The sequence below is a fragment of the Aeromonas sp. QDB20 genome, from assembly GCF_027707805.1.
Lineage (GTDB): Bacteria > Pseudomonadota > Gammaproteobacteria > Enterobacterales > Aeromonadaceae > Aeromonas > Aeromonas dhakensis.
The window spans coordinates 1-43,778 of sequence record NZ_JAPCJC010000030.1 but is presented as its reverse complement, the minus strand read 5'-3'; the positions used below and the strand labels follow the sequence as shown (position 1 = coordinate 43,778).

Sequence of the window (43,778 nt, the reverse complement as noted above, 5' to 3'; positions counted from 1 at the left end):
TATAGGGAGTGAATTCGTTCTGGCAACCCCTCCCCTGCAATAAAATTGCAAAAAACTGCACTTTTTTAGTTATTCATATCCAAGCACAGCTTTTATACAAACTTATCCACAGAAACCAGCACCGAATTGCTAGAATGGCCGAAAACAAGGAGGCCAAGATGGACTTGCGACTGAGACCTTACAAGGGAAAACGCCCGCAACTGGGCAAACGGGTATATGTAGACCCCTGCGCCACCCTGGTGGGTGATATCCAGCTGGGTGACGATGCCAGCATCTGGCCCATGGTGGCAGCACGGGGGGATGTGAACCATATCCGCATCGGTGCCCGCAGCAATATTCAGGACGGCACAGTGCTGCACCTGACTCGAAAGAGTGCCAGCAACCCGGCCGGCTATCCGTTGCTGATCGGGGAAGATGTCACGGTCGGCCACAAGGCGATGCTGCATGGCTGCACCATTGGCAACCGGGTGCTGGTCGGCATGGGTGCCATCCTGCTGGACGGGGCCGTGGTCGAAGATGATGTGATGATCGGTGCCGGCAGTCTGGTGCCACCAGGCAAGCGACTCGAGGCCGGCTTTCTTTATATGGGCAATCCCATCAAGCAGGCTCGCCCGCTCAAGCCGGCCGAGATCGCCTTCCTCAAAACCTCGGCCGACAACTATGTGCTGCTCAAGGACGAATACCTGCAAGAGGTCTGAATCCAGATAGCCACAAACAGGAAGCCCGGCATGAGGCCGGGCTTCGCGTCTTATATAGCTATATAGGTGTCGATGACGACTGCCAGCGATCAGTGGGCCTGATCCCAGTTGTCACCGGTGCCCGCTTCGACCACCAGCGGCACATGCAATTCGGCGGCGGCTGACATCTTCTCCTTGATGATGGCGATGTATTCCTCCAGCTTCTCTTCGCGGATCTCGAACACCAGTTCATCGTGCACCTGCATCAACATGCGGATCGACTGGTCTTCAATGCCCCGGATCCAGCCATCCACGTTGATCATGGCGCGCTTGATGATGTCGGCGGCCGTACCCTGCATGGGGGCGTTGATGGCGGCCCGTTCCGCCGCCTTGCGCAGACCGGCGTTGCGCGACTTGATGTCCGGCAGATAGAGGCGGCGACCAAACAGGGTTTCGACATAGCCCTGGGCTTCCGCCTGCTGGCGGGTGCGCTCCATGTACTCCAGCACGCCCGGGTAGCGCTCGAAGTAGAGATCCATGTACTTCTGCGCCTCAGCACGGCCGATGCCCAGCTGCTTGGCAAGACCGAAGGCGCTCATGCCATAAATGAGGCCGAAGTTGATCGCCTTGGCGCTGCGACGCATGTCGCTGGTCACCGCATCAAGTTCAACCCCGAAGACCTCGGCGGCGGTCGCCTTGTGGATGTCCTTGCCCTCGGCGAAAGCGGTCAGCAGTCCTTTGTCACCGGAGAGGTGGGCCATGATGCGCAGTTCAATCTGTGAATAGTCCGCCGCAACCAGCTTGTAACCGGCGCACGGGATGAAGGCCTGCCGGATACGACGCCCCTGTTCGTTGCGCACCGGGATATTCTGCAGGTTGGGATCGGTAGACGAGAGCCGCCCGGTCGCCGCCACCGCCTGATGATAGGAGGTGTGCACTCGCCCGGTCTGCGGCTTGATCATCAGCGGCAGCTTGTCGGTGTAGGTGGATTTGAGCTTGGCCAGGCCACGGTGCTCCATCAGCAGACGCGGCAGCTCATAGGTCTCCGCCAGCTCCGCCAGCACCTCTTCCGCGGTGGAAGGGGCTCCTTTCGGAGTCTTCTTGATGATCGGCAGCCCCAGCTTGGTAAAGAGGATCTCCCCCAGTTGCTTGGGCGAGGAGAGGTTGAACTCCTGCCCGGCCAGCTCGTGGGCCTGCTTCTCCAGCTCTGCCAGACGTACTTCAATCTCCTGGCTCTGCTGATGCAGCAGCTTGGGCTCGATGGTGGTACCGAGCCGCTCCATCCGCGCCAGCACTGGCAGCAGCGGCAGTTCGATCTCGCTGAACACCTTGGCGAGACCCGGCTCCGCAGCGAGCTTGCCCCACAGCGCCTGATGCAGACGCAGGGTGATGTCGGCATCTTCCGCCGCGTAAGGGGCCGCCTGCTCCAGTTCGATCTGGTTGAAGGTGAGCTGCTTGACCCCCTTGCCAGCAATGTCCTCGAACGAGATGGTCTCGACGTTCAGATACCTGCGGGCCAGCGAGTCCATGTCGTGGCGGCTGGCAGTGGAGTTGAGCACATAGGACTCGAGCATGGTGTCGTAGGCGATACCCTGCAGCTCGATGCCGTGGTTGAGCAGCACGTTGCGATCGTACTTGAGGTTCTGCCCCACCTTGAGGCGGGCCGGATCTTCCAGCAGCGGTTTGAGCTTGCCGAGTACCACGGCCTCGGTCAGCTGTACCGGCGCCCCCAGATAGTCGTGGCCGAAGGGCACATAGGCCGCCTTGCCAGGCTCGATGGCAAAGGAGACGCCAACGATGCGCGCCTCCATATAGTCGAGACTGGTGGTCTCGGTGTCGAAGGCAAACAACGGCGCCGCTTGCAGGCGTGCCAGCCACTCATCAAATTCGGCCTCGTCCAGGATGCAGCGGTAGTCGGTTTCGATGGCGGCAGCCGGGGCGGCGCCTTCCTCATCACTCTCGGCGCCGCTCTCCTCGCCGCCGGACTCCAGCTCTTTGATCAGGTTGCGCAGCTCATACTCGCGATAGACCGCCAGCAAGGCTTCCCTGTCGATGGGGCCAAGCTCCAGCTCTTCCAGGCTCTGCTCCAGCTCAACGTCGGTCTTGATGGTGGCCAGCACATAAGAGAGACGCACCTGCTCCTCCTGCTCGCGGAACTTGTCGGCAAACGCCTTGGAGCCCCGGAAACCAAGGGCAGCGACCTTGTCGAGGTTGGCGGCGATCTCGTCGATGCTACCGATCCCCTGCAGCAGGGCCAGCGCGGTCTTCTCGCCGACGCCGGTCATGCCGGGGATGTTGTCCACCTTGTCCCCCATCAGAGCCAGGTAGTCGATGATGAGCTCTGGCGGTACGCCGAACTTCTCGATCACCCCTTCCCGATCGGTCTTCACGTCCTTCATGGTGTCGATCAGGGTGACATGGTCGGAGACCAGCTGCGCCATGTCCTTGTCGCCGGTGCTAATCAGCACCGGCAGCTGTTTCTCGGTCGCCTGACGGGCCAGGGTGCCGATCACGTCGTCGGCCTCGACCCCTTCGACCATCAGGAAGGGGAAACCCATTGCCTTGATCATCTGGTGGATGGGGGCGACCTGGCTGCGCAGATCATCCGGCATGCTGGCCCGGTTGGCCTTGTATTCGGGATAGATGTCGTCGCGGAAGGTCTTGCCCTTGGCATCGAACACCACGGCCACGTGGCAGTCGGGGTACTGCTTGCGCAGGCTGCGCATCATGTTGGCCATGACACGGACGGCGCCGCTCGGCAAACCGGTCGAGGTGCGCAGATCGGCCTGCTGAGAGGCAAAGAAGGCGCGGTAAAGATAAGAGGAGCCGTCGACCAGAATAAGGGGATTGCTAGGGGCCATGAAATCGTCCTGCCAGAGATAAACAGCCGCTAGGATGCCACAGGGCCCCCCTCACACCAAGAGGGGGGGGCGACCCGGCCGAGGGATCCTCATCGACTGCCACTCTGTGGATAACTCTGTGCTCAAAAATGGAGTGATTGATGAAGCGCAGTGAAACTGCTGTGGATAAAAAATGAAAATCGCATATATAACAATGAATTGAGATCATTAAAACCGATCGCCAGACCGTTGAAATGATCTCGATCAATGTGGAAAAAGATTTAAGGGAGTAAACGCGGCAGGATCCGAAACGAAACAATCCTAGCACAGCAAGATGACTTGACCAGCGGAGGACGAACGATAACCATACAAAAGTACAACAATCCATCCTGGCTCACATTTTCAACAACGAGGAGTCTGTCATGAAAAAAGTGGCCGTGATCTTGAGTGGCTGTGGCGTCTTTGACGGGGCCGAAATCCACGAGGCCGTCATCAGTTTGCTGGCGCTGGCCAGGCAGGGCGCCGCCGTGCAGTGCTTTGCGCCCAATGTTCCGCAGCTCCATGTGATCAACCACCTGAGCGGGGAAGTGAGCGAGGGAGAGAGCCGCAACGTGCTGGTCGAAGCCGCCCGCATCTGCCGCGGCCAGATCAAGGACGTGGCAGAGCTGGATGCAGCCGACTACGATGCCCTGCTGGTGCCGGGCGGCTTCGGCGCCGCCAAGAACCTGTGCGACTTCGCCATCAAGGGAGCCGAGTGCCAAATCCAGCCGGATGTATTGAAGGCCTGCCAGAGCTTTGCCAGGGCCAACAAGCCGGCAGCCTACATCTGCATCGCACCGGCCATGATCCCGCTCATCTACGGCGCCGGCACCCTGGCCACCATAGGCCATGACGAGGGCACCGCCAACGCCATCGAGGCGATGGGGGGCAGCCATCTCAACTGCCCGGTCAACGAGTTCGTGGTGGATCAGGAGCGCAAGGTGATCTCCACCCCCGCCTACATGCTGGCCAGCAATATAGTGGAAGCGGCGGACGGCATCGAGAAGACCGTCAAGCAGCTGCTGGCGCTCTGATTGCCAGCCTGACTCAAACAAACGGGCCGCTCATGGAGCGGCCCGTTTTCAATTCTCGCGGATAGCGACGGATTAGATGCTTTCGCCCATCTGATCCATCTTGCCCAGCAGGGCACGCAGACGCTCTTGCCAGGCAACGTGCTCGTTGCGCAGCTGATGGTTCTCGTCTTGCAGCTTGCTGTTCTGCTCTTTCAGCTCGTCCAGCTCCATCTTCAGCAGGGAGATGTTGTCGACGGCGGATTGTACTTTGGATTCGAGTTGCTCAAGGACTTCTAGTGACATATGCATACCTGTATGTTCAATTGCGATGCCCCACAGAGGGCGATTCAAGCGCGTGAAGCCAGCATACCCTGATGGCATCGGCACAAACAAGCCGGTGCGCTGTAAAATGCGCCTTCCATGGATGTATTGACTAAATATGCGTCTATTTTTCTCGCATCCTGCGCCGGGGCCACGGCAGGGCCCGCACAAGCCGCCATTGCGCCCGATCTGCTCCCCTATTCACATCAACCGGACGCCTCAGCTGTGCAGGGCGATATAGGCCCCCAGCAGCAGACAGGCAACCCCGTACATCAGCAGGCCGTAGAGCAGGTTGCCGCGCAAAATGGCCCCGGCACTCAGGTTGTAACGGGAGGCCAGCGCCAGGTTGGAACCGGAGAGCGGGCTGGTGCCGGTGGCCAGCCCCCACCCCAGCAAAAAGGTCATGCCGAGCAGGCTGGGATCCGGCGCCAGTGGCCACAGCAGCGGCGCCAGCCCGGAGATGCTGATGAGCGGGTGTACTCCGACAATGGCCACCAGCAGGATCAGCAGCAGGGTGAGCGAGGCCTCCAGCCAGCCGAAGTGATGGAAGAAGGGCAAGCCGTGGCCACCGCCCAGCTCGAGCACCGACAAGGCGCTGTTGATACCGGCAGCCAGTAGACCGGCCCCCAGAAACAGCACAATCTGACCGCCGATGGCGGGAAAGCGCTCCACCACCTGCCGCTTGAGGGCAGGGCCTCGCCCCGTGCTCGGCATAAAGGCAAACGCCAGCAGCGGCGCCACCAGGGCGATCACCGCCAGGATGCCGAGATCCGGCCAGATCTGCTTGATCAGCAGCACCAGCCCGGCCAGGGCGACCGGCAGCCCCAGGGTCTGCAGCCGCAGCGGGTAGCCGGCAAAGTCCGCTACCCCCAGCCGCTCAACCTGCCAGGCGGTCAACCCCATCGCCAGCAGGGTCGCCAGCAGCCCGAACGGCAGGATCTGCGACAGCTGCAGACCGGGGGCATAGGTGAGCGCCACCGCCATGGCGACGAAGAAGGGTGACCAGAAGGCCGCCGCACAGAAGATCCGGCTCAGCACCAGTACCTGACGCCGCTCCAGGGTGCCGCACCGTTCCAGCCGATCGCCGATGATGAAAAGCACCGAGAGGTTGATGACGGCCCCCAGCAGGTTGAGGCTGGCCATGGTGCTCCACAGCCCCTTGCGCCCTTGCCATGAGGTGGTGCCGGTCAGCAGGCCCGAGGTGGCGAGATTGAGGGTGCTCACCGCCGCAAACATGGTGAGCATGTTGATGTTGGGCAGCAGCCAGTCCGCCGGCTGGAGGCTAGCGCCTTGCCAGCAGGAGAAGATCAGCAGGGCCAGTGCCGCCCCGTACAGGGCCAGCGCCTGACGGCGTGCCGCCCCCACCAGCCAGGGCCAGGTGAGCAGGGAGGCTCCCCAGGCGGCGATGGCTGCCGGCCAGGGGGAGAACCCCAGATAGAGGTGCAGCAGGTTGAGCAGCCACATCCCCAAGATCAGATAACCCGACCAGCGCTTGGCCATCGACTCGCCTCGGTCAGGGGATCAGAGACACTGATCCATGTCCAGCGACGGCTTCTCGCACTCCGGACGGCCCACGATCTTGGCGGGCACGCCCGCCACAGTAGTGTGCGGCGGCACCGGGTTGATCACCACGCTGCCGGCGCCGATCTTGGCGCCCATGCCCACTTCGATGTTGCCGAGCACCTTGGCGCCCGCCCCTATCATCACCCCTTCCCGGATCTTGGGATGGCGATCGCCGCTCTCCTTGCCGGTACCGCCCAGGGTGACGCTCTGCAGGATGGAGACATCGTCCTCGATCACCGCCGTCTCGCCCACCACTATGCCGGTAGCGTGGTCAAACATGATGCCCTTGCCAATGCGGGCGGCCGGGTGCACGTCCACCCCGAACACCACGGAGATCTGGTTCTGCAGGTAGAGCGCCAGCGAACGACGCCCCTGGCGCCACAGCCAGTTGGCGACCCGGTAGCCCTGCAGGGCGTGGAATCCCTTCAGGTAAAGCAGCGGGGTGGAGAAGAGATCGACCGCCGGATCGCGCTCCTGCACCGCGCAGATGTCGGCGGCGACCATGGTCAGCAGCTCGGGTTCGCTGCGCAGAGCCAGCTCGATCACCTCGCGCAGGGCGATGGCGGGCATGGTGGCGCTGTCGAGCTTGTTGGCCAGCTGGAAGCTGAGGGCCGAACGCAGGTTCTTGTGATTGAGAATGGTGGAGTGGAAGAAGCTGGCCAGCATGGGCTCTTCGGTCGCCATGCTCGCCGCTTCTTGCTGAATTTTTTGCCAGGTTCTGGCAACCAGATCATCCATGTTGCAGCCTACTGTTGTTCTGAGGGAGTGCCTTGCTGTTCCTTATGCACCACGGAGATGGGGTCCATGTGGATGATGACATCCATGCGCTCGAATGCCTGACGAACCGCCAGTTCGGCTTCATCGGCAATCTGATGGGCCTTGACCAGAGGGAGCTGATCGTCCAGTTCCAGATGCAACTGCACGAAGCGGGTCGGACCGGACTGGCGGGTGCGCAGATCATGCACCCCGTGTACACCTTCGACGGCACAGCAGAGGGCCATTATTCTCGCTTGTTCCTCGGCTGGCAACTGACGATCGAGCAGTGCCTGCACCGATTCATAACCGATGTGCAACGCCCCCCACAGCAGGAACAGCCCGATCAGGATGGCAAACAGGCCGTCGGCCCAGTACCAGCCCTGCCCCGCCAGCACCAGTGCCAGCAGCACGCCGCCGTTGAGCAGCAGATCGGAGCGGTAGTGCAGCATGTCGGCCTTGATGGCCACGCTGTTGGTCTTGCGGATGACGAAACTCTGGAAGCTGACCAGCAGCAGAGTCAGCACGATGGAGCCACCGCTGACCCACAGACCCGCTTCGAGTCGCTCCAGCGGCGCCTGTTTGAGCAGGGAGGAGATGCCGTGCATCACCAGCAGCAGCGCGGAGCCCGAGATGAAGGCTGACTGGATCAGCCCGGCCAGCGACTCCGCCTTGCCATGGCCGAAGCGATGCTCGTCGTCGGCCGGTGACAAGGCGTAGCGAATGGCCAGCAGGTTGATGATGGAGGCGCTCACGTCCATGAAGGAGTCGGTGAGGGAGGCCAGCAGGCTCGAGGAGTCGGTCATCAGCCAGGCGATCAGCTTGCCGGTGATCAGCAGGGTAGCGGTGGTGACGGCGGCCATGCTGGCCAGCGTCACCCAGCGGGAATATTGTTGATGGCTCAAAACCGGCTTTCCTCTTGCGGTTAAAAATCTATTATACCCTGACCCCTGCGCCAGTCTGGCGCGAAAAATCAGCGGAATGACTTCAGATGCACAAAATACTCCTGGTCGACGACGATCTCGAGCTGACCCAGTTGCTCACCGAAATTCTGACCCTGGAAGGCTTCCAGGTGACCGTCGCCGAGGATGGCGAAGAGGGGTTGCAGCGGCTGGCCGAACAGCACTTCAACCTGGTCCTGCTGGACGTGATGATGCCCAAGCTCAACGGCTTCGCCATGCTGACCCGGCTGCGCAAGACCCACGACACCCCGGTGCTGATGCTGACCGCCCGCGGCGACAGCCAGGATCGGGTCAACGGGCTGGAGGCCGGGGCCGATGACTATCTGGCCAAGCCGTTCGATGACAGGGAGCTGCTGGCCCGGGTGCGCGCCATCCTGCGCCGCACCCAGGGCAGCCAGCCCCAGCGCGGCGGCAGTTCGGACGAGGTGCGCTTCATGGATCTGGTGCTGCAGCCCGGTCTGCAGCAGGCCAGCTGCCACGGCGATCTGCTGGAGCTGACCGCCACCGAATTCGGCCTGCTGGAGTGCCTGTTGCGCAATCCAGGCCAGATCGTCAGCAAGAGCCAGCTCTCCGAGCTGGTGCTGGGCAAGAAGCTGGAACCCTTCGACCGCGCCATCGACATGCACCTGAGCAACCTGCGCAAGAAGCTGCCTGAGCGCACCGACGGCCAGCCCCGCTTCAAGACGGTGCGCGGCCGTGGCTACCTGTGGCTGGAACAGGCATGAGAACGGCCCGCACCTTCAACGGTCTCTCCACCCAGATCTTCCTCTGGTTCTGGTTCATGCTGTTGCTGGTGGTGGCCGCCGTGGTGATCCTGCCGACCCTGGATCCCCGCAACATCATCCCGCTGCCGGCCCACGAGATCGCCCGTCTCAACAACAATCTGAAGGCGCTGCAGAAGGGGGCGGATCCCACTCAGGATTTCGATCTGGCCCAGGCCATCGACGCAGCTGGCCTGCTGCCGGTAGACAACATCTACCTGCGCGATGCCAAGGGGCAGATGCAGTCCAGCACCCGCCTGAGCAAGTTCGTGGTCCGTTTCATGCTCGATTCGGACAACCCGGCCAAGCCCATGCTGGGCAGCGAGCACAAGCGGGCCATCGCCGGCCCCTTCCAGATGGAGCATCGCGGCCAGATCTACCACGTCTACTTCGGCCTCAACGTCGAGAACTCCTATCTGTTCCTGTTCATCCAGATCCTGGATCATCCAATCCAGATCCTCGGCATCGCCATGCTGGTCAGCACCCCGCTCTGCCTGCTGCTGGCCTGGCGACTGACCCGCCCCATCCTGCAGCTGCAGCAGTCGGTCTCCCAACTGGCGGAGGGCAATCTGGAGGCGCAGATCCCCAACCTGGGGCGGCGGGACGAGATAGGCCAGCTGGCGGATCACGTCAGCCACATGGTCGATACCCTCAAGAACATGATCCAGAAGCAGAAACAGCTGCTCTCCGACATCTCCCACGAGCTGCGCAGCCCGCTCACCCGCATCCAGCTGGCGCAGGCACTGATCCGCCGCAAGCAGGGGGATAGCAACGAGCTGGCCCGGATCGAATCGGAGATAGGCCGGCTCGACAAGCTGATCGGCGACCTGCTCGATCTGTCGCGGGTGCAACAACATGTGGAGGCGCCGGTGGTGATGCCGCTGGCCGATCTGCTGGAACCCATCCTGGACGACGCCATGTTCGAGGCAAACCAGAGCGGCAAGCAGCTCCGGCTGCCGCCGCTGCCCACCGACTCCCTGCGGATGTGGCCCGATCTGCTGGCCCGGGCGCTGGAAAACCCGCTGCGCAACGCGCTCAAATATGCCCGCGAGTTCATCAAGGTGGACTGGTACCGGGAGGGTCGGGAGTGGGTGATGACCATCCGCGACGACGGCCCAGGCGTACCGGTGGAGCAGCAGCCGCAGCTGTTCCTGCCCTTCTTCCGGGTGGATGACGCCCGCAACGCCAAGACCGGCGGCACCGGATTGGGGCTGGCCATCGCCGCGGAGGCCATCCTGCGCCACGGCGGCACCATCCGCGCCAGCAGCAACCACCCGGCCGGGCTGACCATCACCATCCGCCTGCCCATCGGCTGAGCAGGCCCTTTTCATCCGCCCGGGCGCTGGGTATGCTGGCGCCCTTTTCGCCCCATTAGGACGCCGTCATGCTCGACATCGTGCTCTACCAACCGGAAATTCCGCCCAACACCGGCAACATCATCCGCCTCTGCGCCAACACCGGCTATCGGCTGCACCTGATAGAGCCGCTGGGGTTCGAGTGGGATGACAAGCGGGTGAAACGGGCGGGGCTCGACTATCACGAGTTCGCCGAGGTGAAGCGCTGGCCGAACTTCGAGGCCTTCCTGGCGGCGGTAGCGCCGACGCGGGTATTTGCCTGTACCACCAAGGGGCGCACCGCCCATTCGGCAGTGCAGTTTGCCGCCGGGGACGCCCTGTTGTTCGGGCCCGAGAGCCGCGGCCTGCCCATCGAGATCATCGAGAGCCTGCCGTTCGAGCAGCGGCTGCGCATTCCCATGCTGCCCCAGAGTCGCAGCATGAATCTCTCCAACGCGGTGGCGGTATTCGTCTACGAAAGCTGGCGCCAGCTGGGCTACCCGGGCTCGCTGCAGGTCTGAACCGGATCAGCCTGGCTAGATAGCGGGCTCAGGAGGAGGCCTGCTGCGCCTCCCCCGCCCCATGGGGTGAGTGGAGCAGCCGACCATCGCGCTCCAGCTGCCAGCAGAGCCAGCCCAGCGTCAGTCCCCGCCCCGCCATCAGGGCCGCCATCGCGGCCCACAAGGCCGCCACGCCCCAGCCCTGACAGAGCCACCAGACCGGGAAGAAACCGCCGAGGGCCGCCACCAGCATGCTGTTGCGCATCTCCCGGGCCCGGGTCGCCCCGATGAAGACCCCGTCCAGCAGGAAACACCAGACCGCCAGCAACGGCATGGCGATAAGCCAGGGCAGCTGCGCGTTGGCCGCGGCGATCACCGCCGGCAGATCGGTGATGTGTGCGATCAGCTGGCTGCCCTCCACAGCAAACAGCAGGCTGAAGCCCAGCGCAATCAGCAGCGCCCAGCCGAGGTTGAGGCCGATGGCCTCCCGCAGTCCCTGCCGATCCCGCCGCCCGATGGCGCGGCCCACCATGGCCTCCACCGCATAGGCGAAGCCGTCCAGCCCGTAGGAGATGAGCATCAGGAAGTTGAGCAGCACCGCATTGGCGGCCACCGCCACGTCTCCCAGCCTGGCCCCCTGCAGGGTCATGAAGGCGAAACAGAGCTGCAGGCAGAGGGAGCGGATGAAGATGTCCCGGTTCAGGGCCAGCAGTCGCAGCAACGCGGGCCACTGGCACCAGCGCTGCCAGGCTCCCTGCCATGCCGTCGGCGCCAGCCGGCTCAGGTGACGGCTCACCAGCCAGAGTCCCAATCCGAGCGCGCTGTAGTCCGCCAACAGCGAAGCGCCAGCCACCCCCTTCACCTGCCAGCCCAGCCCCAGCACGAACCAGGCATCGAGCCCCATGTTGACCAGGTTGGTGAAGATCAGCAGCAGCATGGGGCTGCGCGCATCCTGCATGCCCAGCAACCAGCCCATGATCACCAGGTTGCAGAGCGCCGCCGGGGCGCTCCAGATCCGTACCGAGACGTACTCGGCGGCATAGTGCTGCACCTCGGTGGAGCCGCCGCTGAGGGCGATGAGGGTGGGGAGCAACGGCAGCAACAGCAGCAACAACGCCAGCCCCAGTGCGATGGCGAGCCCCAGCGCCCTGGCCAGGGTATCGAGCTGGCCGGCCGGGCTGCTCGCGCCATGGGCCTGGGCGGTCAGGCCGGTGGTGGACATCCGCAGGAAGCCGAGCAGCCAGAACAGCAGGTTGATGAGGGTGGCGCCGACCGACACGCCGCCGAGGAACCAGGCCTGGCCGAGATGACCGATCACCCAGGTATCCACCAGCCCCAGCAGCGGAGTGGTGACATTGGAGAAGACCATGGGCAGGGCGAGGGCAAACACGGCGCGATGGCGGCGCCCGTCTCGCCACCAGACGGGGGTCAGCATGCCGGAGGATGTCCGTTGCTCATCACTATTCGCCATCCAGCCGCACTATCCTGGCAAAGTCCGACACCATGCTCGCCATCACCACCCTGGGCACCCCGTCCTCGCTCAGACGGGGGCGAAACACGGCTTCCAGTTTGCCGGCCGGATTGATCAGCACGATGGAGGCGGAGTGGTCAATCAGGTAATCCTTCTCCCCCTGATCGGCGATGGAGTAGATGAGCCCCAGATTGCGCACGAAGGGAAACAGCTTGTCGTGAGGGCCGGTCGCCGCCTTGAACTCCGGGTTGAAGAAGGCGGTATAGGTCTTGAGGCGGGCCACGTCGTCCCGCTGCGGATCCGCCGAGATGAACACCACCTGGCTGCTCGGAGCTATTTTTTTCAGCTCGGGATAGACGGAACGCAGATCCGCCAGGGTGGTCGGGCAGATGTCGGGGCAGAAGGTGTAGCCGACGAACAGGAAGGTCCAGTGGCCGGTCAGGCTGGCCGGCACGAAGGGCTGGCCATCCTGATCGGTGAAGGCAAACGGATTGATGTCCCGCCCCGCCGGGTAGTAGTCGGCGTGCTCGGGCAGGGAGGGCTGGCTCCAGTAAAAACCGCCCATCATGCCCCCGACCAGCAGCAGAAACAGCAAGGGGTAACGTGGTTTCACCATAAAAAACAAACCCTTTACGTCGACACGCCCGCCAGCCGGGCCAGAATGAAAGGGTTATTGTAACCCAGTGAGCACCGGGCCGGTCACTCCCTTGTCACGGTTGCCCGTTCGCTGGCCAACTTTGGTCAGAAGATGACGCCAGGGTCTGCAAAGCGACGCCGGATCGCCCAAAACGACAGCCCCACCGGGAGGTGGGGCTGTTAACGGGGTCAGGGTTGTTGTCGGCGCCGCTCGTGCAGGCGGCGGCTCGAGGCGCGCAGCGGGATGACAGGGGCGGTCCAGAGATCATCAGCCAACCCCTGCTCGTGATGGCTGTGAAACAGGCGCACCAGGCGGACAATCTTGTCCTTCGGGCACCCCAGCCAGATGGTCCAGCAGGCGCCCTTGTGGTGCACCCAGAGCGCGTAGAAACGGGTCATCCGGTTACCCTTGATGAAACGGGTGATGGAAGAAACGGGCGATGCCAGACCCGGATCCCATGGCGAGCTTGAAGCCATACCTGTCCTCCTTGATCAACAGGTCACGTCGACCGGCACCGTCCACCACCGCAAGGGGCGACCCGATGACTGCCGCGTGTCGACTGCGCGAGTGTGCCGCTGTTGTGCCGACTGCCGGCGCCCTGCTGGCCACTCTCCCTTCTATCCCGCTGACGCCTCTGCCCCCGGACGAGGCACACATGCTGCCTGCACCGGGCGCGAAGCGCTTGTTATTCCCTGCTGCCCTCGGGGTTCCTGCCACCAGCGACGCGAAGCTGCGCGTCTTGCCGAGCATCGGGGGGCGGCTCACGCCAGTGAGCCAGCCTTACCAAATGATATATCTGAAATGAATCGCCTGCGGCGAGCGCCCGCAGACAAAAGTGCCGGGTATCAGGATCTGATTGAAATCACGGGGAAAGGAGCGCAGAAACAACAGGGCCTCCCATGGGAGGCCCTGTTGGCACGGATTACATCCAGTCGGCGTTGCGAATGACGCCGACCGCCAGCCCCTCGATGGTAAGGTGCTGGCTGGCGAGATCCACCTCGATGGGGGAGAGCTCTTCATTCTCCGGCAGCAGCCACACCTGGCTGCCCTTGCGCTGGAAGCGTTTGACGGTGACATCTTCGTCGAGCCGCGCCACCACCACCTGACCGTTGCGTACATCCTGGGTCTTGTGCACCGCCAGCAGGTCGCCATCCAGAATGCCGATGTTCTTCATGCTCATGCCCTGCACCCGCAGCAGGAAGTCTGCCCGCGGGTGGAACAGGGCGGGATCCACCTGGTAGTGGCTCTCGATGTGTTCCTGGGCCAGGATGGGCTCGCCGGCAGCCACCTTGCCGATCAGCGGCAGACCGCTCTCTTCCAGCTGCTCTTCCTCTTCAAGCAGCAGGCGGATGCCGCGGGACGTGCCCGGCATGATCTCGATGACCCCCTTTTTGGCCAGGGCCTTCAGATGTTCCTCGGCCGCGTTGGCCGACTTGAAACCAAGCTTCTGGGCAATCTCGGCGCGAGTCGGCGGCATGCCGGTCTCGTTCATGTTCGCCTTGATCAACTCCAGCACTTCGGCCTGGCGGGGAGTAAGGGGTTTCATAGCATGGGCACCTGTCTTTTTATACAGCACACTGGCAGTATATACAGTGCAGTGGCCAAGGCAAGCCGCAGCTGACATTTGTCGCGCCCCTCTGTTCATTTCATTTGCCATGGTTTTGATCCCGCGCAGCCGACTCATCGTACCTCTCGGCGACAAGCAGTCGGTGATTTGCTATGCTCACGCCGCATTTTTTTGGAGAGCAGACGCACATGTCCCTTGGACAGAAGATTTCCAGAGCCATCTTGCAATGGCCGGTCAGCGGCTTGGTCAATCACAAGAGCCTGCCGGAAAACCCCATCACGGAACTCAAGCTGGATCCGGCCAGACCCATCGTCTATGCCCTGAAGACCAGCTCGATCACCGACCTGATGACCCTGCAGCAGTGCTGCGAGGATCTCGGTCTGCCCGGCCCCTTCACGCCGCTGGAGCTGAACGGCCAGCTGCTGCCGCGCTATGTCTGTCTTGATCGTCCGCCTCCCCTGTTCGGCAAGCGCAGCAAGCCGCTCCCCTTCCTGCAGGAGTTCCACCAGTTGCTGGATTTGCACAAGCAGGATCCGGCGCTGGACATCCAGGTGGTGCCCGTCACCCTGTTCTGGGGCCGTGCCCCGGGTCGGGAAGGCGAGGAGGCCTCCGGCTGGAACATCATCAGCAGCCTGGCACCGAACCGCCTGAAGAAGGCGCTGATCGTGATCCTGAAAGGACGCGAGAACCTGGTGCGCTTCTCTCCGCCGCTCTCCCTGCGCTACATGGCGGACAAGCACGGCACCGACGAGGCCATCGCCCACAAGCTGGCGCGGGTGGCTCGCACCCACTTCAGCCGCCAGCAGCTGGCCGCCACCGGGCCCAAGCTGCCCAACCGCAACCTGCTGTTCAAGCAACTGCTCGACTCTGGCGTGATCCAGCAGGCCATCGAGGAGGAGGCCCAGCGCGAGGGGATCAGCCTCGATAAAGCCCAGAAACGGGCTCACGGCTACATGGACGAGATCGCCTCCAACTTCTCCTACCGGTTGATCCGCCTCGGCGAGAGCTTCCTCGGCTGGCTGTGGAACAAGCTCTATCGCGGCCTGTCGGTCAACGGCGCCGAGAAGGTGCGCCAGCTAGCCCAGGAGGGTCACGAGATCGTCTACGTGCCCTGCCATCGAAGCCACATGGACTACCTGCTGCTCTCCTACGTCATCTATCACCAGGGCATGGTGCCGCCCCACATCGCGGCCGGCATCAACCTCAACTTCTGGCCGGCGGGCCCGATCTTCCGCCACGGCGGCGCCTTCTTCATCCGCCGCACCTTCAAGGGCAACCCGCTCTACAGCACGGTATTCCGGGAATACCTGAACCTGCTGTTTGCCAAGGGCTACTCGGTGGAGTTCTTCACCGAGGGCGGTCGTTCGCGTACCGGTCGCCTGCTGCCACCCAAGACCGGCATGCTGGCTATGACCCTGCAGGCCATGATGCGCGGGCTCGATCGGCCGCTCACCTTCGTCCCCGTCTACCTGGGTTATGAGCACGTGATGGAGGTGAACACCTACCACAACGAGCTCAAGGGCAGCCGCAAGGAGAAGGAGAGCTTCCTGCAGGTGCTCGGCATCCTGCGCAAGCTGCGCAACTACGGCCGCGGCTTCGTCAACTTCGGCGAGCCGCTGACCCTCAACAGCTACCTCAACGAACACGTGCCGACCTGGAAGGAGCACATCGGCGAGGAGGAGCGCCCCGAGTGGATGGCGGGCACCGTCAACCAGCTGGCCGAGCTGCTGATGACCCGTATCAACGGCGCCGCCGCCGTCAACGGCCTGACCCTGAGCGCGCTGGCGCTGCTGGCCGCCGAACGCCATGCCCTCACCCGCGACGAACTGCAGGCCCAGCTCAACACCTATCTGGACCTGCTCAAGCAGGTGCCCTACAGCCCGCACAGCACCATGCCGGCCGAGGATGCCAAGACCCTGCTGGATCAGGCGATGGAGCTCAACAAGTTCGAGGTGAGCGAGGACAAGCTGGGGCAGATCATCAGCCTGGACCGCTATCAGGCGATCCTGCTGACCTACTACCGCAACAACATACTGCACCTGTTCGCCATGCCCTCGCTGGTGGCGGCCCTGATCGAGCGTTGCGAGGGGATCTCCCGCAGCGAGATCGTCGCCCGCTGCATCGACATCTACCCGCTGCTCAAGACCGAGCTGTTCCTGCGCTACGAAGAGGATGAGCTGCCAGAGCTGATCGATGCCCTGCTGGCCGAACTGCAGCGCCAGCAGCTGATCGAGGCCCGCGACGGCGGCTTCTGGGTCAATCCGGTCAACCAGACCCGCCTGTTGCTCCTGGCCGAGAGCATCCAGGAGACCCTGCAGCGCTACGCCATCGTGCTGACCCGGGTGCTGGCCCAGCCCCGTATCGAGGCGGAGCAGCTGGAAGCGGACGGCCTGATGATGGCGGAGCGCCTCGGCACCCTGCACGGCATCAACGCCCCCGAGTTCTTCGACCAGAAGCTGTTCAGCACCCTGATCCACACCCTGCGCAGCGAAGGCTATCTGGATCCGGGCTGCAAGCCGGATCTAGGCCGCTTCCAGGCGCTGGCCGACAACATAGTGCCACTGCTCAGCACCAAGATCCGCCGTACCATTCAGGCGGGCAACCGGACCTGAGCAGGTACACACCAATGAAAAAGGCCGCATGTCGCGGCCTTTTTCATTGGGGAAAACGAGTTCACAGGTAGCTGATCACCACCCCGGCGAAGATCAGCGCCCCCACGTAGTTGTTGTTGAGGAACGCCTGGAAGCATCCTTCCCGCGCCCGCTCCCGGATCAGCCGCTGCTGATAGACGAACAGCGCCGCCGCCGCCAGCAGCGACCAGTAGTAGCTGGATCCCAGCTCGCTCAGCTGGCCCACCAGCAGCAGGATCAGCAGGGTCAGCAGCTGAAGCGCGCCGATGATCCGCTTGTCGTGGCGGCCGAACAGGATGGCACTCGACTTGAGACCGAGCTTGAGGTCGTCGTCCCGGTCCACCATGGCGTACTCGGTGTCGTAGGCGATGGTCCACAGCAGGTTGGCGAGAAACACCAGCCAGGCCACGGCCGGCAGGGCGTTGGCCTGGGCCGCGTAGGCCATGGGAATGGACCAGGAGAAGGCCATGCCGAGCACCAGCTGGGGGATCTGGATGTAGCGCTTCATAAAGGGGTAGCAGACCGCCAGCAGCAGGGCCGCAAACGACAGGCCTATGGTGAGCGGGTTCATGGTCAGCACCAGGGCGAACGAGATGAGCGCCAGCACGGCGAACAGCGCCAGTACCTCCCGTGGCTTGACCTTGCCCATGGGCAGCGGTCGGCCGGCGGTACGCTTCACGTGACCGTCGAAGTTGCGATCCGCATAGTCATTGATGACGCAACCGGCGGAGCGCATCAGAAACACCCCCACCACGAACACCAGCAGGGTCCAGAGATCCGGCAGGCCATCGGCCGCCAGCCAGAGCGCCCACAGGGTCGGCCACAGCAGCAGCAGGGTACCGATGGGCTTGTCGATGCGAGCCAACTGCACGTAGGCCAGTCCCCGCTCCTTGGTTAACAGATTCACTCCAGCTCCTTGTTGCATGACAGAGAGGGCAAGAAGAGTTCATGGACCAGCAGTGGCCATTGCCCCAGAAACAGACGGGAACGGCGTCCCCACACGATGCCGGCCGGGCACCAGGGATTGCTCGCAATCTCGAAACAGGCCAGTTGCAGGTGATCGCGCCGGGCAGGCTCGTCACCGAAGATACGCTCACCCAGAGGCTGCTCGCCCAGCTCGCGCAAGCCGCTGTCAGGCAAGGCGGCCTCGGCGAACAGGGTCCAGCCCAGCAGGGCCGGCCCCCGATCACCGTGCAGGATCACCTCGCGGCACAGACCTGCCGGGTGATCGGCGGCCACCAGCTGCTGCTCGTCGGCATCGAGGGGGACGCTGCGGTTGCCGAGCAGTTGCACCGAAAAGTGGTGATTGTGGCGGCGCAGGCGCCGGGTCATGGAGTCCGCCTCCAGCAACCAGGGCAGCAAGGCCTCGGGCGGCTCGCACTGCGCGGGAGTCCGCCAGGGCTCCAGCCGGACAAGGGGAACAGTCAACTCGGACTTCACAGCTTCACCATCCGGAGATTTCCGTTATCAGGTTAAAATCCGGTTTATTATCCGTAAATCAATCGAGAATTGTAAGAACATCCGTGCTTGACGGCCCCGATGGCAACATCAAAAATGGGGTATCTCTTGCTGATGAGCCATCCATATGAAGCTATTCAAATTTCTGCTGGTGTTGTTGCTGAGCTGCGGTGCACTCCAGGCCTATGCCTCCGAAGGGGGGGAAGCACCCGCAGAAGGAGAAGCGGCGGCGGCCAAGCCGGGATTCCTCTACCACCTGCTGGATCCCGACATCATCACCAACTACCTGAGCGACGGTAAAACCCTCGGCTACGTCCGGGTGACGGTGGAGCTGATGGCCGAGAACGAGGCCGACCTCAAGCTGCTGGAGCAGCATGACCCCCTGATCCGCGACGCCATCATCCGCCTGATGGGCAGCAAGACCGCCGATCAGATCAAGTCCCTGGTCAGCCGTGAAGACCTGCGCAAGGAGTGCGAGACCCGGGCCAACGAGCTGCTGGTGAAAGAGAGCGGCAAGAAGGCGATACGCGAGCTCATCTTCACCAAATTCCTCTATCAGTAAGGTCCCCTCATCACGAGCGGGCCATGCGATCATCTGGGCCCGCTCGCTGTTTTAGAAATGAAAATTGATTACACTAGGGCCCACTGAGTTGTCGAGGTAGTCGGAATGGGCAACAAGACCCTGTGTGAATGGCGTCGCAGCGAGATCCCGGCCGATCTCAAGACCCTGCGCAAAATCGTGCGCAAACCCAAGTTCGTCTGCGGCAAGTGTGCCCGCAGCGCCAACGACAAGAGCTATCTGTGTCAGCCGCTGCGGTTGAAAGAGAAAGAAGCCTGACCGGCTATTGATCGGTCCAGCCCTGGCGCCCCTGCTCGAACAGCCGGCGTGCCTGGACGTCGTTGGGGCAGACCCCGCGGTACTCCTCGCCGGAACGGCCCGCCAGATAGAGATGTTCCGGTCGGCAGTACCAGGCCAGCCCTTTCTGGTGTCCCTGTTTCCACAGCTCGGCATTCACCTTCTCGCCGCACTGGGCCTGATGGAACTCGACCCGCTCGGCGGTGAGGCCCAGCTTGCCATCCGCCTCCCCCACCTCGCTCCATACCTTCTCGCACGGATCATCCGAGTGGGAGGCACAGCCCCCAAGCAGGGCGGCAAACACTATCACCGAGAGTCGCATAATCATCCTTGAGTGTCGTTTGGGCAGTTCATTCTAGCCAGCCCGCCGCCGGCCTCCAAGTGCCCGTCCCCATTCCTGTGAGCCGCCCAAAAAAACAGGCGGGCCCGAGGCCCGCCTGTGTATTCAATACGCGGATTACTGGTCGTCGAGAGGGTCATCGTCCTGCCAGCTCTCGTCTTCCCATTCATCCAGCTCGTCCTCCCAGGATTCCGGTTCCCACTCGTCGTCGAGGTCGTAATCCGGCTTGTGTCCACCCATGCTCATTCTCCTTGGATAGTGCACCCGCACTCAAAGTCTATCCAGAAAAATGGGGCTCGCCAGTCAGCGGGAGTTCAAAGTTTGACCAGGGTGCGGCCAGCAATCTTGCCCTGGGTGATGGCCTCGGCGGCCTCCACCACCTGCTCCAGTCCAATCTCGGTCACCGCCTGCGCGAAGAAGCTGGCGGGCAGATCCCGGGCCAGTCGCAGCCAGGCCAGCTGGCGACGTGCCAGCGGGCACATCACCGAGTCGACCCCTTGCAACCGCACGTTGCGCAGGATGAAAGGCATCACGCTGGTGGGCAGATCGAAACCGCCCGCCAGACCGCAGGCCGCCACGGCGCCGCCGTAGTTCATCTGGGCCAGCAGCTTGGCCAGCACCTGACTGCCGACACTGTCGATCGCCCCGGCCCACAGCTGCTTCTCGAGCGGCTTGGCAGGCTCCAGCAGCTCGCTGCGCGGCACGATGCGGCTGGCACCGAGCGCGGTCAGCATCTCGCCCTGCTCCTCGGGACGACCGGTCAGCGCCGCCACCTGATACCCCAGCGCGGCCAGCAGTGCGACCGCAGTGGAGCCCACCCCGCCGGCGGCGCCGGTCACCAGGATCTCGCCGCTCTGCGGGGTCACTCCCGCCTCTTCCAGCGCCAGCACGCAGAGCATGGCGGTCAGGCCGGCGGTGCCGATGCACATGGCCTGGCGCTCATCCAGCCCGGCCGGCAGCGGCACCAGCCAGTCGGCCTTGACCCGCGCCTGTTCGGCCATGCCGCCCCAGTGCCCTTCCCCCACACCCCAGCCGGTCAACACTACTTTGTCGCCCGGCTGATAACGCTCATCGGCAGACTCGAGCACGGTACCGGCGAAGTCGATGCCGGGCACCAGCGGCCACTGGCGCACTATCTTGCCCTTGCCGGTGATGGCCAGCCCGTCCTTGTAGTTGATGGAGCTGTAACTCACCGCCACCCGCACTTCGCCTTCCGGCAGCTGGCTCTCGCCCAGCCGGGTGAGGGTCGGTACCGTCTTGCCTTCTTGGTTTTCCAGTAACAGAGCCTTGAACATGGTTGCCTCTTTGATGAGTGTGAAAAGGGTCAGCTGCTTTGCCGCTTCTGCAGCTGGAAGTCGAGGGTCAGCGCCGAGCCCATGACGGGTTCACCGGCCAGCTGACGCAAGATGAGATCGGCTGCCTCCTGCCCCATCCGCTGATAGGGGATGCGGACCGAGGTGAGGGCCGGGTAGCAGGCGCGCGCCACGTCCAGATCGTCGAAACCGGCGATGGCGAGCTTGCCCGGCACATTCAGGTGGCGACGCTGGCATTCGAACAGTACCCCGGCCGCCAGCTCGTCGTTGACGCAGACCAGCGCATCCAGCTCGGGCCAGCGCAGCAGGAACTCCCCCAGCATGGCCGCCCCGGTGCTGAAGCTGGGTCGCTCCGAGGTGTTGATGATGGCGTCGGGGGAGAGGTAGTTGTCCAGTAGTGCCTTCTGCCAGCCCTGCATGCGCTGCTGCAGCATCCACTGCTCCTGGCGGGCGCAGAGAAAGCCGATGTTGCGGTAGCCGCGCTCGATGAGGTGGCGGGTCAGCTGATAGCCGGCATCGAAGTTGGAGACCCCGACGTTCATGTCGATGGGGCTGCGGGCCATGGCCCCCACCTCCACCACCGGCAGGCGAGCCGCCTTCAGCCGCTGGCGGATGGTCTCGCCGGGATCGCTGCCAAACAGCACCACGGCCGCCGGATTGTGCTGCAGAAAGCTGGTCAGCAGGCTCTCTTCCTGCTGTTTCAGGTGCTGGGCATCCCCCAGCATGATCTGGTAACCCTCCCGGCGCAGGCTCTGCTGCAGCCCGGCGATCACCTCGCCGCAGCCGCAGTCGGTCAGGCTGGGCACGATCACCACTATGGTCTGGGAGGTGGCGGATGCCAGCGCCCCCGCCGCCCGGTTGGGGATATAGCCGAGTTCATCCACCGCCGCCTCGATGCGCTCGCGCATCTTGTCGGATACCAGCTCTGGGGTACGCAGGGCGCGCGACACCGTCATGGCCCCCACGCCGGCCAGCTGGGCCACATCGTTGAGGGTCACCCGACCCGTGCTACGGCGTTTCTTCGCTTCTGACATCCTTTCCCTTCCTCGGCATACGGGTGCTCACTTTAAGGCAAAAGCGGGGCACTGACTATTTGCTCAAACCGGATTTTACCCCCTTTGAGGCCGACAAGGGGCAGGATGAATCCCTTCTGTGAGAGAAATGATAGCGCTATCACAGATCGATGTTAGCGCTATCTGGTAGCGCTAACTTTCGCGATCAGGCTCACAGTTATCAGCCGGCAAGATCGCTAGATTGGCGCCATCTTATCCAGCCCGGACACTGCCATGCTGACCCAATTGCTGACCGAGGAGGTCATTTCCATCGAAGCGGGCGCCCGCGACTGGCGTCACGCCATCGAGCTGGCCACCGCCCCCCTGCTGGCCAACGGCACCATCGAGCCCTCCTATGTGGCGGCGCTCTATCGCTCCCACGAGGAGCTCGGCCCCTACTACGTGCTGGGCCCGGGCCTGGCCATGCCTCACGCCCGCCCGGAAGACGGCGTCAACCGGCTGGGACTGGCGCTGACCGTGCTGAAGGAGGGGGTCAACTTCGGCTCCGAGGGCAACGACCCGGTCCGGCTGCTGGTAACCCTGGCCGCCAGCGACAGCAACTCCCACGTGGAGACCATCGCCCAGCTGGCCGAGCTGTTCATGAATGAAGAAGACGTGGCGGCCATCATGGCGGCCACCAGCAAAGACGACATCCTGCGCATCCTGGCGCGTTATTGAGTGGCGCCCTGCGCCCGACAGAGGAAGAGAACATGAAGATTCTGGTTGTATGCGGACACGGCCTGGGCACCAGCCTGATGATGGAGATGAGCATCAAGAGCATTCTCAAGGAGCTGGCCGTGACGGCCGAGGTGGATCACCGGGATCTCGCCTCCGCCGGCAGCGAGAGCGCCGAGATCTTTGTCGCCACCCGCGACATCGCCGAACAGCTGGTCAGCATGGGGGTCGACGGCCGGCTGGTATCCCTGGACAACATGGTCGACAAGACCGCCATGAAAGAAAAACTCGCCATCGCCCTGCGTGAGCTGGGCGCACTCTAACCCCTTTGCGACTGTCTGGGCGGCCGGTGAGCCGCCGCTTCCATCTGCTTGGAGCTGACCATGGAATTTTTCAATTTTCTGATGTTTGACGTGCTGTCGGAGCCGGCCGTGCTGGTTGGCCTGATCGCCCTCATCGGCCTGATCGCCCAGAAGAAACCGGTGACCGAGTGCATCAAGGGCACGGTCAAGACCATCATGGGCTTCGTCATCCTGGGGGCCGGCGCCACCCTGGTGGTGAACTCGCTGGGCGACTTCGCCACCATCTTCCAGCATGCCTTCGGCATCAAGGGGGTGGTACCCAACAACGAGGCCATCGTCTCCATCGCCCAGCAGTCGTTCGGCAAGGAGATGGCGATGATCATGTTCTTCGCCATGCTGGTGAACATCCTGATCGCCCGGCTCACCCCGTGGAAATTCATCTTCCTGACCGGTCACCACACCCTGTTCATGTCCATGATGGTGGCGGCCATCCTCTCCGCCGGCGGCATGAGCGGTATCCCGCTCATCGCGGTGGGCAGCTTGGTGGTCGGCGTGACCATGGTGCTGTTCCCGGCCCTCGCCCACCCCTACATGAAGCAGATCACCGGCTCCGATGACGTGGCACTCGGCCACTTCTCCACCTGCTCCTACGTGCTGGCCGGCTGGATCGGCGCCAAGTTCGGCAACAAGGCCCACAGCAGCGAAGAGGTGCAGGTGCCCAAGAGCCTGCTGTTCCTGCGCGATACCCCGGTGGCCATCTCCTTCACCATGGGCATCATCTTCCTTATCACCTCTCTGTTTGCCGGTGCGGATTACGTCTCGGAAGTCGCCAAGGGCAAGCACTGGTTCATGTTCTCCCTGATGCAGTCCATCACCTTCGCCGCCGGGGTCTACGTGATCCTGCAGGGGGTACGGATGGTCATCGCCGAAATCGTGCCGGCCTTCAAGGGGATCTCCGACAAGCTGGTGCCCAACGCCAAGCCGGCGCTGGACTGCCCCATCGTCTTCCCCTACGCCCCCAATGCGGTACTGATCGGCTTCCTGTCGAGCTTTGCCGCCGGGCTGGTGGGCATGGTGCTGCTCTATCTGCTGGGGCTCACCGTCATCATTCCGGGCGTGGTGCCGCACTTCTTCGTCGGCGCGGCGGCCGGGGTGTTCGGCAATGCCACCGGCGGCCGTCGCGGTGCCATCCTCGGGGCCTTCGCCAATGGCCTGCTGATCACCTTCCTGCCGGTGTTCCTGCTGCCGGTGCTGGGGGATCTCGGCTTTGCCAACACCACCTTCAGCGATGCCGACTTCGGTGTGGTGGGGATCCTGCTTGGCCTTATCATGCGCTGAGCCGGTCTCTGAAATGCAAAACGGAGCGCGAAGCGCTCCGTTTTTTTATGCCCACCACTCCCAACTCAGTCGTTCTCCAGGCTGGCGAGGCAGTGAGACAGGGTGCGCGCCAGCGCTCCCTGGTTGCGCAGCACCACGGCGCGGGCCTGCTCGCCCATCTCCCGGCGCCGGCTCTCGTCGGCCAGCAGACTGCTCACCTGCTCCCCCAGCTCGGCGGCATCGGCCACCACGGCGGCGCCACCCTGGGCCACCAGCTGGCGGGTGATGTCGCTGAAGTTGAAGTAGGCGGGGCCGCTCAGGCAGGGTTTGCCGAGCGCAGCAGGCTCCAGCAGGTTGTGGCCGCCCACCTTGACCAGGCTGCCGCCGACGAAGGCCACATCGGCCGCCGCCAGCATCAGCGGCAGCTCGCCCATGGTATCCCCCAGGTAAACCTTGTCGCGCTCGCCCACCACACTGCCCGCCGTGCGCCGCACGCAGCCGTAGGGGGTGCACAGCGCCGCCACCCGCTCGAACCGCTCGGGGTGGCGCGGCACCAGGATCAGCAGGGCCGACGGCTGCGCCGCAAGCACCCGATCGAAGGCGGCCAGCACCTGCTCATCTTCCCCCTGATGGGTGCTGGCGGCGATCCAGACCGGCCGATCCGTCCCCAGCAGCTGGCGCAGGGCGCGGCCCTTGGCCTGCACCTGCTCATCAAGCTGGATGTCGAACTTGATGGAGCCGGTCACCGCCAGCCGCTCGCGCCCCAACCCCAGCCGATGGAAGCGATCCGCATCGTCCTGGTGCTGGCAGAGCAGGTGGGTCAGCGGCCGGCTGAGGGCATCGAAGGCGCCCTGAAAACGGGCGTAACGCCGGCAGGATCGCTCCGAGAGGCGGGCATTGATGATGGTCACCGGCAGGTGGCGCGCCTCGCAGGCGGCCAGCCAGTTCGGCCACAGTTCGGTTTCCATCACCCAGAGCGCGCGCGGTTTGACGGCCTTGAGGAACGCAGCCACCGCCCAGGGGTAGTCGAGCGGCGCGTAGCGGTGCTCCACCAGATCCCCCAGCCTGGCGGCCTGCTCGGCGCCGGTACGGGTGGTGGTGGTGAGCAAGACCGGCAGATCGGGCCGCTCGGCCTTGAGGGCGCGGATGAGGGGGCTGATGGCCAGCGTCTCCCCCACGCTCACCGCATGGATCCAGAGCGGCGCCTCCTGCCCGGTGGCGGGCGTTAGCCCCAGGTGCTCGGCCCAGCGCTTGCCAAAACCCGGTTTGCCCCTCTTCGGCTTGTAGAGCGCCAGCAACGCCAGCGGCAACCCCAGGTGGATCAGCAGGTTGTAGAGCAGCCGATAGCCCATGCTAGTGCTGCTCCCCGCGCTTGCCCGGCTCGGCGACAAAACGGGGCGGTTCGCCGGGCGCCAGCGGCGGGGCCGGCGTCTCGCTGCACTCCAGCCGGCGGCCGGCCTCGATGACCTGCTCCGGCATCAGCTCGATCAGGCACTTGAGGTGACCGAACTTGCAGGTGCGCTTGAAGCAGGGGCGGCACTCGATGTCGGTGTGGACGATCTCGACCCGGTCCGCCAGCGGCGGGGTGTAGAGCGGCGAGGTGGAGCCATAGACCCCGATCAGCGGCCGGTTGAGGGCGGCGGCGACGTGCATCAGGCCGGAGTCGTTGGCGATCACCCGTCCGGCCAGCGCCATCAGGTCGATCGCCTCGTACAGGCTGGTCTTGCCCGCCAGCACGTGGCAGTTGGGGCGCGACAGCGGATTGATCCGATCGCGGATGGTGTTGGCCACCGCCGCGTCCTTGCCGGAGCCGAAGATCCACACCTGCCAGCCCTCGTCGAGGTGCTTTTGTGCCACCACGGCGTAGTGGCCCTCCGGCCAGCGCTTGGCCGGGCCGAACTCGGCCCCCGGGCAGAGCACCAGCACCGGGCGGGCGCGATCCAGCCCGAGCCGCGCCAGCGCCTTCTCCTGGTTGACGAGATCGACGTTGAGGGCCGGCTGGGGGATGGTCGGGATGTCGGCCCGGCTCTTCATCTGCGCCTTGGGATAGGCCAGTGCCAGGTAGGCCTCCACCATCAGCGGAAAGGCGGACTTGTTGCTGCGCATGTCGTTGAGCAGGCCAAAGCGGTGCTCGCCTTTCCAGCCGGTGCGCACCGGGATGCGGGCAAACCAGGGGATCAGCGCCGACTTCATGGAGTTGGGCTGGATGATGGCCTGATCGTACTTTTCGGCCGCCAGCTGCTTGCCGAGCCGACGGCGGGCTCCCAGCTTGAAGTCGCCGTGGCCAAGCGGCATCGGGATGGCCTTGTCCACCTCCGGCATCCGCTCCAGCAGGGCACCACACCAGGCGGGCGCCATCACGTGCAGCTCGCTGTCTGGGTGGTTGGCCTTGATCGCCTTGTAGAGGCTCTGGGACATCACCATGTCGCCGACCCAGGAGGGGCCGATCACCAATATTTTCATCTCGCACTTCTCCAGGGCCACGCCCTGCGGTTAATCGTTGCTGGCCGAGATTATGCCCGAAGAATGGCCCGAGAAATAACAGAAGATCCCGCTGCCATGCATCCTGGCGCCAAAAAACAACCCATTTGAAACCGACACGTATCCCGCCGCCGGAACCATGCTCCGCCTGCCGTTTTAGGCTAGAATGGGCGCCAATTTGAGCATGGCCCGCCAGTCGGGCGCCAACAAGAGCCTTTAATCCGTGAACAAACCGACTCTGGCGGCTGTCCTTATCGTCAAGAATGAAGCCGAAAACCTGCGCCCCTGCCTCGCCTCCCTCGACGGACTGGTCGACGAGATCGTCATCATGGACTCCGGCAGCCAGGACGAGACCCCGGCCATCGCCGCCGAATTCGGCGCCCGCTTCTTCGTCAACCCGGTGTGGCCGGGCTTCGGCCGCCAGCGCCGGCTCGCCCAGTCCCACGTGCAATCCGACTGGGTGCTGTGGCTGGATGCGGACGAGCGGCTCACCCCCGAGCTGAAAGCCGCCATCGCCGCCGTCATGGCCAACCCGGCCAGCGACACCATCTACTCGATCCCGCGCCTCTCCTGGGTGTTCGGCCGCTTCATCCGCCACAGCGGCTGGTACCCGGACCGGGTGCTGCGCCTCTATCCCAAGGCGCTCACCAGCTACAACGAGGTGCTGGTGCACGAGAAGGTGGAGGTGCGCGCCAACATGAAGATCGTCAACCTGCACGGCGACCTGCTCCACTTCACCTATCGGGATCTGGAGCACTACCTGGTCAAATCCGCCGGCTATGCCCGCGCCTGGGCCGATCAGCGCACCGCCCGCGGCAAGAAGGGCTCCCTCGGCCAGGGGCTGGTGCACGCGCTGGGTTGCTTCCTCAAGATGTACCTGCTCAAGGCCGGCTTCCTCGACGGCAAGCAGGGGCTCCTGCTGGCCATCCTGTCGGCCCACTCCACCTTTGTGAAGTACGCCGACCTCTGGATCCGCCAGCAGCCGCAGGCACCGGATCAGGCGAACAAGTAAGCCGCCGCAGACGGGGCTGCCAGCGAGCCCCCCATACGAGACAGGGCCCTTGAAGGGCCCTGTCTGCATTTGCGCTATCCGCGATCACTGCTCGCTGCGCCAGAACGGCGGCGCCCAGCGGGCGATCGCCGCCGCCATGGTCTTGGGATCGAGCTGACTCATGTCTTCCGGGTGATCGCTGTCTTCCGGCGGGCTGAACGCCAGGTGGCGCCCCTCGCTGTTGAGCGGACGCCAGCGCAGCGGCGTTGCCGAGCGGTGCGCCGGGAAGAAGCCGATGGTGGGCACATCCAGCGCCGCGGCGATGTGCAGCGGCCCTGTGCTGCCTGCCACGAACAGGGCGGCGTTGGCCATCACCTGGCAGAACTTGGGCAGCCCCTCCTCGGAGCGGTAGATCCAGCCGTTGCCACCGTGGGCCAGCAGCTCGGCCGCCAGCTGTTCAGCGATCTTCTCCTCCCCCGGCCCCGCAGTCAGGATGCACTGCAGCTCGGGACAGGCCTGGTTGAGCTTGATGATGAGGCGGGCGTACTGCTCGATGGAGAGGTTGTTGGCCGAGCCGCCGCTGCCGGCATGCACCATCAGCCAGGGGCGGCCGGCATCGAGCCGCAGGCGGGCGGCAACCTGCTCGCGCACCTGTTGCAGGCTCTTCGCATCGAATCTGAGGTAGGGGCCCTGCGGCTCCACCGCGCTCACCTGCTGGTCGGCAAGGAAACGGCGCACCAGATCCAGGTTGTATTCGTACTCCGGCTTCTGGGAGCGGGAGCGGCGCTGGATCAGGCGCTGGTTGTAGAGCACCTGGGCCAGCTTGGTGGCCGGCGCCAGCCGGTAGGGAATGTGCGCCTTCCACACCAGCATGGCGTTGCGGGAGTTGGAGAAGAGGCAGATGGAGGCATCGAAGGCGGCCGCCTTGATGCGTGCCTGCAAGGCACGTTGCTGTTCCTTGTCGGCCCGTGAGCCCGGATCCAGGATGATCTCGTCAATCCAGGGGCAGAGGCGGGCCAGCGGCGCCGTGTAGGCGGGAACCAGGGCAGTCACATGACACTCCATGGAGCGCTTGAGCATGGCAAAACTCGGCCAGGCCAGCATGAAGTCACCAATCTTGTCATTGCGGACTACCAGAATACGTTTCATAAAAAATCCCTTTGCTCCCTGTCACCAACGCAAGGAGGCTTGATGCGCGATGCGGTATTCTTGCCTGATGTATCGCTATTCTCAAGCGAAGACGCCCGTCGGTGCTGATTTGACGCGGCAAAGCCACCATCGGGGCGCCAAAACTCGCCCCAAGGCGGTCGCGCCAATCCCCCAACAGACCCTATAATGCGACCAAATTTCCCGGTTGCAGGAATCAGCAGCATGACCAACAAGGTAATCTATCCCGGCACCTTCGATCCCGTCACCAACGGCCACACCGATCTCATCGGCCGGGCCGCCAGACTGTTTGACCAGGTGGTGGTCGGGGTGGCCAACAGCCCGAGCAAGCGGCCGCTGTTCGATCTGGACGAGCGGGTTCAGCTGGCCCGCCAGGTGACCGCCCACCTGCCCAACGTCAAGGTGGTCGGCTTCTCCGGCCTGCTGGTGGACTTTGCCAAGGAGCAGCAGGCCAACGTGCTGATCCGCGGTCTGCGCGCCGTCTCCGACTTCGAATACGAGTTTCAGCTGGCCAACATGAATCGCCGCCTGATGCCGGAGCTGGAGAGCGTGTTCCTCACCCCGGCCGAGGAGAACTCCTTCATCTCCTCCACCCTGGTGAAGGAGGTGGCCCTGCACGGCGGCGACATCCGCCAGTTCGTCGACCCCATAGTGGCAGCCGCCATCAAGGCCAAACAGACCAAGTAACAACGAAACAGGCTACCCGAGGGTAGCCTGTTTGCTGCTGGGGGCCTGTGCGGCTCAGCCCGCCAGACGCGGGCCCAGCAGCTGCTGGCCTGCCAGGGTCAGCTGATCGAGCCACTCGTAGCGGCGCCGGTACATGGCCCGCTTCTTGGAGGCGATCTCCTCCAGCGGTTTGCGCTGGGCGGGCTGCAACCGCACGAAGTTGGCGTCCAGATCGGTGGCGCCAAACTCCTGCCACAGCTCGTCATAGTCCGCCTGCAGGCAGGCTTTCTTCTTCTTGCTGTAACGCCGGGCCTGATAGATGTGGGCCTTCATCCGCACCGCCGAGATATGCTCGGCCTGCATCGCCTCGGCCAGCTGCATCACCAGCATCACCACCAGCGACTTGGGCCGCACACCGTGGCCCTCCTTGGTCAGCGCACGCACCTTGTCCTGTGCCTGCTCGATGCAGGGCTCCGGGCCCTGTACCGAACCGATCACCACCGCCAGCTGGTTGGGGGTGCCGGCCAGCGAGAAGGCGCAGCTGTAGAGCCGCTTGCCCTGCGGGTCGACGATGGAGAGGGCCAGCTCAGCCTCGCGGCGGAAGGTGCCGTCGTGGCGCAGCACGATGCGGCAGCCGCTCTCGGGATAACGGCCAAGCTCGATGCCATCCCCCAGATAGAGCGGGTCGATCAGATCCGGGTAGCGAGCCAGCATCAGCCGATAGTGGTTTTCCAGCATCTCGGCCCGCTCGGTCGCGGTGGAGCCGGCGAAGCGATAGGGTCGCATCGGCTTGTCGAGCAGCTCGGGATAGTGGGCAGGCAGGGCCTTGAGCGGTTCGGCCTGGAACAGCTCGAACACCCGGCTCAGCTGTTGCCGATAGAGCAGGCTGCGCAGCACAAACTTGGCGCGATTGAAGGTCTTGCGGGCGCTGTCATCGGGATAGAGGAAGCGCGCCATTTTTTGGGCACAATAGTGCCCCTGCCGGGACAAATGGTCCCAGTCTATTGATTTAGCTGTCATTTTATTGTCTCAAACCGCCTGAACGGCCGAGATAGTAGTGACGGGCGAGCAAATATTCAACAGACTGGAAATACTCTCTTACAACTTGGCCGTTTCAGGCCGAAAAAACCGCGATTCAGCGCTGACAGTGGGAGCAGAACACGGTCGTGCGCTGCCCCAGCCGGATTTCGCTGAGCAGGGTGTGGCAGTGAAAACAGGGCTGGCCACCCCGCCCGTACACCTGCAGCTGCTGCACGAAATAACCCGGTTTGCCGTCCGCACTGGTGAAATCCTTGAGGGTGGTGCCCCCCTGCCGAATCGCCTCGGCCAGCACCCGCTTTATCTCCCCTACCAGGGTGCCCAGCCGCTCGGCGCTGATATTGCCCGCCGCCCGCTTGGGATGAATGCCGGCGGCATAGAGCGCCTCGTTGGCGTAGATGTTGCCCACCCCGACCACCACCTGGTTGTCCATCAGGAAGGTCTTGATGGCGGTGCTGCGCCCCTTGGCGCGCTCACGCAGGTAATCGGCGTTGAACGCGTCGGTGAGCGGCTCAGGCCCCAGCTTGGCCAGCAGCGCATGCGCCTCAGCCGGCTCGCGGGTCCACAGCAGGGCACCGAAGCGGCGCGGATCGTTGAGCCGCAGCAGCTTGCCGTTCTCGAGCTCGATATCCACGTGATCGTGCTTCTCGGCCGGGGTGCCGATGTCCAACACCCGCAGGCTGCCCGACATGCCCAGATGGAGGATGGCGGTACCGAAGTCGGTCTCCAGCAGCAGGTACTTGGCGCGGCGGCTGACCCGGTGGATGGTGAGGTCCACCAGCTCCTGGATCTCTCCCGGCACCGGCCAGCGCAGACGGCCGTCCCGCACCACCACCCGGGTGACCTTGATGCCGGTAAGCCAGGGCGAGATGCCCTGGCGGCTGACTTCGACTTCCGGTAATTCAGGCATGGGATCCTCGTGCTGACGCTGAAAAATGGGTTAGGGAGCGGGGCGCAGCAGGCTGCGGTACTGCTCCTGGCTCAGGCTGAGCCAGGTCGAGGGGGGCAGCAGGGCGGCAAACTTGCCGTCATCCTGATAGAGGCCCACCTCGATGGGGTCGCTCTGGCCGGCGACCCAGATCTTGAGGGTAACCGGATTGCCGCGCACGGCTTCACCGGGTGGCAGCAGCCAGCCCTGCCAGGCCTCGATGTGCGCCGCCAGCTGGGTACTGTCGAGCCCCAGATCCGGCCCGCTGCGCCAGCCCTGCCCGATGCGCTCTATCTGCCAGCTCGGCCCCTGCCAGGTGAGCACAACGGCGCTCTCCGGCAACAGCGGACGCGCCCGCTTGGCGCTGTTTTCCTGCTGGGCAATCTCCAGCCGGTGCAACAGGGTGATCACGATCAGCACCACCACAATGATCACGTTGTTCCAGCCTCTGCGGCTCAATTTGAACATGACAAGCCTCCCTTCGAACCGGCAGTGTACTGAATTCCAGCCATAAAAAAACCCGGCACAGGGCCGGGTTTTTGGGAATGCAGCATCAAGCAATTACTTGATTTTGCCTTCCTTGTAGATCACATGCTGACGAACAACGGGATCAAACTTTTTGATTTCCATTTTTTCGGGCATGGTGCGCTTGTTTTTGGTAGTGGTATAGAAGTGACCAGTACCGGCGCTGGAGTTCAGGCGAATCTTCTCGCGAATACCTTTAGCCATGATCTAATTCCTTATACCTTAACACCGCTGGCGCGCAGTTCAGCCAGAACCACTTCAACGCCACGCTTGTCGATGATACGCATGCCTTTTGCGGATACGCGCAGGCTTACGAAGCGTTTTTCACTCTCAACCCAGAAACGGTGAGTGTGCAGGTTCGGCAGGAAACGACGCTTGGTAGCGTTGTTAGCGTGCGAACGGTTGTTACCAACTGCCGGGCGCTTGCCGGTTACTTGGCATACTCTAGACATGTCAGTCTCTCCAAATCTTACTTCATTGCTCGAGCAAATATCTGCCCCGCTGGCCTTCGATTGCGGGGCAAACAGAAGGCGGCATTTTATACAGCATCCGTGATCAAAGATCAACTAATACGGAGCCAGAGCACAGTCATAACCAACCGCGCTCGGCGAAAGAAACCGTGATGCCATCACCGATCACCAAGTGATCCAGCACTCTGATATCGATCAGGGCCAGGGCGGCCGTGATCCGATCCGTGATCTGGCGGTCGGCCCTACTGGGCTCGGCGACGCCGGACGGGTGATTATGCGCCAGAATCACGGCGGCTGCATTATGTTTGAGTGCGATCTGCACGATTTCTCTGGGCCAGACGCTCGCCGAGTCGAGGGTGCCGTAAAAAAGTTCAACGAATTGAATCACTCTGTGCTGATTGTCGAGCAGCAGCAGGGCAAACACCTCCCGCGACCGATCCCGCAGCTGGGCCTGCAGATAGTCTCGGGTCAGCTGGGGCGAGGTAAGTGCATCCCCCCGTTGCAGCTGCTGCGCCAGATGACGTTTACCCATCTCCAGCACCGCCTGCAGCTGGGCATATTTGGCTGGGCCCAGGCCATGCGCCTCGCAGAAGGCACGTCGGTCCGCCCCCAGCAGATTGCGCAGCGATCCGAACTGATTCAACAGGTTGCGGGAGAGATCGACCGCACTCAGGCCACTGACCCCGGTGCGCAGGAAGATCGCCAGCAGCTCGGCATCGGACAAGCCGCCCGGGCCGTGACGCAGCAGCTTCTCACGGGGTCGTTCATCCTCTGGCCACTCCTTGATGCTCATTTGTCTCTCCTTCGCGCTATTGAGAGAAAACATAGCAAAGAAATCACGGGAGCCCGGCCACAAGACCCCCATGTCAGCCTCTGTCGTCGACTGCTGCCTGTGGTATCTTAGCCGACCAGTCAGAGTGAGCCGGAAGAGAAACAGCAGATGAGATTGGCCGATAAACGCATCCTGTTGGGTGTCAGTGGCGGGATCGCCGCCTACAAGAGTGCCGAGCTGGTACGCCGCCTGAAAGATCAGGGCGCCGAGGTACGGGTGGTGATGACCCGCTCCGCCAAGGAGTTCATCACCCCGCTGACCCTGCAGGCCGTCTCCGGCCACCCGGTGGCCGACAGTCTGCTGGATCCCGCTGCCGAGGCGGGCATGGGCCACATCGAGCTGGCCAAGTGGGCCGATCTGGTGCTGATCGCCCCCGCCAGCGCCAATCTGATGGCCCGCATGGCCGCCGGCATGGCCGACGAGCTGCTCACCACCCTCTGCCTGGCCACCCCGGCACCGGTGGCGCTGGCGCCGGCCATGAATCAGCAAATGTATCTCAACGCCGCCACTCAGGCCAACCTCAAGACCCTCGCCAGTCGCGGCATCCTGCTGTGGGGGCCGGATTCCGGTAGCCAGGCGTGCGGTGACGTGGGCCCGGGCCGGATGCTGGATCCCCTCGAGCTGGTTGAACGCTGCTGCCAGCAGCTCGCCGCCGAGCCGCTGCTGGCCGGCGTCAGGCTGCTGCTGACTGCCGGGCCGACCCGTGAAGCACTCGATCCGGTGCGCTACATCAGCAACCACAGCTCAGGCAAGATGGGCTATGCCATCGCCCGCGCCGCCCGTGAAGCGGGTGCCGAGGTGACGCTGGTGAGCGGCCCGGTGGCACTGGCCACCCCGGCCGGCGTCACCCGCGTCGACGTCGAGAGCGCCGAGCAGATGCACCAGGCGGTCATGAGCCGGGTCGGCGAGAGCGACCTCTTCATCGGCTGCGCCGCCGTCGCCGATTACCGCCCCGCCCAGGTGGCCGAGCAGAAGATCAAGAAGACCGGCGACAACGACCAGATGCAGCTGACCCTGGTCAAAAACCCCGACATCATCGCCGCCGTGGGGGCCTTGTCAGACAAACCCTTCACCGTCGGATTTGCCGCAGAAACCGTGGATGTGGAACAATACGCCCTCGACAAACTGCAGCGTAAGCGGCTGGACATGATCGCCGCCAACGACGTATCCCGTGCGGGCCAGGGCTTCAATGCCGATGACAACGCCCTCACCGTGTTCTGGCAAGGGGGTCAAGCCCCTCTGCCCCTGGCCGATAAGCTGACGCTGGCTCGTCACCTGATTGCCCTGATTGCACGCCATTACCGGCGCTGAGCCAGTCAATCGACCACCTCCACTCCAATAAAAACGATTTATGACAACACAAATTGAACTGAAGATTCTGGATGCCCGCATCGGCACCGACTATCCGCTGCCTGCCTACGCCACACCGGGCTCCGCCGGCATGGATCTGCGCGCCCTGCTGGATGCCCCGCTGACGCTGGCCCCGGGTGATACCACCCTGGTACCGACCGGGCTGGCCATCCACATCCAGGATCCGGGCCTGTGCGCCACCATCCTGCCCCGCTCCGGCCTCGGCCATAAACACGGCATCGTGTTGGGCAACCTGGTCGTTATACGTCATTAATGAAGCTGTCTCATTCGTTGCATAGTAGAGAATATTGTCCTTTCAATGGTTCACATGAATTTATAAGCCGCATGGATAGAATGTCTCAATAGTCTCATCATCTGGAGCTGAGCGATGGCTGAACTGTTTTACTTTGATAAGGGCGTCTTTGATCAGCTGCCACCAGTAGAAAGAACCAAGTTCAGGGCTCTTCTTAAGACAAATATGATTCCAAATGGTCGGCCCTTTTTTTTGGATGACAATGGCCTGCCAGAACAGATACTCGACGGTTTTTGTAAATACCTACTCTGTCCTCAACGTGCTAGTATTCAGACTTGGAAGACATACGCCAATCAGGTCTCCATCTTCATTCGGTTTATGACTGCCCAAGGAAAATCTTGGCAACAGGCAACAAAATGTGACTTAGACCTCTACTACACCATCCGAACCAGTGGTGAATACCAGAATCAACCCGCCCTAAAAGATCGCTCATGGAATGTGGCTAAAAGCGCCATTGTGCATTTGTATGAATACGCCCTTGATAAAGGGCTCATCGATAGCACTCCATTCAAGTACCGACGTTCAAAGACTATGTTCGGCGGCAAAAATGTAGAAACTGCTGATTTATCTGCTAAATACACTCCAGAACCAGTAAATTTTATCAGCATCACTAACTACCAACGCATCTGGCGCCCTCTTATAGCTAACGGCGAGAACTCTCAACGGAATCTGGCTTTAATTGATACCCTGATAGTCTCAGGGTTACGTATTTCAGAGGCGCTAAACCTCGACGTTCATCAGCTCCCAGATCCAGATGACCAATGCTATGCCGGACTGAGGAGTGTGACGCTTAAAGTAGTTGGGAAGGGCAAAAAAAGCCGCGATGTTCGAATTCCAAAAAGGATCGTTCGAGCAATCAGATTCTATTGTGATGAGGAAAGAGCAGAGATCCTCACTCGGGCAAAATCTGACCACACGCGCAAAAAGTCCCCGAAACAATCCAGCAAGATCTTTTTAGCACGAACAGGGCGCCCTCTCTCTAGCCGCACCGTGGAGAGTTTCTTTGCTGCTATATCCAGCAGAGCTGGTATACGACTAACCCCCCATGGCTGCCGCCACAGCTTCGCTATCTATCAGCTGGATGCCATGATTAAACGCATGGCCCAAAATCTCAGGGAGCTCCGAGAGAATGGGTCCGATGCATATCGACAGATCTTGAACGACCCACTCAGAGAGTTACAGAAACTGTTAGGGCACTCCCACATATCGACTACCTACATTTACCTCGACTTCCTAGAGGACTCTGAGGCTCTGGTTGATGAATCTTTGGGGGATTGGACTAAATGGGAAAACGAAAATTCCTAACCCGAAGGTTATCCCCCACAAAGTGCTCCCCCTAATACTTGCAGGCAGATCTAAGGGGCCTCCTACAGCAGCTCACTCGACCGCGGTAATTAGAACAAGTTTGACTGTGTTGTATCCAAAATCGTGGCGGTCTGGAGGTGCTAACATAGAATTTGCGAGTGAATGACACCCATTAATAGTGCAGAACAAATGAAACTTAATTAAGCCAGATCAAGCATATAATTCCAGAAAATCACCAAAGCAAAGCGTTATATATGTCTCGCTTTATGAATATAGACTTCAACAACTGATTGAATTAGATAGAAAAAATCAAATCTCCTTAGACTTCGATAATTATTAAAGTGTAAAATAATCAATAACTTACACCAATTGAAAGCAAAAGCTTTCTTGGCTAGTCTACATTCCAGTTTAGGCTGACATGGTACAAGTAGACGTTATGTCCAGGGTAGAGTTCGAAAAAATCCCCCAAACAAATAACAATATCCGCAGCCTAGGCAGCCTAGTTTTCGATAAACGTAACGAATTGGGCGACCGGGCACATCTAGATCTCACCAATATTTCTTCACATCAAGTATTGGCACGGGATTTTATTGCTGCACTCTATCAACACACCTCTCCCAGCCGGATAGCAAGTGACCTCACAATCTGGACCTATGTCCAAACCATTAAGGAGTTTTTGAAATACGTAGATCAAAAAAAACTACCTGAGCAATTCCGAATGATGGAAATCACGTATGAATTTCTATTGGAATACCGAGCACACATCCAATTGACCTCTAGTGGTTTTAAATCCAACCATCCACGTCGGCATTTCGGTAACCTAATCAGGCTACTCGTGGCGGCACAGGCTATTGACCTCGCACGTTCAGATTTTTCACCCCCTCGAAATTTCGCTTATAAATCCGATAGTGACCGGATACAGCCATATACAGCTGGTGAGGCACTCGATCTGGAACACGCCTGCCGCAGCGATATACGAGCGCTGCTGGCTCGGCTCGATACTGGGAGACAGCTACTCACTACTGGTACTGATCCGCGAGGGCATAATAATAGACGCGACCCGCAGACTGGTCGAATGTTGCGTCTCGCCCCCAGTGAGCGGCCATGGCTGCAACTGCCCAATATTTTGTGGTACATCGTCAATGTCATGAATGGGGAGTACCTAAAAAGATCAGCGCTACTTGCTGGCGGCCACAGCACATTTAATAATGTTATGATGGGATGTTATGATGTTCCATATAGAAAAAAAGACACATACTCTCTGCTATACCCCCTCACAACCGATCTAATACCATTTATAAATCTGCTAGCAAAAAAAACCGGCCGCAATGAATCATCAATTCTGAATCTGACTCGAGACTGTTTACAGGAATACGATGGGCGCTTTGTCCTCTGGTATGAGAAAAATCGTGGTGCTGCACGTAGATATAAGAAGATAATTGATAATGAAGGGCAATTCTCTCCTGTTGCGCTGATACAGGTGCTCTTACAAGTCACAGAACCACTAGTCAAATATGCCCCCTTGGCGGATCAAAAATATCTATTCCTAGGACTAACTGTAGAGGGACAGGGACGAGAGCCAGTTAAAAAACTGGATCCTAGCTATATCAAGACTCAGATGAACTGCGTTGGTGGTTGGTGTGACCAACATGAACTCGCAGATGAACATGATCAGCCGCTACGTGTATCGATGAGACGCTGGCGTGTAACATATCTCACCAACCGCTATAAAAGGTATGGACAACTGAGCAGAGTCACTCGGGATGCAGCACATACGCTAGGTACTACGACTGTCGATTATGTTGCGAATGATTCCACCAAGCATATCCATGAGCAGGCTATCAGAAATGCACTTTATGAGGTGAAGCATCTAGCTCGCCCTCAGGTCGTGCCAGATGACAATCCTGAAAAGATCGCTGTAGTTCTAGACACTGATATAACTACCGCAGGAAAAATCTCCACTGGTGAACAGGATGTATTATTTGCATCCTGCTTGGATTTTTACAATCGGCCTGGTGGTCAGCCGAATACGCCATGTGATAAACCATGGGGGTGCTTCATATGCTCCAATGCCATAATTACACGCCATGTGCTGCCTCGCGTAATAGCACTTCGCGACCTGATTATACAGGCCCGTACCGAATTATCCGCAGATGACTGGAATGGGAAATTTTCGTTCCTCTGGCATGTAATAACCCATGATGTCCTGCCACGATTTTCATCCGATGCTATTGAGGAAGCTGAGCGTCTAGCTCAGGAGCAGATTTTTTACATCCCACTGGATATCAGGACGTAATATTGCAATGAAACTGAACCCTACGGCCTCTCTGCTTGAAGCAGGACTAACAACCAGTAAGTTTGTCTCTCCTGACACAGCTGTTTCTACCCAATCAGTATTTAGCAATTCACTATGGAAGATGTCCTCGCTCGTCAGTACCCCTGGTATATCAGAGTCCAATAAGACCTGGGATTTTCGAGACGTTCCTGGCTATCCATATGGATTCTCGTTAGCAATGGCTGAGTATGCATATGCCAGACTATACAACGCAGTCGCAACTCATGACCGAGAAAGTGAATGGTTAACTCTACATAATGAGCTATACATTCTAAAAAGCTTCTCTAAATACTGTGCAAGTCAGGGCCGACAAGGCTTTTACGAGGTTGATAACAACCTGCTCGAACGATACCTGGATTATACCATGTATGTTGAGTGTAAGACGGACGCTAGAATATATAATATATTTCGCATCATATATCGTCTATGGGAGTACAGCAGCCGGATTACTATGCCGCTCACCAACATTCCGTTCGATAGACCATTCAATAAAATGTTCACCCAGAAAAAAGATCGGGTCGATACTGAGAATCGGACACCGCCGATTCCTGAGCCTATCTACACCGCCATCATGAGTGCAGCATTAGATTACGTGTTGGAATACAGCCATGTTATCCTGGACACTTGGGAGCAGTTGCACATTTTATGGCATAGTGAGATTGCACACTTGCATTTGAGCGAGAGCATGAAAACCAAGCGGTTCGCTATAATCGCAAAAAAATTAATGAAAGATGTTAATTCTGGCTGGCTGAAAAAGCCAATACAGACATACGGTGATCTATATGTTGAACTTCAGCAATTGCGCACAGCATGCACTCTCACTATCCTAGCCTACTCGGGTATTCGCACCACAGAGTTGCTATCCTTGACCGCAGGATGCTACATAAAAGATTTTAGTGTAGATGGTCAATCTATCTACTATATCAATACTATTTTACATAAACATACAGGTAATGGCAGAAAAGATACATGGGTTGTCATCGAGGAGGTCGTCACTGCCATTAAAACTATCGAAACTCTAACAATAAAAATTAGGGAAGCCGCAAATGATCAACGCCTAATGCTGACAGATGGTTCAAACAGCAGCTTTAGTGTAAATAAAAAATTTACAGGAAAGACCTTCTCCGAGTATACGATGGAAGCTATTGTTTACCAAATTAACAATTTCAGAGACCACTGTAATAAAAACCTAGACCGCCCACCGATACCCGATTGGTGCAATGAATTTGGCGTATCGGAGCCATGGGCGTTCAACGCTAGGCAATTTCGTAGAACATTAGCTAGATTCATAGCTAGGCAACCATTCGGGGTCATTGCTGGCATGCTGCAATACAAGCACGTTGAGGTGGCTATATTCCAGGGATATGCTGGTGAAGAACCTGAGTGGAATAAGCTGCTGAAACAGGAAAAAGTTCTTGCGAATGTCGATATTTTGGGTGAACTAGCAATGGATCTATCACAGGGAATGGTGGCTGGTGAATTTGGCACCCATCTGAAATCGCAGTTCAATGCAGAATTTCGTGGACGGGCCGAGGATTATCCACCATCACAGATAGCAAAATGGTTGGCAAACACAAATAAAGCTTTATTTGTAGGTAAATTCAATTTTTGTTTCTTCGACCCGACCAAGGCGATTTGCACATCAAGAAACCCATCTATAGAGAAACCCATAATAAATTTCTGTCAACCAGGTAATTGTAGTAATGCCTGCATTTCAAAACGCCATAAATCCCTATGGGAAGCTCAGTTAACTCAAGCCCATGAGTTTTACAGGCACCCGAAGACCTCTGTATTTCAGAAACACCAACTCCAAGTTGAAATTCTGAGTTTAGAGAGTGTCGTTCAAGAATTAAAAGAGGCGGAATGATGGCAGATAAAAATCATCAGGCTATCATTGATGCACTGGATGTATTAGCCAGAGGGGTATCCACCAAAACAAATGGCAAAATAACGAGTGTTAATTTAGCTCGAGAAGCTGGGGTTAGCAGAGCAACCATTTATCGATATCTTGATGAATTTCAAGACCTAAATGATGCGTTTGAGGCATTGAGAAAAAATGGGCTCCAACGAACTGACAATGCTCCTATAACGTTACTTGAGGCATATCAGCAACGAGAATCAGAGGTGAAAAAGCTTCGTGCGGAGCTTAATGAATGCAAGCAAGAAATAAAAAAAATTAATAATCTTAGAGCTAACCAAATCCAGCTATTATGGATGGATAATGAACGATTGCAGGCAGAAAATAATCGACTACAGAAAATTATAAGTGATAACGTGACCAAGCTAATGCCTTAACTATCCATTCATACTAGGGAAGGTGCGAATAAGTCATATGGCACGAGAGCATTTACTGGTAACCCATTGATATTAAATGACTAAAATTTTCATTTTTTGTTCGTGGGATACTTGTTCGCACTTTCCCTAGCGTAATGTCACGTGACACCGACCTCAAACTGGTGTCTTTTTTACGCTACTTTCGTGCGCCCTTCCTTTGGTATCAATTTCAGACCTTTTTCAACGTGCTGTAAGGACCCATCGACCGTCAGCCCGCTCCTACACCTCCCCTAAGGAAGGTGCTAACAAGTCACTTGGCACAAAAACACACCATTCTAAATTATTGATATTAAATGGCTAAACTTTTTAGTTTTGGCACATAGGATACTTATTCGCACCTTCCTTAGCTCTATTGATGGCAGGTTTACATTTGTTTGATATTGATTCGATCCGCCCTTTTTTCAAATAAGCTGGCTAATGATTTGCTCATTACTTAATCAGCGGTCTGCAATGCTTACCAAGCTCAAGTTCATCCTGACGTAGTTCATGCCCTTTAATTGCTTCACATTTATCAGTTATGGATTCTACCTTTCTTAACGCTGCATCCAACATCACATCTAAAGTGCTTAAGGTTTTTGCACGTCTGAATTTAATAAGCCAATCTATCTTAGTCATTTTCTACCTTAGTGACGTTTGATTAATCTTCTATAAACTATTTTGATTCGTTTTATTGCTTATGTATACTTTATATGATTGATACAAAACAAGAACGAAAATAAATACAAAGAATACGATGCTAGTGCTTGTCACCCCAAATCCAAACCCACCATTTTTTTCAGATTGTGACAACAAATCGCCTATAGAAGCACCCAGCGGGCGAGTTAAAACATAAATAATCCAAAAGGTTAAAACGACGTTCGTTTTTAAAATCAAGTAGGCTGTATATATGATAAATATGAGTCCCCCAAACAAAAAGACTGAATTCATGTATCCTATATCCATACCCTCTGAGACCCAATCACCCGCAGCGGTTCCCAGCGCAAAAGTCACCAATATAGCACTCCAGTAAAACAACTCCCGCTTAGGTGTATCGATAGACTGTATTGATAAAGTCTTTTCCTGGAAGTGCCAGAGCCAAAATGTAGCAAGAAGAATAATTGTAAAAACAATTGTTGAAACTTCCAATGGAACGCCAACTTGATCTGTTAGGTTATCAGTGACCAAAGTGCCAAAGATACTAACAAGCACTACTGCTAACCAATACTTCCATGGGACATATTTATTAGAGTGAAGTTGCATCACCAAGGTAATGACTAAAATTCCCCCCATGATAATAGATGTAACTGTTAGCCCAAGCCTCATGTTAAAAATCAAATAATCAGCTGCCGTTTCCCCAACGGTAGTGGACATCATTTTAATAATCCAGAAAGCCATTGTTACTTCTGGAACCTTATTAAATAAGCCCTTTTCCCATACATTGATATTATTCATATGATTACCTATTTATCGTGCCTACTATAAATCACCACTATCTATTTTTACTAACTATAATTGGAGCAGGCATGTGTAACATATGACACTGCTCCAACACTATACTTTCATGCACTTAGTTATCAGTATCTAAATCCAATGCTACAGTGCTGTTTTGTTTGCTTCTTGTACTTGATATGAATACCAGCACAGCAATTGCTAATAGTAATGCAGCTGAGGCGGAATAGCGGCTAAGTTCCAACCCACCTTTGCTCAATGGCTTATCCAGGAAGTCTCCAACAACAGCGCCAAGGGGGCGTGTGATAATAAAGGCAGCCCAAAACAAGAATGTACGAGAGATCTTAGTCCATAAGTAGGCTGCGACTATGGCCAGCAACATGCCACCGAATACAACGGAACTCCCTGCATACCCGAATCCGGCATCATCGGCAGTCCAGTCACCCAATGCCGTGCCAAGAGTTTGTGAAAACATGATGGTGATCCAGTAGAACATTTCTGTTCTGGGTGACGAAATTACACTGGATGATATCTCTCCTTGCGCTCGATACCACACCCCAAAGGAACCAAGTAACAAAAGGAAGAGTATGGTCGAACCACCTGCATAACCAATTCCCAAAGAACGGTCTGCAAAGTCAGCCAGCGTTGTACCCACCGTGGTGGTTGCGATGATCGTGACCCAATACAGCGTAGGGTTATAAGACTTGGCGGATATCTGAGCACTGACAGCAGCAAAAAAAATGACTGCAAAAATTGCTGTACTCACTAGGTAGCCTAGATCCATCGACATCGATAACGCATCACCGCCTGTCTCACCAAGCGTTGTTGCTAAAATTTTAATCATCCAAAAGGCCAGTGTGATTTCTGGCACCTTGCTTACGATGTTATCGGTGTTGCTATGCATAGTTCACCCTATCATTTGGTTAGACGAATCGCCGTCCATGAAAGAGTGTCAGGGATTTATTAAGAAACACTTAAGCTGGATAGCGCCATGCGAAAAAATTTAACATTGATGCGTAGCGAATTGTGGAGTGTCAAATGGACTCACAAACTGGGTGGTTCTACTGGGCTTTCTTGTCTGCAATTTTTGCTGCTCTGACTGCAATTTTTGCGAAGGTAGGGGTGGAGGGGGTTGATTCTGACCTTGCAACTTTGATCGGTAATCCCCCCATTTTTTGGAGCACTCAAAAGTAGAGGTCATGCGGCCTGTGCCAAGCGCTGTTTCGGCGTGTAG

At 59.5% G+C, this 43,778-nt stretch carries 45 protein-coding genes and 1 pseudogene; 19 read left to right on the top strand and 27 right to left on the bottom strand.

Annotated features, from left to right (window positions below):
- Window positions 1–158 precede the first annotated feature (158 nt).
- Window positions 159–698 (top strand): gamma carbonic anhydrase family protein, encoded by a 540-nt coding sequence (locus tag PG897_RS21270; RefSeq protein ID WP_010635500.1) that lies wholly within the window; start codon window positions 159–161, stop codon window positions 696–698.
- 89 nt (window positions 699–787) lie between these two features.
- Here PG897_RS21270 and polA read toward each other — a convergent pair whose 3' ends face one another.
- Window positions 788–3,538, bottom strand: a complete 2,751-nt coding sequence (polA, locus tag PG897_RS21265; RefSeq protein WP_043171453.1) for a DNA polymerase I — start codon at window positions 3,536–3,538, stop codon at window positions 788–790.
- A 401-nt stretch (window positions 3,539–3,939) separates the two neighbouring features.
- Between polA and elbB the strand changes: the two genes are divergently transcribed.
- A complete protein-coding gene (elbB, locus tag PG897_RS21260) occupies window positions 3,940–4,590 on the top strand; it encodes an isoprenoid biosynthesis glyoxalase ElbB (protein WP_019840100.1) in 651 nt (216 codons plus the stop codon).
- Between the two features lie 72 nt (window positions 4,591–4,662).
- Here elbB and PG897_RS21255 read toward each other — a convergent pair whose 3' ends face one another.
- The 4 genes from PG897_RS21255 to fieF form a co-directional block, all read right to left on the bottom strand.
- The gene (locus PG897_RS21255; protein WP_005307594.1) at window positions 4,663–4,872 is read right to left on the bottom strand and encodes a cell division protein ZapB; all 210 of its coding nucleotides are present in this window, start codon (window positions 4,870–4,872) and stop codon (window positions 4,663–4,665) included.
- Window positions 4,873–5,109: 237 nt separating this feature from the next.
- A complete protein-coding gene (locus PG897_RS21250; protein WP_201882722.1) occupies window positions 5,110–6,390 on the bottom strand; it encodes a hypothetical protein in 1,281 nt (426 codons plus the stop codon).
- 21 nt (window positions 6,391–6,411) lie between these two features.
- Complete coding sequence (cysE, locus tag PG897_RS21245) at window positions 6,412–7,191, bottom strand: serine O-acetyltransferase (RefSeq protein WP_005307587.1); 780 nt, start codon at window positions 7,189–7,191, stop codon at window positions 6,412–6,414.
- An 8-nt stretch (window positions 7,192–7,199) separates the two neighbouring features.
- The gene (gene fieF, locus PG897_RS21240) at window positions 7,200–8,111 is read right to left on the bottom strand and encodes a cation efflux pump FieF (RefSeq protein WP_010635505.1); all 912 of its coding nucleotides are present in this window, start codon (window positions 8,109–8,111) and stop codon (window positions 7,200–7,202) included.
- Between the two features lie 86 nt (window positions 8,112–8,197).
- Between fieF and PG897_RS21235 the strand changes: the two genes are divergently transcribed.
- From PG897_RS21235 to trmL, 3 genes are all read left to right on the top strand, one after another.
- Complete coding sequence (locus PG897_RS21235) at window positions 8,198–8,893, top strand: response regulator (protein WP_010635506.1); 696 nt, start codon at window positions 8,198–8,200, stop codon at window positions 8,891–8,893.
- The gene (locus PG897_RS21230) at window positions 8,890–10,245 is read left to right on the top strand and encodes an ATP-binding protein (protein ID WP_005307577.1); all 1,356 of its coding nucleotides are present in this window, start codon (window positions 8,890–8,892) and stop codon (window positions 10,243–10,245) included. Before PG897_RS21235 ends, PG897_RS21230 begins: the two co-directional genes overlap by 4 nt.
- Window positions 10,246–10,313: 68 nt before the next feature.
- Complete coding sequence (gene trmL, locus PG897_RS21225; RefSeq protein WP_026141165.1) at window positions 10,314–10,784, top strand: tRNA (uridine(34)/cytosine(34)/5-carboxymethylaminomethyluridine(34)-2'-O)-methyltransferase TrmL; 471 nt, start codon at window positions 10,314–10,316, stop codon at window positions 10,782–10,784.
- A gap of 28 nt (window positions 10,785–10,812) precedes the next feature.
- Here trmL and dinF read toward each other — a convergent pair whose 3' ends face one another.
- The 4 genes from dinF to lexA form a co-directional block, all read right to left on the bottom strand.
- On the bottom strand, window positions 10,813–12,234 hold the full coding sequence (gene dinF / locus PG897_RS21220; RefSeq protein WP_201882720.1) for an MATE family efflux transporter DinF: 1,422 nt from the start codon (window positions 12,232–12,234) through the stop codon (window positions 10,813–10,815).
- On the bottom strand, window positions 12,224–12,850 hold the full coding sequence (locus PG897_RS21215; RefSeq protein WP_005307570.1) for an SCO family protein: 627 nt from the start codon (window positions 12,848–12,850) through the stop codon (window positions 12,224–12,226). Before PG897_RS21215 ends, dinF begins: the two co-directional genes overlap by 11 nt.
- A gap of 209 nt (window positions 12,851–13,059) precedes the next feature.
- Window positions 13,060–13,347 carry a hypothetical protein gene (locus PG897_RS21210; RefSeq protein ID WP_005307567.1) on the bottom strand — a complete coding sequence of 96 codons (288 nt, stop codon included), beginning with the start codon at window positions 13,345–13,347 and terminating at the stop codon, window positions 13,060–13,062.
- Between the two features lie 446 nt (window positions 13,348–13,793).
- The gene (gene lexA, locus PG897_RS21205) at window positions 13,794–14,417 is read right to left on the bottom strand and encodes a transcriptional repressor LexA (RefSeq protein WP_201882719.1); all 624 of its coding nucleotides are present in this window, start codon (window positions 14,415–14,417) and stop codon (window positions 13,794–13,796) included.
- Window positions 14,418–14,626: 209 nt separating this feature from the next.
- Between lexA and plsB the strand changes: the two genes are divergently transcribed.
- A complete protein-coding gene (gene plsB, locus PG897_RS21200; RefSeq protein WP_017766517.1) occupies window positions 14,627–17,050 on the top strand; it encodes a glycerol-3-phosphate 1-O-acyltransferase PlsB in 2,424 nt (807 codons plus the stop codon).
- A gap of 61 nt (window positions 17,051–17,111) precedes the next feature.
- Here plsB and ubiA read toward each other — a convergent pair whose 3' ends face one another.
- Window positions 17,112–17,975 (bottom strand): 4-hydroxybenzoate octaprenyltransferase, encoded by an 864-nt coding sequence (gene ubiA / locus PG897_RS21195; protein ID WP_017780823.1) that lies wholly within the window; start codon window positions 17,973–17,975, stop codon window positions 17,112–17,114.
- Window positions 17,972–18,508, bottom strand: coding sequence for a chorismate--pyruvate lyase family protein (locus PG897_RS21190; protein WP_005307556.1), 537 nt, complete (start codon window positions 18,506–18,508; stop codon window positions 17,972–17,974). The genes ubiA and PG897_RS21190 overlap by 4 nt, the downstream gene beginning before the upstream one ends.
- Before the next feature lie 145 nt (window positions 18,509–18,653).
- Between PG897_RS21190 and PG897_RS21185 the strand changes: the two genes are divergently transcribed.
- Window positions 18,654–19,088, top strand: a complete 435-nt coding sequence (locus tag PG897_RS21185) for a flagellar basal body-associated FliL family protein (protein WP_005307553.1) — start codon at window positions 18,654–18,656, stop codon at window positions 19,086–19,088.
- A gap of 105 nt (window positions 19,089–19,193) precedes the next feature.
- On the top strand, window positions 19,194–19,364 hold the full coding sequence (locus PG897_RS21180) for a hypothetical protein (protein ID WP_005307551.1): 171 nt from the start codon (window positions 19,194–19,196) through the stop codon (window positions 19,362–19,364).
- Window positions 19,365–19,368: 4 nt separating this feature from the next.
- Here the strand turns inward: PG897_RS21180 and PG897_RS21175 are convergent, their stop codons facing one another.
- From PG897_RS21175 to PG897_RS21160, 4 genes are all read right to left on the bottom strand, one after another.
- The gene (locus PG897_RS21175) at window positions 19,369–19,704 is read right to left on the bottom strand and encodes a DUF2799 domain-containing protein (RefSeq protein ID WP_005307548.1); all 336 of its coding nucleotides are present in this window, start codon (window positions 19,702–19,704) and stop codon (window positions 19,369–19,371) included.
- Between the two features lie 135 nt (window positions 19,705–19,839).
- Window positions 19,840–19,962 (bottom strand): hypothetical protein, encoded by a 123-nt coding sequence (locus tag PG897_RS21170; protein ID WP_005307545.1) that lies wholly within the window; start codon window positions 19,960–19,962, stop codon window positions 19,840–19,842.
- Window positions 19,963–20,036: 74 nt separating this feature from the next.
- Complete coding sequence (gene acuI / locus PG897_RS21165) at window positions 20,037–21,017, bottom strand: acrylyl-CoA reductase (NADPH) (protein ID WP_099359909.1); 981 nt, start codon at window positions 21,015–21,017, stop codon at window positions 20,037–20,039.
- A 29-nt stretch (window positions 21,018–21,046) separates the two neighbouring features.
- A complete protein-coding gene (locus tag PG897_RS21160) occupies window positions 21,047–22,069 on the bottom strand; it encodes a LacI family DNA-binding transcriptional regulator (RefSeq protein ID WP_017766511.1) in 1,023 nt (340 codons plus the stop codon).
- A 252-nt stretch (window positions 22,070–22,321) separates the two neighbouring features.
- Between PG897_RS21160 and PG897_RS21155 the strand changes: the two genes are divergently transcribed.
- The 3 genes from PG897_RS21155 to PG897_RS21145 are packed head-to-tail and all read left to right on the top strand — an operon-like array spanning window position 22,322 to window position 24,402.
- A complete protein-coding gene (locus PG897_RS21155) occupies window positions 22,322–22,765 on the top strand; it encodes a PTS sugar transporter subunit IIA (RefSeq protein WP_005307534.1) in 444 nt (147 codons plus the stop codon).
- A 32-nt stretch (window positions 22,766–22,797) separates the two neighbouring features.
- Entirely contained in the window at window positions 22,798–23,085 is a 288-nt protein-coding gene (locus tag PG897_RS21150; RefSeq protein WP_201882710.1) for a PTS sugar transporter subunit IIB, read from the top strand.
- Between the two features lie 60 nt (window positions 23,086–23,145).
- Entirely contained in the window at window positions 23,146–24,402 is a 1,257-nt protein-coding gene (locus PG897_RS21145; protein WP_201882709.1) for a PTS ascorbate transporter subunit IIC, read from the top strand.
- Between the two features lie 65 nt (window positions 24,403–24,467).
- On the opposite strand, the gene waaA is transcribed toward PG897_RS21145, so the two are convergent.
- Both waaA and waaF read right to left on the bottom strand, forming a co-directional pair.
- A complete protein-coding gene (gene waaA, locus PG897_RS21140) occupies window positions 24,468–25,733 on the bottom strand; it encodes a lipid IV(A) 3-deoxy-D-manno-octulosonic acid transferase (RefSeq protein ID WP_201882708.1) in 1,266 nt (421 codons plus the stop codon).
- A 1-nt stretch (window position 25,734) separates the two neighbouring features.
- The gene (gene waaF, locus PG897_RS21135) at window positions 25,735–26,844 is read right to left on the bottom strand and encodes a lipopolysaccharide heptosyltransferase II (protein ID WP_017766506.1); all 1,110 of its coding nucleotides are present in this window, start codon (window positions 26,842–26,844) and stop codon (window positions 25,735–25,737) included.
- 241 nt (window positions 26,845–27,085) lie between these two features.
- Here waaF and PG897_RS21130 point away from each other — a divergent pair, with 241 nt between their 5' ends.
- Window positions 27,086–27,874 carry a glycosyltransferase family 2 protein gene (locus PG897_RS21130; protein WP_117405897.1) on the top strand — a complete coding sequence of 263 codons (789 nt, stop codon included), beginning with the start codon at window positions 27,086–27,088 and terminating at the stop codon, window positions 27,872–27,874.
- An 84-nt stretch (window positions 27,875–27,958) separates the two neighbouring features.
- Here the strand turns inward: PG897_RS21130 and PG897_RS21125 are convergent, their stop codons facing one another.
- A complete protein-coding gene (locus PG897_RS21125) occupies window positions 27,959–29,002 on the bottom strand; it encodes a glycosyltransferase family 9 protein (protein ID WP_201882707.1) in 1,044 nt (347 codons plus the stop codon).
- 222 nt (window positions 29,003–29,224) lie between these two features.
- On the opposite strand from PG897_RS21125, the gene coaD reads away from it, so the two are divergent.
- Window positions 29,225–29,707 carry a pantetheine-phosphate adenylyltransferase gene (gene coaD, locus PG897_RS21120; RefSeq protein WP_017783649.1) on the top strand — a complete coding sequence of 161 codons (483 nt, stop codon included), beginning with the start codon at window positions 29,225–29,227 and terminating at the stop codon, window positions 29,705–29,707.
- 54 nt (window positions 29,708–29,761) lie between these two features.
- On the opposite strand, the gene PG897_RS21115 is transcribed toward coaD, so the two are convergent.
- The 6 genes from PG897_RS21115 to radC all read right to left on the bottom strand — a co-directional run bounded on the left by PG897_RS21115 (window position 29,762) and on the right by radC (window position 33,440).
- On the bottom strand, window positions 29,762–30,643 hold the full coding sequence (locus PG897_RS21115; protein ID WP_043171445.1) for a VirK/YbjX family protein: 882 nt from the start codon (window positions 30,641–30,643) through the stop codon (window positions 29,762–29,764).
- 178 nt (window positions 30,644–30,821) lie between these two features.
- Window positions 30,822–31,634 carry a bifunctional DNA-formamidopyrimidine glycosylase/DNA-(apurinic or apyrimidinic site) lyase gene (mutM, locus tag PG897_RS21110; protein WP_010635525.1) on the bottom strand — a complete coding sequence of 271 codons (813 nt, stop codon included), beginning with the start codon at window positions 31,632–31,634 and terminating at the stop codon, window positions 30,822–30,824.
- Between the two features lie 30 nt (window positions 31,635–31,664).
- Window positions 31,665–32,120, bottom strand: a complete 456-nt coding sequence (locus tag PG897_RS21105; protein ID WP_005307503.1) for a hypothetical protein — start codon at window positions 32,118–32,120, stop codon at window positions 31,665–31,667.
- 93 nt (window positions 32,121–32,213) lie between these two features.
- A complete protein-coding gene (rpmG, locus tag PG897_RS21100) occupies window positions 32,214–32,381 on the bottom strand; it encodes a 50S ribosomal protein L33 (protein ID WP_005307500.1) in 168 nt (55 codons plus the stop codon).
- An 11-nt stretch (window positions 32,382–32,392) separates the two neighbouring features.
- Window positions 32,393–32,629 (bottom strand): 50S ribosomal protein L28, encoded by a 237-nt coding sequence (gene rpmB, locus PG897_RS21095; protein ID WP_005307492.1) that lies wholly within the window; start codon window positions 32,627–32,629, stop codon window positions 32,393–32,395.
- 136 nt (window positions 32,630–32,765) lie between these two features.
- Window positions 32,766–33,440: a RadC family protein gene (gene radC / locus PG897_RS21090; RefSeq protein ID WP_043171444.1), complete on the bottom strand. Its 675-nt coding sequence runs from the start codon at window positions 33,438–33,440 to the stop codon at window positions 32,766–32,768.
- 147 nt (window positions 33,441–33,587) lie between these two features.
- On the opposite strand from radC, the gene coaBC reads away from it, so the two are divergent.
- The 6 genes and pseudogenes from coaBC (at window position 33,588) to PG897_RS21060 (ending at window position 41,077) form a co-directional block, all read left to right on the top strand.
- Window positions 33,588–34,790, top strand: a complete 1,203-nt coding sequence (coaBC, locus tag PG897_RS21085; protein WP_010635526.1) for a bifunctional phosphopantothenoylcysteine decarboxylase/phosphopantothenate--cysteine ligase CoaBC — start codon at window positions 33,588–33,590, stop codon at window positions 34,788–34,790.
- Window positions 34,791–34,830: 40 nt separating this feature from the next.
- Window positions 34,831–35,088: pseudogene (gene dut, locus PG897_RS21080) on the top strand (dUTP diphosphatase); the annotation flags it as partial.
- A gap of 129 nt (window positions 35,089–35,217) precedes the next feature.
- A complete protein-coding gene (locus tag PG897_RS21075) occupies window positions 35,218–36,447 on the top strand; it encodes a tyrosine-type recombinase/integrase (protein WP_163148336.1) in 1,230 nt (409 codons plus the stop codon).
- Between the two features lie 436 nt (window positions 36,448–36,883).
- Entirely contained in the window at window positions 36,884–38,743 is a 1,860-nt protein-coding gene (locus PG897_RS21070; RefSeq protein ID WP_270829362.1) for a phage integrase SAM-like domain-containing protein, read from the top strand.
- Window positions 38,744–38,750: 7 nt separating this feature from the next.
- Window positions 38,751–40,649 carry a hypothetical protein gene (locus PG897_RS21065; protein ID WP_270829361.1) on the top strand — a complete coding sequence of 633 codons (1,899 nt, stop codon included), beginning with the start codon at window positions 38,751–38,753 and terminating at the stop codon, window positions 40,647–40,649.
- Window positions 40,646–41,077: an HTH domain-containing protein gene (locus PG897_RS21060; RefSeq protein WP_064335083.1), complete on the top strand. Its 432-nt coding sequence runs from the start codon at window positions 40,646–40,648 to the stop codon at window positions 41,075–41,077. Before PG897_RS21065 ends, PG897_RS21060 begins: the two co-directional genes overlap by 4 nt.
- Before the next feature lie 468 nt (window positions 41,078–41,545).
- Here the strand turns inward: PG897_RS21060 and PG897_RS21055 are convergent, their stop codons facing one another.
- From PG897_RS21055 to PG897_RS21045, 3 genes are all read right to left on the bottom strand, one after another.
- A complete protein-coding gene (locus PG897_RS21055) occupies window positions 41,546–41,731 on the bottom strand; it encodes a hypothetical protein (protein WP_080631783.1) in 186 nt (61 codons plus the stop codon).
- A 30-nt stretch (window positions 41,732–41,761) separates the two neighbouring features.
- A complete protein-coding gene (locus tag PG897_RS21050) occupies window positions 41,762–42,547 on the bottom strand; it encodes a COG4705 family protein (protein WP_270829360.1) in 786 nt (261 codons plus the stop codon).
- 115 nt (window positions 42,548–42,662) lie between these two features.
- On the bottom strand, window positions 42,663–43,448 hold the full coding sequence (locus PG897_RS21045; protein ID WP_042865977.1) for a COG4705 family protein: 786 nt from the start codon (window positions 43,446–43,448) through the stop codon (window positions 42,663–42,665).
- Window positions 43,449–43,778: the final 330 nt, after the last annotated feature.

What these genes read in the sequence shown, in the direction of transcription:
- PG897_RS21270 (WP_010635500.1), top strand. Translation starts at nt 159, where the DNA reads ATGGACTTGCGACTGAGACCTTACAAGGGAAAACGCCCGCAACTGGGC.
- polA (WP_043171453.1), bottom strand. Translation starts at nt 3,538, where the DNA reads ATGGCCCCTAGCAATCCCCTTATTCTGGTCGACGGCTCCTCTTATCTT.
- elbB (WP_019840100.1), top strand. Translation starts at nt 3,940, where the DNA reads ATGAAAAAAGTGGCCGTGATCTTGAGTGGCTGTGGCGTCTTTGACGGG.
- PG897_RS21255 (WP_005307594.1), bottom strand. Translation starts at nt 4,872, where the DNA reads ATGTCACTAGAAGTCCTTGAGCAACTCGAATCCAAAGTACAATCCGCC.
- PG897_RS21250 (WP_201882722.1), bottom strand. Translation starts at nt 6,390, where the DNA reads ATGGCCAAGCGCTGGTCGGGTTATCTGATCTTGGGGATGTGGCTGCTC.
- cysE (WP_005307587.1), bottom strand. Translation starts at nt 7,191, where the DNA reads ATGGATGATCTGGTTGCCAGAACCTGGCAAAAAATTCAGCAAGAAGCG.
- PG897_RS21235 (WP_010635506.1), top strand. Translation starts at nt 8,198, where the DNA reads ATGCACAAAATACTCCTGGTCGACGACGATCTCGAGCTGACCCAGTTG.
- PG897_RS21230 (WP_005307577.1), top strand. Translation starts at nt 8,890, where the DNA reads ATGAGAACGGCCCGCACCTTCAACGGTCTCTCCACCCAGATCTTCCTC.
- trmL (WP_026141165.1), top strand. Translation starts at nt 10,314, where the DNA reads ATGCTCGACATCGTGCTCTACCAACCGGAAATTCCGCCCAACACCGGC.
- dinF (WP_201882720.1), bottom strand. Translation starts at nt 12,234, where the DNA reads ATGGCGAATAGTGATGAGCAACGGACATCCTCCGGCATGCTGACCCCC.
- PG897_RS21215 (WP_005307570.1), bottom strand. Translation starts at nt 12,850, where the DNA reads ATGGTGAAACCACGTTACCCCTTGCTGTTTCTGCTGCTGGTCGGGGGC.
- PG897_RS21210 (WP_005307567.1), bottom strand. Translation starts at nt 13,347, where the DNA reads ATGGCTTCAAGCTCGCCATGGGATCCGGGTCTGGCATCGCCCGTTTCT.
- lexA (WP_201882719.1), bottom strand. Translation starts at nt 14,417, where the DNA reads ATGAAACCCCTTACTCCCCGCCAGGCCGAAGTGCTGGAGTTGATCAAG.
- plsB (WP_017766517.1), top strand. Translation starts at nt 14,627, where the DNA reads ATGTCCCTTGGACAGAAGATTTCCAGAGCCATCTTGCAATGGCCGGTC.
- PG897_RS21185 (WP_005307553.1), top strand. Translation starts at nt 18,654, where the DNA reads ATGAAGCTATTCAAATTTCTGCTGGTGTTGTTGCTGAGCTGCGGTGCA.
- PG897_RS21180 (WP_005307551.1), top strand. Translation starts at nt 19,194, where the DNA reads ATGGGCAACAAGACCCTGTGTGAATGGCGTCGCAGCGAGATCCCGGCC.
- PG897_RS21175 (WP_005307548.1), bottom strand. Translation starts at nt 19,704, where the DNA reads ATGCGACTCTCGGTGATAGTGTTTGCCGCCCTGCTTGGGGGCTGTGCC.
- PG897_RS21170 (WP_005307545.1), bottom strand. Translation starts at nt 19,962, where the DNA reads ATGGGTGGACACAAGCCGGATTACGACCTCGACGACGAGTGGGAACCG.
- acuI (WP_099359909.1), bottom strand. Translation starts at nt 21,017, where the DNA reads ATGTTCAAGGCTCTGTTACTGGAAAACCAAGAAGGCAAGACGGTACCG.
- PG897_RS21160 (WP_017766511.1), bottom strand. Translation starts at nt 22,069, where the DNA reads ATGTCAGAAGCGAAGAAACGCCGTAGCACGGGTCGGGTGACCCTCAAC.
- PG897_RS21155 (WP_005307534.1), top strand. Translation starts at nt 22,322, where the DNA reads ATGCTGACCCAATTGCTGACCGAGGAGGTCATTTCCATCGAAGCGGGC.
- PG897_RS21150 (WP_201882710.1), top strand. Translation starts at nt 22,798, where the DNA reads ATGAAGATTCTGGTTGTATGCGGACACGGCCTGGGCACCAGCCTGATG.
- PG897_RS21145 (WP_201882709.1), top strand. Translation starts at nt 23,146, where the DNA reads ATGGAATTTTTCAATTTTCTGATGTTTGACGTGCTGTCGGAGCCGGCC.
- waaA (WP_201882708.1), bottom strand. Translation starts at nt 25,733, where the DNA reads ATGGGCTATCGGCTGCTCTACAACCTGCTGATCCACCTGGGGTTGCCG.
- waaF (WP_017766506.1), bottom strand. Translation starts at nt 26,844, where the DNA reads ATGAAAATATTGGTGATCGGCCCCTCCTGGGTCGGCGACATGGTGATG.
- PG897_RS21125 (WP_201882707.1), bottom strand. Translation starts at nt 29,002, where the DNA reads ATGAAACGTATTCTGGTAGTCCGCAATGACAAGATTGGTGACTTCATG.
- coaD (WP_017783649.1), top strand. Translation starts at nt 29,225, where the DNA reads ATGACCAACAAGGTAATCTATCCCGGCACCTTCGATCCCGTCACCAAC.
- PG897_RS21115 (WP_043171445.1), bottom strand. Translation starts at nt 30,643, where the DNA reads ATGGCGCGCTTCCTCTATCCCGATGACAGCGCCCGCAAGACCTTCAAT.
- mutM (WP_010635525.1), bottom strand. Translation starts at nt 31,634, where the DNA reads ATGCCTGAATTACCGGAAGTCGAAGTCAGCCGCCAGGGCATCTCGCCC.
- PG897_RS21105 (WP_005307503.1), bottom strand. Translation starts at nt 32,120, where the DNA reads ATGTTCAAATTGAGCCGCAGAGGCTGGAACAACGTGATCATTGTGGTG.
- rpmG (WP_005307500.1), bottom strand. Translation starts at nt 32,381, where the DNA reads ATGGCTAAAGGTATTCGCGAGAAGATTCGCCTGAACTCCAGCGCCGGT.
- rpmB (WP_005307492.1), bottom strand. Translation starts at nt 32,629, where the DNA reads ATGTCTAGAGTATGCCAAGTAACCGGCAAGCGCCCGGCAGTTGGTAAC.
- radC (WP_043171444.1), bottom strand. Translation starts at nt 33,440, where the DNA reads ATGAGCATCAAGGAGTGGCCAGAGGATGAACGACCCCGTGAGAAGCTG.
- coaBC (WP_010635526.1), top strand. Translation starts at nt 33,588, where the DNA reads ATGAGATTGGCCGATAAACGCATCCTGTTGGGTGTCAGTGGCGGGATC.
- PG897_RS21075 (WP_163148336.1), top strand. Translation starts at nt 35,218, where the DNA reads ATGGCTGAACTGTTTTACTTTGATAAGGGCGTCTTTGATCAGCTGCCA.
- PG897_RS21070 (WP_270829362.1), top strand. Translation starts at nt 36,884, where the DNA reads ATGTCCAGGGTAGAGTTCGAAAAAATCCCCCAAACAAATAACAATATC.
- PG897_RS21065 (WP_270829361.1), top strand. Translation starts at nt 38,751, where the DNA reads ATGAAACTGAACCCTACGGCCTCTCTGCTTGAAGCAGGACTAACAACC.
- PG897_RS21060 (WP_064335083.1), top strand. Translation starts at nt 40,646, where the DNA reads ATGATGGCAGATAAAAATCATCAGGCTATCATTGATGCACTGGATGTA.
- PG897_RS21055 (WP_080631783.1), bottom strand. Translation starts at nt 41,731, where the DNA reads ATGACTAAGATAGATTGGCTTATTAAATTCAGACGTGCAAAAACCTTA.
- PG897_RS21050 (WP_270829360.1), bottom strand. Translation starts at nt 42,547, where the DNA reads ATGAATAATATCAATGTATGGGAAAAGGGCTTATTTAATAAGGTTCCA.
- PG897_RS21045 (WP_042865977.1), bottom strand. Translation starts at nt 43,448, where the DNA reads ATGCATAGCAACACCGATAACATCGTAAGCAAGGTGCCAGAAATCACA.